This is a genomic window from Rhodoblastus acidophilus (assembly GCF_009720655.1).
GTDB classification, from domain to species: domain Bacteria; phylum Pseudomonadota; class Alphaproteobacteria; order Rhizobiales; family Beijerinckiaceae; genus Rhodoblastus; species Rhodoblastus acidophilus_A.
Genome location: NZ_WNKS01000019.1, coordinates 1 through 55633, shown reverse-complemented (window position 1 = coordinate 55633; position 55633 = coordinate 1). Strand labels below are relative to the sequence as shown.

The window sequence follows — 55633 nt, the reverse complement described above, 5'->3', positions numbered from 1 at the left end:
TCGCCGAATTGATCTTCTTTGCGATCTCCTCGTCATCGGTCAGCACCAAGCCGCCGCGCGGACCGCGCAGGGTTTTGTGCGTGGTGGAGGTGACGACATGGGCGTGCGGGAACGGCGAGGGATGCGCGCCGCCCGCAACCAGACCGGCGAAATGCGCCATGTCCACGAACAGATAGGCGCCGACGCTGTCGGCGATCTCGCGGAATTTTTCGAAGTCCCAGAAGCGGGCATAAGCCGAGCCGCCGGCGATGATCAGCTTGGGCTTGTGCTCCTTGGCGAGCTTTTCCACTTCAGCCATGTCGATGCGGCCGGTTTCGCGGCTCACCCCATAGGAGACCGGCTTGAACCAGCGCCCGGACATGTTGACGGGCGAACCGTGCGTCAAATGGCCGCCCGCCGCGAGATCGAGGCCCATGAAGACGTCGCCGGGCTGCAGCAGCGCCAGAAACACCGACTGGTTGGCCTGCGAGCCGGAATTGGGCTGCACATTGGCGAAGCGGCAGCCGAACAGTTGTGTCACGCGCGCGATGGCGAGGTTTTCGGCGATATCGACGAACTGGCAGCCGCCGTAATAGCGCTTGCCCGGATAGCCTTCCGCATATTTGTTGGTGAGCACCGAGCCTTGCGCTTCCAGCACCGCGCGCGAAACAATGTTTTCCGAGGCGATCAGCTCGATTTCCTTGCGCTGGCGGTTGAGCTCAAGTTCGACGGCCTTGAAAATTTCGGGATCGGATTCGGCCAGCGGGGCGCTGAAAAAGCTGTTGGAATGGCTCATGAAGGCTCCTTTCGGGCGGCAGGCGCGGGCAATGCCGGGGGATTGCGGCCCCATAGCACGCGGCGGGCGCGGGCGCAAAGGCGTTGGACTTGTCGGCGCCGCCATGCTTTCTGAGGCGGCGCTGTTCAACACGGGGTCCGCCATGCCCGCCGCTATCGTCCAAACCCTCGCAGCCCTCACGCTCACGCTTGCCTTCATCGCGCCGGGGCGCGCGGAGCCCTTGCGGCTGACCGAGGCCGACGCCGGCAAAAGTTTTGCGTTGCGCGTCGGCGACGAGGTGGAGCTGCGGCTCGGCGAGACCGCCTCGACCGGCTTCGTCTGGACGGAGCAGTCGAACGGCGCGCCGGCGCTCAAGACGCTTGCCAAAGGGTCCGATTATCCGGTCGCCATGCCCGGCGCGCCCGGCGCGGCGCTGTTCCGCTACCGCGCCGAGGCCGAAGGCGCGGCCGTGCTCAGCCTGCGCCTGGCGCGCGGCTGGGAGCCGGCGCCCGTGAAGGAATTCCTGGTGCGCTTCGACGTTCGGCCTTGAAACTCAGCCCGCCTGACACTTTTTCATGAAACTGTTTTTCGCGGCGCCGGACAGTTTCCTGCCGTCGCTGCCCACCGCCTTTTCCTCGCAGGCGTCGGTCTTGCACTTCTTCATGAATGAGGTTTTGGCGGCGCCCGCGAGCAGCTTGCCGTCCTTGCCGACGGCCTGGGCTTCACACGCCTCCTGCGCCAGGGCGCTTCCCATTGCGAACAACAAGACTGTCGTCGCGACCATGATTTTCTTCATTGGCGGCCTCCCCTGATAGACTGCAAATGATAAGGACCGGCGCCCGAAAAATTCAAGCGCCGGCCCCGGTCCATCAACGGCTTTCGAACTTATTGCGCGGCCACCGACGGCAGTCCGGCGAGCGCCATGGCGAGGTCGCCCTCGTCGTAATGGACGTCCACGAGATTGCCGGCGAAGTAGTTGATGTAGGCGCCCATGTCGAAATGGCCGTGGCCCGACAAGTTGAAGAGAATCGTCTCCGCCTTGCCTTCCGCCTTGCAGCGCAGCGCCTCGTCGATGGCGCAGCGCACCGCGTGGGTGGATTCCGGCGCGGGAACAATGCCTTCCGCGCGGGCGAACTGCACGCCGGCTTCAAAGCAGGCGATCTGTTCGCAAGCCCGCGCCTCGATCAGGCCGAGTTCATAGGCCTGCGACACCTGCGCCGCCATGCCGTGGTAGCGCAGGCCGCCCGCGTGGAATCCCGGGGGAATGAAGGTGGAGCCAAGCGTGTGCATCTTCACCAGCGGCGTCAGATGCGCGGTGTCGCCGAAGTCATAGGCGTATTTGCCGCGCGTGAGCGAGGGGCAGGCCGCCGGCTCCACAGCGATGATGCGCCGCTTGCGGCCGCCGCGCAGTTGCAGGCCGAGGAAGGGGAAGGCCAAACCGGCGAAGTTCGAGCCGCCGCCGGCGCAGGCGATCACCACGTCCGGATCGTCTCCGGCCATTTCAAACTGCTTGATCGCCTCCTGACCGATGATGGTCTGATGCAGCAGGACGTGGTTCAGCACGGAACCGAGGGCGTATTTGACGTCAGGATTCTTGGCCGCGACCTCCACGGCTTCGGAAATGGCGATGCCGAGCGAGCCGGGCGTGTCGGGATTTTCCTTGAGCGCGGCGCGGCCCGATTCGGTTTCCATCGAGGGCGAGGAGATGCATTTCGCGCCATAGGTTTCCATCAGCGCGCGACGATACGGCTTTTGGTCGTAGGAGCAGCGCACCTGATAGACGGTCACGTCGATATCGAACAGCGAACCGGCGAAAGCGAGGGAGGAGCCCCACTGCCCCGCGCCGGTCTCAGTCGTCAGCTTTTTAATGCCCGCCTGCTTGTTGAACCAGGCCTGCGGCACGGCGGAATTCGGCTTGTGCGAGCCCGCGGGCGAAACGCCCTCGTATTTGAAATAGATTTTGGCCGGCGTACCCAGCTTTTGTTCGAGCCGGCGGGCGCGGATCAGCGGCGAGGGCCGCCACAGGCGAAGAATGTCGCGGACGGGCTCGGGAATTTCGATTTCGCGTTCGGTCGAAACCTCCTGGAGGATCAACTCCATGGGGAACAGGGGTTCGAGGTCCGCGGGGCCAACCGGCTGTTTGGTGCCGGGATGCAGCACCGCCGGCGGGGTCGGCAGATCGGCGGCGATATTGTACCAGAACTTCGGAATCTGGCTTTCTTCGAGCGTGTATTTGACTTGCGCGGACATGACGAACCCCTTGGTTTCCTCGGCGCGCAGTCAAGAACAAGCCGTTGGACGCGTCCTTGACCTATGTCAGGCATGAAGGCGGCATGATGCCGCTGACAGCTTGATTTTGGTGATTAATTTGTAGCCCGCAGGGTGCGTTGCATAAGAAAAGGGCAAAATCCATCCCGCTTCTCCGCGAGAATGTGACGCCAAACGCAAAACGGCTCCGGACCGCGCCGGTCCGGAGCCGCCTCATGTGAAAAATGGTCGCTTATTGGTCGTCGGGCGCAGTGTCATAACGTTCGGCCTGCGCCCTGACGGCCGGCGACGGCGCCGGCGCGGCGCGCGCCGCCGTCGGAGAGAAGCCGTCGCGCTGATAAATGTCCTCGCGGAACTGGACCACCCCTTCCGGCGTGCCCCAGGCGGTGATGTAGACCCAGTAGACATTGACCGGCGGCTCGATCTTCACGTCCAGCCGTTCGCCGGAGGCGATGGTGGCGTCGATGCGGTCGCGGTCCCAACCCGGCTGGTTCTTCAAAAGCCACGCGACGTAGTCGCGGACGTTCTGCAAGCGCATGCAACCGGAGGAGACGAAGCGGAAATCGTCGCCGAACACGCCCTTGGCCGGGGTGTCATGCATATAGACGCCGTAGGGATTGTTGATGTTGATGCGCACCACGCCGAGCGAGTTTTCCGTGCTCGGATCCTCGCGGAAGCGGTAGTTGGTCGCCTCCAGCGAATGCCAATTGATCTGTTCCGGCTGGATTTCCTGGTTGTTCTTGTCGAAGATGTGGATGTGGTTGTCGCGCAGGTAGTTGGGATCCTGCTGCATCTTCGGGATCAGATCCTTGCGGATGATCGAGGCGGGCACCGTCCAGTAGGGGTTGAAGTCCACGTCGAGGGCGCGGGTCTGCATGACCGGCGACTGGCGGTCGATCTTGCCCACGCCGGCGATGTGGCGCGTCGCCACCGTGTCGTTCTCGACCGTTTCGACCAGGGCCGCGGGAATGTTGGCGGTGACGAAACGCTCGCCGAGATTGGCGGAGAAACTGCGCAGGCGAACGATATTGGTTTCGAGCTGCTTGAGGCGGTAATCCGCCGGGACGTTCATGGCGTCGAGCGTCGCCTGGTTGACCACGCCGGTTTCGATCAGCCCGTGCCGCGCCTGGAAGCGGCGCACCGCCGCCTCGACATAGGAATCGTAAACGCCCGACGTGGTGGCCGACGGGTCGAGATCGCCGGTGACGATCAGGCGCTTGCGCAGCGCCGCGACCGCCGGACCGGTCGCGCCCAGCTTCAGGCTGCCGGCGCCGCCGGGAACCCGGCCCCAACCGCCAGCGCCGACAATGCGGCGATAATCCTCGATGGCCTGCTCGGTGGCCGCCAGCGTGCGCGGCGACAGAAGCGGGGTGGTGGAGCGCGTGACGCTCAGACGCGCGACCGAATCGTAGGTCTGCGCCCATTCGGCCTGGCCGGAGTCCATTGCGGCGGCCGGCCCGGCGAGAATGACGGACATGAGCAATCCCGCACGGCCCAGGCTGCTCCCAAAGCATGCGGAAAGGTTTGGAATCGCGAACAAATTCTGAACTCCTTGGCGGGCGTCCTTCCACGATGCGGTTGGCCGCCGCTGCTGAATTTGCGAAAACAGTCTTCGATTGCCGTTAACAGAGCGCAAATAGCGCGGCGATTTTAAGGCGACGCGGGGGAAAGCGCCAAAAAAGGCCGGGCTCAAGGACATGAAAAAGCCGGGCTGAGAAGCCCGGCGCAGTCAGGAATTTTCGTGACGGAACCCGAATTGGAATCGCGCCTGGTGCAAATCACAGGCGATACTTGATCTGGTCGGTCCAGAAACGCTCCAGACGAATGAGCGCATTGTTGACCGTGCGGAATTCGTCCACCGAGACGCCGCCGATCTGCTCGACCGTGACGACATGCTTTTCATAGAGGCCGGCGACGATGTCGCGAATGTCCTTGCCTTCCTTGGTCAGGCTGATGCGCACGGAGCGGCGGTCGACGCGCGAGCGGGCGTGGTGCAGGTAGCCCATTTCGACCAGCTTCTTGACGTTGTAGGAGACGTTGGAGCCGAGATAATAGCCGCGCGTGCGCAATTCGCCGGCGGTCAGCTCGGAATCGCCGATATTGTGCAGCAGCAGCGCCTGGACGGCGTTGATGTCGGAACGGCCGCGGCGGTCGAATTCGTCCTTGATGACGTCGAGCAGGCGGCGATGCAGACGCTCGATCAGGGTCAGCGCCTCCAGATAGACCGGGCGGACTTCGGCGCCGCGCTCGGCGCGGACGGCGGAGATTTCCGTCTTCATAGCGTTCTTCATGGTTTCGGCCCCTCGGTTTCGTCGCGCGCCTTGTCTTCGGCGCCCCTTGATGGATGCAACATAGCGAGGCGGGGATGAAAACGAGTTTAAACAACAGTCTGAATCGAAAATGAACGCGCCTTGCGTAAATTGAAGTGAATCCTTGTTGAATCCAGAGTCCGTTTACCTTGAGTATTCGTTATCGGACGGGGGCGGTTTTCCTTTGCCCTTGACTCGCGCCAGCGCGCCGTCAACCAGACGGTCGAGCGGGCCTGTTTCGCCATTGGCCCGGTTCACCCGCCAGGAGAGGAACAGATAGAGAGTCAGCAGCGCGACATCGACGCCCTTCATCAGCAAGCCGCCGCCGGTGAAGAATCCGGGCTTCATCGCGGACACAAAAATTTGCGCGATCAGGGTGAGCAGCCAGACCACGCCGCCCCAGGGCGCGACCATCCACAGGCCGACGGCGGCGACGAGGTCCATCACGGCGAAAAAGATGACGGCGGCCATCACCGCGGCGGTGGCGCCGAGAAAGTCCTCGGAGGGGCTGAGGATGCGCCGCCACTGGTCCAGGCCCTCGGCGATCCAGAGCAGCGCCACCATGCGGAAGAACAGCGTCAGCATAAAGGTCCAGCGCGCCTGTTCGGCGTCCGCGTCGCGCTTGGCGCCGACCTGGATGGCGGCGGCATAGTCGGCTTCCGTCGAAGTATTGGGCGCGTAAGTCTTCATTCAAGCTTTCCGGCCCAGCGTTCTTTTACGCGCCGCGCTCTGCGGCTGGGGACCAATGAAAGCATCGTTAATCGATTTGCGGCCGGGCCGCAAAATTTTTCGAGGCGCCGCCGGGAATGTGCTAAGCGAAGGCCAAGGCCCCTCAAGAGGAACCTGGAACCTGACAAGGAACCCGATATGAACAAAGCGCCCCTTCCCTCCGGTTTTGACCTCGCCCTCAATCTGTCCCGCCGTCCCCGCCGCAACCGCAAGTCCGACTGGGTGCGCCGCCTGGTGCGCGAAAACGTGCTGACCGTCGACGACCTGATCTGGCCGCTCTTCGTCGTCGAGGGCGAGAATCTGCGCACGCCGGTCGCCTCCATGCCGGGCGTCGAGCGCCTGTCGGTGGACCAGACGGTGGTCGCCGCGAAAAAGGCCGCCGACCTCGGCATTCCCGCCATCGCTCTGTTCCCCTTCACCGATCCGGCGCTGAAGGACCCGAACGGCTCCGAGGCGCTCAACGAGAACAACCTCGTCTGCCGCTCGGTTCGCGCCATCAAGAAGGAAGTGCCGCAGATCGGCGTGATCACCGACGCCGCGCTCGACCCCTACACCAGCCACGGCCATGACGGTCTGATGGACGGCGAGACCATCCTCAACGACGAGACCGTCGCCATCCTCGCCCAGCAGGCGCTCAACCAGGCCCGCGCCGGCGCCGACGTCATCGCCCCCTCCGACATGATGGACGGCCGCGTCGGCGCCATTCGCGAGGCGCTGGATTCCGAAGGCTTTACGGAAGTGCAGATCATGGCCTATGCGGCCAAATACGCCTCCGCCTTCTACGGCCCGTTCCGCGACGCCATCGGCTCCAAGGGGGTGCTCACCGGCGACAAGCGCACCTACCAGATGGACCCCGCCAACACCGATGAAGCCCTGCGCGAAGTGGAGATGGACCTCGACGAAGGCGCCGACATGGTGATGGTCAAGCCCGGCATGCCCTATCTCGACATCATTCGTCGCGTAAAAGATACTTTTGGCGTACCGACCTTCGCCTATCAAGTTTCCGGGGAATATGCCATGATCACCGCTGCGGCGCAGAATGGGTGGCTCGACGGCGACAAGGCCATGCTGGAAAGCCTTCTGGCGTTCAAGCGGGCGGGAGCCAATGGCGTTCTCACCTATTTCGCGCCGAGAGTGGCGGAAATGCTCAGGAAAGGGTAAAAAACCCTCGGGGCTCGATACGCGACGCGGGCGCGCCCCAGCCTTTCCGTCCTCTCAAAGGAGGATAGGTTATGAGCGCGCCCAAGGACCCCGGAACCGCTCGCGCGGATGTCCGGCAAGAACTCTTTCCTGACGGTTTTGGCCAGACCGAGCGCCTGCTGCTGGAGCCTTTGCAGCCGGCGGACGCTTTCGGTCTCGTCATCCTCACCAACGATCCGCTGGTGGCCCACGGCGCCTCGACGCTGCCGCAACCGTTCACCATCGACGACGCCCGCGCGCTGATCGCCCTGCCTCGCATCGGCGGCGGCTGTTTCGCGGCTTTGCGCCTGCGCGAAGGCGGCGAGATGATCGGCTGCGCCGGCGTTCTCGTCCGCGAACCGGACCGGGGCGATTGCGGCGACCTCGAACTCGGGTTCTGGCTGGGCGCGCCCCATCACGGGCGCCATTACGGCGCCGAGGCGGCGCAAGCCATGCTCGAACTGGCGCACAGGGCGTTTCCGCGCGCCCGCATCGTCGTCGAATGCCCCCCGGAAAACGCCGCCTCCTGGCGCCTGCTGCGGCGCATGGGATTCGAACCGGGCGCCGGCAAGGGCAACCGGAAAAACGCCGAACTCTTGGCTTGGCGCGCGAGGGAGAACGCGGACGCCTGACGGGGCGCGGGATTAAATCAGGGACCGCACTTGCGCGGACAAGCTTGCGCGGCCTACAAGCCGCCCTGTGCTTGACTGAGCGTGTGCGTAAATGTCCCTGCTGCTGATCTTTCTCGCCGGCCTCGCCGCCGGTTTTATCAATGCGCTCGCGGGCGGCGGGTCGTTCCTCACCTTTCCCTCGCTGATCGCCGCCGGGCTTTCCCCCATCGCCGCCAACGCCACCAGCACCATCGCCCTGTTTCCGGCGCAGGTCGCCACCACCTATGCCTATCGCGCGGGCCTGCGCGAATCCCTCGACGATCCCCGCATCGACGGCCACAAGCTCGCGTTGATTTCGCTGGTCGGCGGGTTTTTCGGCGCGGTGCTGCTGCTGTCCACCTCCGAGCAGGTTTTCGCGAAACTGGTGCCTTTCCTGCTGCTCGCCGCCACCGCCGTGTTCGCCTTCGGCATGATCATGCCCAAGCAAACCGAAAACCCCTGGCTCAGCGCGACCGGCGTGCTCACGGCCCAGGTGTTCGTCGCGATTTATGGCGGCTATTTCGGCGGGGGCATCGGGATTTTGATGTTGGCGGCGCTCACCCTCTATGGCCTGCGCGACATCGTGCTGATGAACAGTCTGAAAATCGCCCTCGCCACGCTGATGAACCTGACGGCGACGGGCGTCTTCCTGTTTTCCGGCAAGATTTATTGGCTGGAGGCGCTGGTGATGGCGGTCGGCTCGATCGCCGGCGGTTTTTTGGGCGCCCATGCGGGGTCGCGGATAAAACCGCTCTACGTCAAGATTTTCGTCATCTGCGTCGGGCTGCTGCTCAGCCTGCATTTTTATCAAACCCTGTGAGGTCGTGATGTCCCTGCCCGCTCAGATGCGTGAAATTGTTTTCGACGGCGCCGGCGGACCGGAGGTGATCAAACTTCAGGAGGCGCCGGTTCCAACACCCGGCCCGGGACAGGTTCTGGTCGAAGTGGTCGCGGCGGGGGTCAACCGGCCCGATTGCATCCAGCGCGCCGGCCTCTACCCGCCGCCGCCCGGCGAGACGCAAATTCCCGGCCTGGAGATCGCCGGCCGCGTGGTCGCGCTCGGCGACGGCGCGAGCCTGAAGGTTGGCGACGAAATCTGCGCGCTGGTCGGCTCCGGCGGCTATGCCGAATATTGCGTGGCCGACGCCGCGCTGTGCCTCAAGAAACCCGCGCCGCTGTCGCTGGTCGAGGCGGCGGGCGTCCCCGAAACGGCTTTCACCGTCTATGACAACGTTTTTACGCGGGGCGCCCTTCAGCCCGGCGAGGTCTTTCTGGTCCATGGCGGCTCCAGCGGCATCGGCTCGACCGCCATTCAGCTGGCGAAACATTTTGGCGCCAAGGTTTTCGCGACCGCGGGCTCGGCGGAAAAATGCGCGTTCTGCCTCGAACTGGGCGCCGATGTCGCCATCAATTACCGCGAGGAGGATTTTGTCGCGGTGGTGAAGGAGAAGACCGGCAAGAAGGGAGCGAATGTCATCCTCGACATGGTCGGCGGCCCCTATCTGCAACGCAACGTCCAGGCTTTGGCGCCCGATGGAAGGCTGGTGCAGATCGCCTTCCTGCAAGGCTCCAAAGTCAAGGATTTCGACTTCATGAGCGTGATGCTCAAGCGGCTCACGATCACCGGCGCCACGCTGCGCTCCCGCCCGCTCGCCGCCAAGACCGCGATTGCTTCGGCCTTGCGCGAACAAGTCTGGCCTCTGCTCGAATCCGGCGCCGTAATGCCCAAGTTGCATGCGACATTCCCATTGGAACAGGCGCGGCAGGCGCACGAGCTCATGGAAAGCTCGGCGCATCTTGGAAAGATCGTGCTGGTGACGGGGCGCTAACCCATCCTATTCACGGCGCGATTGATTTCGTGAAGGTTTTCGGGCGTTTTTCCTCCGGGCGCGCGGCTCCGTTCGGCTTTTTCACCGCCTGACGACTGTCCTGTTGATGACGCGCTGGAGACGAAGGATTTGCGAAGGGGCCGATGCCCCGACGGTCATGGCCCGAGCGCGCCGGGCAAGCTGGCGAAGAGTTCGGCTTGGGGATGGTTGACCGCGAAAGCGAGACGCACGCGGCTGGCGGTCTCGGTCACCCGCGCCGCGATCTTGATCATACGGTTTCCGCAAGATCGCTTCGCGATCCGCGAAAACGAAATCGCGCGGAAATCCTTCAGGCGAAGGGCGGATTTCCGCGCGAGCGGAATACGATTTCCAAACTGATCCTTCGGAAATCGTATCAGACGCAGCCGCAAGGTGGCGAACTCGGCTTTCGCCAGATCACGCGGCTTGGGCATGGCGTCGCGGACGGTCGGCATCAGCCGAGTTGGGCAAAGGCTAAGGACGGAAGCCGAAGCCGGGTACAATTGAGTTATCAAAGGGGAAGCCGAGTCCGTAGGAGCTGTCGTAAGGAAAGGGCCGGGGAACATAGATCGGATAGCCGCAGGCGTAACCGAGGTCGTCATAGCCGGTGGGGCAGTAGGCGAATTGCGCGGAGATCGCGCGGGCGGTCACGTGAGGGGCGATAGCGCGTACGCGCAGACGATGCCTCGGAAGCTTGCGGACGCGCATCGCCCGCGCCGGCGTGCATTTTTTGACCACCACCACGTGATAAACGAGGCGGGTGTCGCATTTGCCGCAACGGGCTTGCGCTGTCGCCACCAGGGCGAGCATCCCGAGAATAGTCAGAATCAAGAATTTTGCGAACATGGCCCACTCCGCGCGCAAGCGGTTCGCAAGATGTCGGGTCAAGCTTGCGTCTTGCTTGCGGCACCATGAAAGGCTTGATGCTGTTGAGCGCCATGCGAATGAAAATCCGAGGCCTTATACGGTTTCCGCAAGATCGCTTCGCGATCCGCGAAAACGAGCCCGTGGCTGAAGGCGTCTTCTCAGCTCAATTCGGTTCGGGCGCGATGATGGTGAGCGCACGCCGTCCTGCTCCTCGATCAGGCGGACTGGCACACGACCGACAAGCTCGACATCGCCAGCAGCATCACCCCGCCATCGGATGTGAGGCGGCCACCATCAAAAGCAGCCGTGACTTTCTTGCGGCAAAACTAAAAACTGGGGCCCGCTCGAACTGCACTGAACTTTTTCTGCCGATCCGCGTTCCTTAACCGCCGGCTGCGGCCGGCGCCCAGCGGGAGGACCATCATGCAAGCCAGCATGCAGGAAGCCGAGATCCACGCTTACGCGCGCCAGCTTTTCGAAGCGCACGGGCCCAAGGCCGCCGCCGAGGCGGCGCAAAAGGCGCGGGCCTTCGAGGAGAAGGGCGACCAGGAGCAGTCACGGACCTGGCGCCACATTGAGGACGCGATAAAACTGATGCGCGGCCCGCACCAGCCCTGATTACAGTCCCCGCGCCCAGGCCGGACGCAAAGGCGCCCGGTCGGGCGCGGCGATGGCCGCGCGCAACTGCTCCAGCAGCCGCGCCTTGTCGGCGCCGAGCGTGCCCTTGAGCACGAGCCAGTTGGAGGCGTGATCGCTGCGGAACACGGTGCGGCGCAGGTCGAGCGTTTCGACCAACAGCTCCATCTCGCGCATGAGCCCCTCGATGCCGAGGGGCGAAAATTCCGGGAAATTTGCGCGCAAGCGCGCATCGCCCTTTGGAAAGCTCACCACCAGGGTCGCGAGAAATTCCGGTTGGGTCTCATTGGCGAGGCGGGCGGAATTTTTCGCGTGCTGTTCGGAAAAGACCTCGCCGCCGAGGCCGTTGAGGATCATCACCGAACGCTTGATCCCGGCCTCACCGAGCTTGAGCAGCGCTTCGCGCGTGGAGTCGAACGTCTCGCCCTTGTTGATCTTTTCCAGCACGGTGTCGTCGCCGGATTCCGCGCCGACATAGACCATGCTCAGGCCGAGGTCGGCGAGTTCGCGCAATTCCTCCACCGATTTCTTCTTCACATTGCGCGGCAGGCAATAGCTCGACACGCGCCGCACCGCGGGCATGTCGCGTTTGATCGCTTCGAGGATCGCGGCGAGTCGCCGAGTGGACAGCGTCATGGCGTCGCCGTCGGCGAGGAACACGCGCCTGACATCGCCGACATAAACTTCGGCGCAGCGCTTGATGGTCTCGAAAATTTCTTCTTCGTCGCGCGGGCGGAATTTTTTCTGCGGCGCGGTGTACATCTCGCAGAACGTGCAACGGTTCCACGAACAGCCGTCGGTCACAGGCAGGATCAGCGACTCCGCCTCGCTCGGCGGGCGGAAGACAGGCTCAACGTAACGGATGGGGTTCATGGGGCAAAACTCCTCGCCGCAGTTTAGCGCAATTGGCCTCCGCCAAGATAGCCGGCGTTCAAGGCGCCGCGCCCCCTGCTCATGCTCGCGTTGCCAATGGACATCGGCGGCCTCGAAAATTTAGCGCCGAGGCAAAAGCGACCAACGCCCGTGGGCGGCGTTCGGAATCATCCGCCCGAGGGTGAACAGGTGGAACAGAACCGACGCGATCACGAGACTGTTTCGGCGACTCCCGCAAACATTAGGAAGCAAGACACATTAGCGCCTGCGGCGCAGGAGGAACTTACGCGGCCCCGCGCGGTTCCAGCTTGGCCCGCGCGACGGCAAAAATGGGTGCGGGCGCAAAAAAAATTCTGCTCATTCCGTTATGTCGCCTGGACGGGAGACGCCGATGAAATGGACCGAGCGCTTGTTGCGCGCTTTTCTCGAGCGGCTGGTGACGCGCGGCGCGCTCGATGTCTTTCTGCCCTCAGGGAAATTTTCCATCGGGGACGGCGCCGGCCCGCACGCGGCGATCCGCTTCGCCGACGCCAAAGCCGTGGTGGAGCTTTTGCGCGATCCCGACATGAAATTCGGCGAGCTTTATGTCGAGGGACGCCTGACAATCGTCGCGGGAGACCTGCCGACGCTCGTCAGCCTGTTGTTCCAGCATGGCGCAGCGATGCGGCGCGATACCGCCCGCAAGGCTTACGATGTGTGGCGCAGAGTCCGCCACCGCGTCGCCGGCGCGAACGATGTGTGGCGGGCGCGGCGGAATGTGGAGCGCCACTATGATTTGACCGCGCAATTCTACGATCTGTTCCTCGACGAGGACCGGCACTATTCCTGCGCCTATTTCGAAACGCCGGGCTTGAGCCTCGAGGAGGCGCAGCGCGCCAAGCGTCGGCGCATCGCCGCGAAACTGCTCATGGCGCCGGGCCTGCGCGTGCTCGACGTGGGCTGCGGTTTTGGCGGTTTGGCCCTCTATCTCGCCGAGATCGCCGGCGCCGGAGAGGTCGAAGGCGTCACGCTTTCGCAGACGCAGATCGAGGTGGCGCGCCAGCGCGCGCAAGCGCGGGGCCTCAAGCACGTGCGCTTCGACCTGCGCGATTATCGCGATCTCGACGGAGTTTACGACCGCATCGTCTCGGTCGGCATGTTCGAACATGTCGGCCCCGATCACTACGACGCCTTCTTTGGCAAATGCGCGAGCCTGCTCGCCGAGGACGGCGTGATGCTGCTGCACACCATCGGCCACAGTTCGACGCCGGGCGTCACCAATCCCTGGATCGTGAAATACGTTTTTCCCGGCGGCTATCTCCCAGCCCTTTCCGAGATTTCCGCCGCGGTCGAAAGAGCAGGCCTGCTCGTCGCCGATGTCGAGGTTCTGCGGCGCCATTACGCCGACACGCTGGGCGAATGGCGCCAGCGTTTCGCGGCCCGACGCGACGAGGCGCGCGCGCTTTACGACGAGCGGCTTTGCCGGATGTGGGAGTTTTATCTCACGATCTGCGAGGCGGCGTTTCGCCAGCTCGACGCGGTGGTTTTCCAGGTGCAGATCACCCGGCGCAACGATGTCGTTCCGATCACCCGCGCCTATCTCGCCCAGGCCGAAGCGAAGTTGAAACGGATCGAAGCCGGACGGGAGACGTTGGCCGCGGAGTGACCGCTCAGCAAACATTGGTTGGCGACCCAACGCATGTTTGCTTCGGCTCCTTTGTTTTTGCAGGATTTTATCCGAAAAACGGCGGTCCCTTTTCGGAAATCCTGCTTAGCTCGTGAGTTTCGCGACGATTTCATCCAGGGCCGCATTCACCATCGCCAGCGCCTGCGTCGCCTGCTGGCGCTTGTGCGCGGGCGCGCGGTCGGGATGGCAGCGCGCGGCGAAATCACGGCGGGCCGCCTGCACGGCTTCCTGCGTGTAGGGCGCGTGCAGGCCAATCCTGCGCGCGATCTCGGCGGACGTCGGACTCACCGCCACGTCGCGTGGCGCCGCTTTCCTGTCGTTATGGTCGAGGCGCTCGTCGAGCAGGCGATGTTCGATGGCGCGCTGGCCAAAACTCCCGCCTTCGGGCGAGGCGAGCGTGGCGAACACGTCGGGCGCGCGGCGCACCAGCGACAGCAAATGCTTGAAGATGGCGATGCTGCGGTCGGTGCCCGTTTCGAATTCAAACCGACCGTCACGAACGTCGCGCGCCAGGACGATGCGCAGCGCGTGGGTCAGCTCCAGCGTCAATTCATGATCGGCGAGCAGCGAGGCGTTGATGAAGGCGTCGAGGTCGCGCACATGTCTGATGTGGGCGCCGTCGAGGCACGCCTTGGCGAAGAGCTCGTGGAGCTCGGCGCGCAGGTCCCGCTTTTGCGCCAGGCCGGCGAAATGCGAGAAAGCCGCCGCGCCGGCGCTGGCCTCGGCGTAGAGCGTGTCGTCGCGCGTGAGCGCGCCGCAGAAGAAGCCGAGCGCGCTGACCTTTTCGCGCTCATCCCCCGTCAGCTCGGGTTTGGGCGGCGGGGGCGGGATCGGTTCGACGGGCGGCGAGCGGCCGAACGGGAGCATGCTGCGCACCCCCGTGAAAAACGAGGCCGGGGCTAGCGCTTGCCTTTTGGTTAAATCGAACAAACCTGCCCCCACGTGACGTGCGGAAACAATCTAAGGTTGTATTGATGAATCCTTGGTGAGTCTCGCCGGCCGTCCGCCGCGCGGGGTTAATGTTCAGTAAAGTTCGGCCTGCTTGTTCGCCTGCCGTTGCGCCGCTAGATAGAGGCATGCGGCCCTCGCTTCTCGATCCCCTGTTCGCCAGCCCATCGTCTCTGCCCGGGATTGGCCCGAAGAATGCGCAATTGCTGGACCGCCTGCTGGGCGGCGCGGAGCATCCGGCCCGCGTGCTCGACGTGCTCATGCATCTGCCTTACGACGGCGTGGATCGCCGCAACCGGCCGACCATCGCGCAGGCGCCGATCGGCGCGGTCTCGACCATCAAGGTTCGGGTGGCGGAGCATCGCCCGCCGCGCGCCAAGGGGCCTTATCGGGTGCTCACCGAGGATGGGACCGGCGACCTCACCCTTATTTTCTTTCGCGCCAATTCGGGCTGGGTGGAAAAGGCGCTGCCCGTGGGCGCCACGCGCTGGGTGTCGGGCCTCGTCGAAATTTTCGATTATTACAAGCAGATGGTCCATCCCGACCGCATTCTTGACGAGGAAGGGCTCAAAACCCTGCCGCCGGTCGAGCCGGTCTATGGCCTCACCGAGGGGCTTTTTCCGCGCGTGATGGCCAAGGCGGCGGCGGGCGCGCTGGCGCGTCTCCCCGTCTTGCCGGAATGGCTCGACGAGAATTTTGTGCGCGCGAACGGGTGGGCGAGCTTTGGCGAGGCGCTGGCGCGCGTGCATGAGCCGCAGGCGCCGGACGACCTCAAGCCGGAGAGCAATTTTTTTGCGCGGCTGGCCTATGACGAATTGCTGTCGCACCAGCTGGCGCTGCGGCTGGTGCGGCGCAAAATGCAGGTGCTTTCCGGACGCCCGCAGCCGGGCGATGGAGCGTTGCGCGCCAAAATTCTCGCCGCCCTGCCCTTCGCCCTGACCGGCGACCAGACCCAGGCTTTGGCGGAGATTTCCGCCGACCAGGGGTCGGACAAACGCATGTTGCGGCTGCTGCAAGGCGATGTCGGCTCCGGGAAAACCGTCGTCGCCCTGCTGGCCATGGCGCAGGCGATCGAAGCCGGGCGGCAGGCCGCCCTGATGGCGCCCACCGAAATTTTGGCCCGCCAGCATTTTGACACCATCAAACCGCTGGCGGAAGCGGCTGGCCTGACCGTGGCGCTGGCGACCGGGCGCGACAAGGCGACCGAGCGCCGCGCGACTCTCGCCGCGCTCGCGTCGGGGGCGCTCAACATCGTGGTCGGCACCCATGCTTTGGTGCAGGACGATTTTGTTTATCATGACCTCGGCCTCGCCGTGATCGACGAGCAGCACCGCTTTGGCGTGCAGCAGCGCCTGGCGCTGGGCGAAAAGGGGGTTGGCGTCGATGTGCTCGCCATGACCGCGACGCCGATCCCGCGCACGCTGGCGCTGGCCTATTTCGGCGACATGGACTTTTCCGCCTTGCGGGAAAAACCGCCGGGGCGGCAGCCGATCACCACCCGCACTGTGAATGCGGAGCGCATTGACGAAGTCGTCGCGGGGCTCGGTCGCGCGCTCAAAGACGGGGCGCGCGTCTATTGGGTGTGCCCGCTGGTGGCGGAGAGCGAGGAGAGCGATCTCGCCGCCGCCGAAGCCCGCGCCGAGGATCTGAGAAAGTTTTTTGGCGACAAGGTCGGGCTTGTGCACGGCCAGATGAAGGGCCGCGACAAGGACGCCGCGATGGAGGCCTTTGCAGCCGGCGAAACGAAAATTCTGGTGGCGACCACGGTCATCGAGGTCGGCGTCAATGTGCCGGAGGCGACGATCATGGTGATCGAGCACGCCGAACGGTTTGGCTTGGCGCAATTGCACCAGTTGCGCGGGCGCGTCGGACGCGGCGACAAGAAATCGTCGTGCATTCTGCTTTACGCCGGCCCCGTCGGCGAAACCGCCAAGGCGCGGCTGGAGATTCTGCGTCAGACCGAAGACGGGTTTCGCATCGCCGAAGAGGATTTGCGCCTGCGCGGCGAAGGCGAAATCTTGGGACTGCGCCAGTCGGGCGCGCCCGGGTTCAAGATCGCGCGACTGGACATCCACGCCGATCTCTTGCGTTTCGCCCGGGACGACGCGGAAAAATTTTTGGCTGACGATCCCGACCTGCGAGGCGAGCGGGGCCAAAAACTGCGCCTGCTGCTTTATCTTTTCGAGCGGGACACGGCGCTCAAACTCTTGCGCGCGGGGTGAAGGCAAAGCGTCGAAGATGCAGTTCCCGGTGACCGACGGCGACGCAATGTCTTTGCGCCGTCATTGCGAACGCAGCGAAGCAATCCAGGAGTCGCGCAAGCGACGAAAGCCCACAGTCTCAATATAAACGACAAAAATTCATCAGGCGGATAGGGGTGGATTGCTTCGCTACGCTCGCAATGACGACACCAACGCTTTGGGCCATCATTCCAGCTTTCCGACCTGTTCGGATTGCAAGATCACCGTTACGCGACAAACAAAGGGGCGCAGCTTGCGCCGCGCCCCACTGGCGCCTCAATGCGAGACGGGCGGGTCTTGCGCCTTGGGCGCGCCAGTCATGACGGGAATCGTCTTCGCGGCCGTTTCCTTCGCCACGGGCTTCTGCACGGTCAGATGCAGCACGCCCTTGTCGTAATGGGCGGCGATGGCGTCGGCGGCCGGTTCAAACGGCAGCATGATCGAGCGGTTGAACGCGCCGAAGCGACGCTCCATCACGTGCCAGTCCTTCTCCTCTGTCTTGGTTTCGATGGTTTTCTCGCCGGAGACGATGAGGCGGTCGCCCTCGACGCGCACCTTGATGTCCTTCTCCTCGACGCCAGGAATTTCCAGCGTCGCCTCGATGGTCTTGTCGGTCTCGGCGATGTTCATCGCCGGCATCGGCGCCGTTGCGGAAGCCATGGCCTTGGGCATATCGAACATTTTCGAAAGTTCGCGCCCGAACAGATCCCTTTCAAGAGCGCGGAAGGGATCGGCCATGAAGTCGCGGGTCCACAGATCCGGGAGCATGGTTTTCATGACATCCTCCTGTCCGCCGCGCAGGCCCCCTTAACAGGGGGGTCGCGCGGCGCGTCGGCGGAGGTCTCGCCGGTATCAGGCGAGAGCCTCTCGCCACGATGGGCATCCTAGCACCTTTTCTGTTCCGCGCATTGACCCCGGTCATTTCGGGATTTTGGCCGCCGGCGCGGCTGACAAGCGGGGCTTGCGCCCCTATAAGGGTTGTTGCGCCGGCGGAATCCGCTCCGGCGCTTTTTGCGTTGATTTCGGAGGGAAAATGTCGGGCACGACCAGATCGAGCGAGGGGCTGGACCCGCGCCGGCGAAAAATCCTGTTCCGCTGCTGGCATCGCGGCATGCGCGAGGTCGACCTGCTGCTTGGTCAGTTCGCCGACGCCCGCCTCGACCAGCTCAGCGAAGACGAACTCGACCAGCTCGAACACTTTATGGAAGCGCAGGACGTGGATATTTTTTCGTGGTTCGCCGGGTCCAAGCCCGTCGATCCCGACTATGCCAGGCCGATTTTCGAGACGATCAAGGCGTTTCATACGCATAATGGGCCGATCAACGTGTAAGGCTCTGCGCGTCGGCAAGATTCCTGGATTGCTTCGCCAAAGCTCGGCGCCTTGCGCCGGGCCTGCCTTGCGCTTAGACGGGCGCGCAGCGCGCCCTCCGCGCAATGACGGCGGAGTGGAGCTTTTTTCACTTCAAGCGGCTTCCCCGACATGACCGATCTCCTCCGCGCCCGCGATGAACTCGAAAAAGGCCGCTCGCTCATTCTGTCGCGCGCGCCGGAAGGGTTTGACGCCTTTGTCGCCGCCGATCTCCTGCGGGCGCTGGCCAAATCAGGCGAGGGCCGCGCGGCCGCCCTCGTCCATGTCGCGCGCGATCCGCAGCGCCAGCGCGCCTTCGCCGAAGCTTTTGCTTTCGCCGCGCCCGAAGCGGAAATTCTGGAGTTTCCCGCCTGGGACTGCCAGCCCTACGACCGGGTGTCGCCGACCTCCGCCGTCGCGGCGCAGCGCATGACGGCGCTGGCGCGGCTTGCGCGCACGCGGTCCTCGCTTGAGAGGCCGCGCCTGCTGCTGACCAGCGCGCCCGCTTTGGCGCAACGCGTGCCGCCGCGCCGCGATCTCGCTGCAAAAAGTTTTTCGGCGGCGCCCGGGGCCGCGGTCGATCTGCATGAGTTGTGCGGCTGGCTTGAAGCCAACGGATTTGTTCGCGCCTCCACGGTGAGGGAATCCGGCGAATACGCGCTGCGCGGCGGCATTGTCGATCTTTTCCCGCCGAGCCTGCCCAGCCCGGTGCGGCTCGACTTTTTCGGCGACGTGCTCGAAACCATCCGCGCCTTCGATCCGGAATCCCAGCGCACCACCGCGCAATTGCGCGCGCTCGATCTCGTGCCCGTCAACGAAGCGCCGATCACCACCGAAACCATCAAACGTTTTCGACAGAGCTACATCGCGCATTTCGGCGCGCAGACGCGCGGCGACGCGCTTTACGACGCGGTGAGCGAGGGACGCCGGCCCGGCGGGCTGGAGCATTGGCTGCCGCTGCTCTACGGCCAGATGGACACTTTGTTCGACTATGTCGACGACGCGCCCATCCTGTTCGACCATCAGGCGGACGCGGCGACGCACGAGCGTTTTGAACAGATCGCCGATTATTACGCCGCGCGCCGCGACGCCTTCGCGCAAAATCCGGCCACCGCCAATTACAAGCCGTTGCCACCCGACGAACTTTACCTGACGCCGGACGAGTTCAAGACCCGGCTCGACAAGGCCGCGACCGCTCATTTTTCGCCTTTCGCCGTCCCGGATGGCGGGCCGAAAGTGATCGACTGCGGCGGCGTTCCCGGTCGCAATTTCGCGCCCGAACGCGCCGACGAAAACGTCAATGTGTTCGAGGCGGCCATCGACCACATTCGCGCGCTGCAAGGCGAGGGAAAAAAGGTCATTGTCGCCGGCTGGACCGATGGCTCGCGCGAGCGTCTCGGTTCGGTGCTCGCCGAGCATGGACTGAAAAAACTCGAAACCGTGTCATCGCTTTCGCAGGCGTTCGCGTTGCGCGACGCCAAGGCGGCGCTGGCGGTGATCGGCCTCGAGGCCGGTTTTGTCGCCGGCGATCTCGCCGTCATCGGCGAGCAGGACATTCTGGGCGACCGCATCGCCCCGCAGCGGCGGCGAAAAAAGCGCGCCGAAAATTTCCTCGCCGAAGTCTCCGCGCTTGGCGCGGGCGATGTCGTCGTTCATGTCGATCACGGCATCGGCCGCTTCATCGGCCTGAAAAACATCGAGGCGGCGGGCGCGCCGCATGATTGCCTCGAAATCCATTACCACGGCGGCGACAAGCTGTTTGTCCCCGTCGAAAACATCGAGCTTTTGTCGCGCTTCGGCTCGGAAGACGCCGAGGTTTCGCTCGACAAACTCGGCCATTCCGCATGGCGTGAGCGAAAAGCCCGGCTGAAACTGCGCATCCGTCAGATGGCGCAGGGGCTCATCAAAATCGCGGCGGCGCGCATGCTGCACGAGGCGCCGAAATTCGCCCCCGCGGAAGGGCTTTACGCCGAATTCTGCGCGCGCTTCCCCTACGACGAGACCGACGACCAGCTTTCGGCCATCGAGGCGACGCTCACCGACATGGCCTCGGGACGGCCGATGGACCGGCTCATCTGCGGCGACGTCGGTTTCGGCAAGACGGAAGTCGCGCTGCGCGCCGCCTTCGCCGCCGCGTTGAACGGCGTGCAAGTGGCCGTGGTCGTGCCCACCACTCTGCTGGCGCGCCAACACTACAAGAATTTTGCTCAGCGCTTCGCCGGCCTGCCGGTGCGAGTCGCGCAACTGTCGCGCATGGTTTCCGCCGCGGACCAGCGCGAGGCGAAGAAGGGGATTGCGGAGGGCTCCGTCGATATCGTCGTCGGCACCCACGCGGTGCTGGGCAAGACCGTGTCCTTCAAGAATCTCGGCCTCGTGGTCATCGACGAGGAGCAGCATTTCGGCGTCGGGCACAAGGAGCGCCTGAAGCAATTGCGCGCGGAGGTGCATGTTTTGACGCTCTCCGCGACGCCGATCCCACGCACCCTGCAACTGGCGCTCACCGGCGTGCGCGAACTTTCGATCATCGCCACGCCGCCGATTGACCGCCTGGCCGTGCGCACGTTCGTCACCCCCTTCGACGACCTGATCGTGCGCGAGGCGCTGTTGCGCGAGAGATTTCGAGGTGGGCAGAGCTTCTTTGTTTGCCCGCGTCTCGAAGATTTGGACGAGGCCTCGGCCTGGCTGCGGCAGAACGTGCCGGAAGCCAAATTCACCATCGCCCACGGGCAGCTCGCGGCGACCGAGCTGGAGGAGCGCGTCGGCGCGTTTTATGACGGCAAATATGACATTCTGCTCTCGACCAACATCGTTGAATCCGGCTTGGACATTCCCACGGCCAATACGCTGATCGTGTGGCGCGCCGACATGTTCGGGTTGGCGCAGCTTTACCAGCTGCGCGGGCGCGTCGGGCGTTCGAAGACCCGCGCCTACGCTTTGTTCACCACGCCCATCAACCGCACCATTACGCCGCAGGCGGAAAAACGTCTGGAAGTCCTGTGTTCGCTCGACACGCTCGGCGCCGGCTTCCAGCTCGCCAGCCACGATCTCGACCTGCGCGGCGCCGGCAATCTTTTGGGCGATGAACAGTCCGGCCACATCAGGGAAGTGGGCTACGAGCTTTACCAGCAGATGCTGAACGAGACCATCGCGGCGCTGAAGGCGGGCGGCGGCAAGGAGGAGGAAGAGGCGTGGTCGCCGCTGATCACGTTGGGCACGCCGGTCACCATCCCCGAGCATTATGTCGAGGATCTGGATTTGCGGCTTGGCCTCTACCGGCGCCTTGCCACACTCGATGACGAGCAGGAAATCGAGGCTTTTGCGGCCGAGATGATCGACCGTTTCGGACCGATGCCCGACGAGGTCAAGCAGTTGATGCAACTGGTCGGCGTCAAGGCTTTGTGCCGCCATGCGCATGTGGAAAAAGTCGAGGCCGGGCCGAAGGGGATCATTGTCGGCTTCCGCCACAATTCCTTCGCCAACCCGACCGGGCTGGTGCGCTATATTTCAAAGCAGGGCCCCGACGCCAAGGTGCGGCCCGACATGAAAGTGGTGTTCACCGGCGGCGATTACGCGAAGGCGGAGGATCGGCTCAGGGAGGCGCGGAAGATTTTGCGGGAATTGGTGAAGATCGCGGAGAAGTAGGCTCGGATCAATTGTCGTTTCTCTCGGCCCGCAGCGCCGCCGCCAGGCGTCGTTTCGGCGCCATCGCTTCATGCAAGACGCGGTAAACGACGACCTCTGCTTCGTCGACGATGCCGAAATACAAGAGGTGCGCGGCGCTGCCGCGCTTCCTTCCGGCGAGTTCGAGATGGAAGGATCGCAAGCCCGGGGATATTTCGCTGCGATCCTGAATGGACGCGCGCTCAGGGTCGGCAGAGATGATCTGTAAACCGGCCTTTATGATCTCGGCATAGGCGCGAACCTGAAGCGGACCGAACAATCGTCGCGTCTGCTGCAAAATTTGGACGATGTCGGCGTCCGCGAGTGTGGTGAGGCGGAGCCTCAAGCTTCATCTCTGAGGACGTCGGCGACAATGTCTTCTATCGACCTCTCCGAAAACTCGCCGCGCTGCGCCTGTTCGATGCCCAGGCTGATCTCCCGGCGAAGAATTTCCAGCTTTTCTTTTTCCATGTCTCGGTCGCGCTTGAGCAAGCGCAGCGCGTCCCGCACCAGTTCGCTGGCGGAGGCGTAGTCGCCGGACGCGATTTCTTCGCTGACGAACTGCGCCATTTCCGGCGTCAGATTGACGTTCATGGTCGGCATGGTCGGAGCTCCTTCGGTGGGATCATCCGACATTGGCAATGTTTGTCAATCGGACCCCCAGTTCACCTCTTCTTCCTTTTTGCCGAAAACGGCCGTGCCGCCGTGGCCGCGACATCGCCTTCGGCGATCAGCGCCTTGCGATACAAATCGCGCTGCTCGTGGATCGAAGCGATCACCAGGCCCATGGGCACGCCGATGTCCACCAGCGCCGCTTCCGACAATTGCAGGCTGGCCTCCGTCGTCTCCGGCACCGCGTCGGTCGCGCCGAGCGCGTAGAGATGGCGGGCGTGGAGGGCGTCGCGGGCGCGCGCGACAATGGTGAGGTCGGGGCGGGCGGCGCGGCAGATGCGCACCACCTCGTCCACCGCGCTGGGCGTGTGCATGGTGATGACCACCGCCTTGGCCGTGGCGAGGCCGCAATTCGCCAAAAAGTTCGGGCGGCTGGCCTCGCCCCAATAGACCGGCTCGCCCTTTTCGCGCGCCGACGCCGCCACCCCGGGGTCGGCGTCGATGCAGATGTAGTCGAGCTTGTGCGCGCGCATCAGTTCGGCGACGATCTGTCCCACGCGGCCGTAGCCGATGATCAGCACGCGTTCCGCCGCCGCCAGCTCCGGGGCCGCGATTTCGACCACGCCCGCTTTCGGCTTGCGCGCGGCGAAACTCGCGAGCACGGGAATGAAGGTCATCGACAGGGTGACCGCGATCATGGCGTCGTCCGCCAGTTGCTTGGACACGATCCCCGCCAGAACCGCCGCGGCCAGAATGAGAAAGGCGAATTCGCCGCCGGGCGCCAGCAGCAGCCCGATTTCCCTGGCCTTTTGCCCCTTGGCCCCAAAAACCCGCGCCAGTCCCGCGACGATCGGCGCCTTGAGCGCGGTCAGGCCCAGCGCCAGGCCGAGCGTCGTCAAGGGATGCGCGACGACGCGCAGCGGATCGAGGTCGGCGCCGACGGACACGAAGAACAGGCCGAGCAGCAGCCCCTGAAACGGCGCGATGGTCAGCTCCACGGCGCGGCGATATTCGGTTTCCGCCAGCAGCAGGCCGGCGATGAAGGCGCCGAGCGCCATGGACAGGCCGGCGTAAGCCGCCGCCACCGCCGTGGCCATCACCACCAGCAGGCAGGCGGCGATGAACAGGTCGTTCGAGCGCGCCGCCGCCACCAGCTGGAAGAACGGCCGCAGGACCACGCGCCCGACGCCCGCGATCAGGCCGAGGGCGGCGAAGGCATAGCCGAGGGTCAAGAGCAAGTCGCGGCCGCTCTCGGCCGACATCGACATCACCAGCAGCAGCGGCGCGACGAGCAGGTCCTGGAACAGCAGGACCGAAAAAATGGCGCGACCTGAAAAACTGTTGAGCCGCTTTTTCTCCGCCAGCACCGGCACGACGATGGCCGTGGACGACAGGGCCAGCGCGATGCCGAGCGTGGCCGAGGCGGCCCAGTCCTGGCCGAGCAGTCGGGCGCAGATCATCAGCGCCAGCCCGCAGGCCGCCGCCTGCGCCGCGCCGAGGCCGAACACGTAGCGGCGCAGCAGGATCAAACGTTCGAGCGACAGCTCCAGCCCCATGTTGAACATGAGGAAGACCACGCCGAATTCGGCGAGCGTCGCGATCTGGTCGCTTTTTGCAAGAAAGGGAATGCCGACGGACAGGAGCTCGTTGATGCGGCCGAGCCCATGCGGGCCGATCAGCATGCCCGCGAGCAGAAACCCGAGCACCGGCGACAGCCGCAGTTTTTTGAAAAGAGGCACGACCACGCCCGCCGCGACCAGGAACAGCAGCGGCGCTTGATAGGGGGCGAGATCGAAATGTGCGGGCAAAGGCTTTTTCCTCCCGGGATCAGGATATAAGATTCGCGGCGAACGCGCTCAGCAATCCTCACGCCAGGACAGACATGCGGAACGGAATTTTTGACGCGGCGGGGCTCGACACAAGCTTCGCGCCGGCCCCCTGGCCGTGGGCGGAGGAGGAGGCAGAGCGCATCAGCGCCCATTGGCGGGCGCGGCTCGCCGAAAAGCCCAAAATGTTCGACGGGCAGGTGCTGCTGCTGCGCGACCCCGCTCTTTGCGAAACGCCGGGCGCGCGCGCCCAAGGAAAAGTGTTGCGCGGACAGTTTTTCCTCACCCGTTTCCGTAACTTCATGGCCTGGCGGGATTTCGGTTGTCCCGACGATAGCGTCTTCAACTGCTTTTCCATGGCGGCGCTGCGCTCGTCCGACGGGGCCTGGCTTTTGGGCGAAATGGGCGGCCACACCATGAATTCCGGCAAGATCTACTTCCCCGCCGGCACGCCCGACCGCAACGACATCGTTGGCGACCGCGTCGACCTCGCCCTCAGCGTCGCCCGCGAGATGGAGGAGGAGACGGGGTTTTCTCCGGCCGAGGCGCCGGGCGGGGATTTTCGGGTTGTGGTCGAGCGGCAGCAAATCGCCTGCATCCAGCAGCGCCGGCTGGCCCTGACGGCCGATGAGGCCGTGGCGCGGGTGGCGGCGTTTTTGGCGCGCGATCCTGACCCGGAGCTGACGCGGCTGGTGGCGGTGCGTGGCGAGGCGGACCTGAATGCGGCGGCCATGCCCGGTTTCATCGTGACCTATTTGCGCGATGCGTTCGTCACGCTGGGATGTGGCGCATGACCCGCAAGGCTGATCTCGACGCCGCCCGCGCGGAGCATGAGCGGCTCGGCGAAGCCCTCGCTGAACATGACCGCGCCTATTATCAGGAAGACGCGCCCAGAATTTCCGACGCCGATTATGACGCCCTGCGGCGGCGCTACGAGGCGCTGGAGGCCGAGTTTCCCGAACTGGGCGGCGCCGAGTCGCTGACGAAAAAAGTGGGCGCGGCGCCGGCGGAAAAGTTCGCCAAGATCGCCCACGCCATTCCCATGCTCTCGCTCGGCAACATTTTTGCCGACGAGGATTTGTTCGAATTCGTGGCGCGGGTGAAGCGGTTTTTGGGGACCAGCGCCGATATCGCCTTCACCGCCGAGCCGAAAATCGATGGCCTCTCCTGCTCGCTGCGCTACGAGCGCGGAACGCTTGTCAGCGCCGCCACGCGCGGCGACGGGACCGTGGGCGAGGACGTCACCGCCAATGTCCGCACGATCGCGGCGATCCCGCAAAATCTTTCGGACGCGCCGGACGTGCTGGAGGTGCGCGGCGAAGTTTTCATGAGCAAGGCGGATTTTTCCAGCCTCAACGCCCGGCAGGCCGAGGCGGGCGAAAAGATTTTTGCCAACCCGCGCAACGCCGCCGCCGGGTCGTTGCGCCAGCTCGATCCGTCGATCACCGCGCGGCGGCCTTTGAAATTTTTCGCCTATGCCTGGGGCGAGGTTTCCGCCATGCCCGCTCCCACCCAGGCCGGCATGACCGCTTTCTTTGCCGAGCGGGGATTTCCGACCAATCCGCTTACGATTCTTTGCGAAACCCCGGAAGCCATGCTGGCGCATTTCCGCGCCATCGAGGCGCAGCGCGCGACGCTCGACTATGACATCGACGGGGTGGTCTATAAGGTCAACGAGCTCGCCTTGCAGACGCGTTTGGGTTTTGTCGCGCGCGCGCCGCGCTGGGCCGTCGCTCACAAATTTCCAGCGGAACAGGCGACCACTGAGCTGTTGGCGATCGACATCCAGGTCGGCCGCACCGGCGCGCTCACCCCCGTCGCCAAGCTGAAGCCGGTCACCGTCGGCGGCGTCGTCGTCTCCAACGCCACGCTGCACAACGAGGATGAAATCGCGCGAAAGGATATTCGCGTCGGCGATACGGTCATCGTCCAGCGGGCCGGCGACGTGATCCCGCAGATCGTCTCCGTGGCAGCGCATCAAGAGGGCGCGCAGCCCTATGTCTTTCCCCAGACCTGCCCCGCCTGCGGCTCGGCGGCGCTGCGCGAAATCGATCCGAAGACCGGCGAAGCCGACGCGGTGCGCCGTTGCACCGGCAGCCTCGCCTGCCCGGCCCAGGCGATCGAAAAACTGCGGCACTTTTGTTCTCGCAACGCTTTTGACATCGAAGGGCTCGGCGACAAACAGATCGCCTTCTTCTTTGAAAAGGGACTGATTCAGACTCCCGCCGATATTTTCACGCTGGAAGAGCGCGACCGAGCGAGCCTGACGAAAATCGAGAATTTTGAGGGATTTGGCAAAGTCTCGACGCGAAAGCTTTTCGCCGCCATCGCGGCGCGAAAAACAATGGTTCTCAACCGCTTCATCTATGCGCTGGGCATCCGCCATGTCGGCGAGACCAACGCCATCCGCTTCGCGCGCGCCTTCGAACATTTCGACGCGTTCCGGGAGATCGCGCGAAAGGCGGCGCCGGGAACGCCCGAGCGCGACCATCTCAACGCGATCGACGGAATCGGCGACGTGGTGGCCGAGGCCGTGGCGGATTTCTTTATCGAGCCGCACAATGAAGAGGCGCTAGATGCGCTGCTGGCGCAAGTCACCCCTTTTGCCATGGAGGCGGTGAAGAGCAATTCGCCAGTCGCCGGCAAAACGGTTGTGTTCACGGGCTCGCTGCAAAAAATGACCCGCGACGAGGCCAAGGCGCTGGCCGAGCGGTTGGGGGCCAAAGTGTCGGGGTCGATCTCCAAAAAAACCGACCTGCTGGTCGCCGGGGCCGACGCCGGGTCAAAACTCGCCAAGGCGCGGGAGTTGGGGGTCGAAACGATTGATGAGGACGGGTGGCTGCGGCTGGCGGGGGTGGGTGAGGATTGAGCGGTCCGGCGGAATGCGTGCGATTCAATAACATAAATTGCGCGATTTATGTTATCATGCCTGCCGTCCAGCACGGGAGGGCCAATGATGAATGTCTCGATCGGCGAAAGGTGGGAAGGCTTCGTTGACCGCGTGGTCAAGGACGGTCGTTATGGTTCCGCCAGCGAGGTTGTGCGCGAAGGCTTGCGCCTCGTCGAAGAACGCGAAGCCAAGCTCCTCGCGTTGCGCGCGACACTGAATGAATCCATCGCCCGTGGCGGCGCGGTGACGGACGACGAACTTGATGCGGCCCTCGCGGCAAAGGCGGCTGAATTGAGAGGCCGTAGAGGAGCGAAGTGAGGCGCGCGACCTTTCTTGCGTCCGTTCGCTCCGATCTTCTCGCGATCCTGACGTATATCGCTGACGCCAGCGGCGATGTCGCCGTTGGCGAAGCATTTGTGACCAAGCTCCGCGCGCAATGCCATAAGCTCGCGTCCTATGAGATTGTCATAGGACGCGCGCGACCGGAACTTCGCCCCGATATTCGCAGCTTCCCCTACATGGGCTATGTCATCTTTTTCCGGTATGTCGATGACCGCTTTGAGGTTGTGAATATCCTTGAAGGCCATCAGGACATCGATGCCTTTTTTAGTGGGGTGGACTCCTTTGACCCTCCGCCCCCTGACCAAGATTAGCAAAACCCGCCAATGTTCTGTGGCTATGCGCAAAAATGACCCGTGACGAGGCCAAGGCGCTGGCCGAGCGATTGGGGGCCAAAGTGTCGGGATCAATTTCGAAAAAGACCGACCTGCTGGTCGCCGGCGCCGATGCGGGCTCGAAACTCGCGAAGGCGCGGGAGTTGGGGGTCGAGACGATTGATGAGGACGGGTGGTTGCGGCTGGCGGGGGTGGGTGAGGCTTGAGCGGCGCGCGGTCCCTTGCCTGTATGCTTAAGCGCGGCCTCGAAACGTTCTTCGGATTCGGCGGTTCCCGCTGACGCCGACCAGCGTCTGCAAGCCCGCTCGTCATCTTCGGCGCCAAGCGCCGGACGATGGTTGCGCGTGCGCCTACCACGAAGCCTTCCGATTTGCGATTTCCGTTTCGACAGCGGCAAGGCGCAGTTCAAAGTTAGCGTTCAGCGCATAGGCGCGGCGGAGATTGGCGATCTTTTGCGTGGCCTCATCTTCCGCACCAGGTGTATCACCCAGGATCTGGGCGACGAGGATCTGGATATCTACCCAGTCGGGATTGCGAGATGCCAATGCTTCGGCGACTTCAAACGCCATTCGATGCTCCTTCTTTAGAAGAAAGCACATTGCGAGGTGACGTGACGCCTGATCGTGGCCCGCAGTGACGATCGATCCATTACAGCAATTATCCATCAGCGCGGCATGCAAGGGGTGTTGATCACGGCCGTCGAGTTCGAGCGCCACCATTACGCAAACGCCGACATAGTCATGTGTCTGAATGAGTTGCTTGAGCGTCGTCGCCTTCAATCGATTGTCGTCATCCTTAAGCAAAGGAACGCAAAGCTTTTCGATTTGTGTCTGAAGCGCGGCGTAGTTGCTTTGGAACGGTTGGGAAAACGAGCCAACACAGGGGCCACTGAGAATGCTCGCAAACGAGAGGAGGCAAACCATCCGCTCAGGTTCCGACATGGGCTTTATCAGTGAACCCGCGAAAGCGTCGTAGTCGGTCCTCATCTGCCCACTGTGATTGATCCGAAAAATCCCTTCGGCCTTCACGAACGTCTTGAAGCGCGCGAGTGCGGCCTGAAGACGGATCGGCCAGCTTTGAGAATGGGCGCACGCTTCCAAAAACCGCCGCGCGGACGCGTGCGGAGCGCTGCCGATCTCGCCGAGTGCGTAGCAGATCAGCCATCGCTTGAACACCGAAGCACTCCGGCCATGACGGACAAGGATTTCCGCTAGCGGGTAAGGCGAGCCGCTGCGGCAGGAGAGCATGAGCTCAAGGATGCCCCTAAAATCAAAATCCGAAAGCCCGTCGGACAGCGCCGCCAAAAGAAATTTATGGGCTGTCCGAAATTCGTGCCTCGACATGTGCTGTCCCGTGCCAAAGCTTTCGACTTCTTCGATTGTCTCAACGGCCTGCGAATCAGCAAAGGCATCCCAGAAAAATTGGCGTGCGTCCCCTTTCTGGGTGTCATCGCCATCGAGCCAACGCGTTAGGTTCTTACGATAGGACGCTTCGTCCTTGATTGGGGGTAATTCTTGCGGAGCGGGCGAGCCGGCGGAGTTGTTGGCTGCGTATGGCACCGCCGGCGCGTGGCTCGCGCTCACGCCGTACAAGCGCTGGCCATCGGCGGCATACATCCGCAAAAAAAGGATGCTATGGCACGTTTTCGTGAAGGCGGCGCCGACGCGCTCATAGAATCTGAGTCCATGGCCGATGTCGTAGGCGTCGAGGTCCGCAAGGAGAGACGCGACCGTATAGGTGTCGTCGATTTCGAGATGAGCGCCAACGGTGTCGCGAGTGGCCCGCGCGGTTTGGAGCTCGGCTTGAAAGTTCGAGGCGGCAACGAAATTGTCGATCGGAGCAGACGACTGACCGTTGGCAGTGATGAGCTTGTCCAACCCGTCCGTCGCCTGGGGTGCGCCGGGTGAGACCTGACGCGTCACAAGGCAATCGCAAAAACTAACGAGGTCTGTAATAATCCGTGCCTTGAGGATACGAACAATCGGGGGATGAGCGACGAGCCTGTCGAGAAGGATACCCTGGATGGCGATCCACCGGCGGATCAACGCGAGTTGGCTCGCGCGCGCATGCACTGGCGTCATGTTCAAGACCGCTGCCGTATTATTGCGCGTCATGGCGAGCGGGTCGGTTCCCATCTCGATCCAGCTGCGGTTTTCGATAGCTCGCTGGAACTGACGAAGTGTCTCTAGGAAAGCTTGGTCGGTAAGATCGGGCGGGTCGGCATAAGGGACGTATCCCGGCAAGTTACAGGGCGCAAGGCCTCGGTAAATCTGCTGCGCACCATCGACAAGAAAGCTGATCTTGACAATCTCGATGTCGTTCCAAAGTTCAATGCGCTTGCCAAAGTCGAGGTCCTGGACATGCGCGCCGAGCCGGTGTCTGGAAACCTTGAAGTATTCCTCGAAGGCGGAGGCGTAGGCTTCCTTAGTCTTGTGAAAGTCGCGCGTGTCATAGCCTGCGTTCATGAGCGGCCTGCGGAGGCCCCGGGCATGCTCGATGAAATTCTCCGCCCTGATGAGAATGTGGCGGGCCAGCGTGCGCGCGACGAAGGAGTCGGTTAGATGCATTGTGAGAAAAAACGCAAGTTGCATTTCCTCGGCGATGAATCTGAGCTTCTCCACCCGATTGGAAATCATTGCGTAGCGAGTCCTGTGTGGGCGTTGCCGGCTGTCCCTTGGAAGTGGCACCGGCCGAACCGTCCGGAAGCCTCTAAGTTAGGAGCGCGGGCGAATAGAATCGGTCCAAGGAAAGCGCTGCGCGCGGCTAAAGCCGCGCGCTTCTGCTTAATTTACACAGGCCGGAAGAACCACGATACCGTCTGCCATACGCCCTGCTTTTGTGAGGCTACGATAGCTCAGGACGTCAGAATTGGAACCACGGTCAAAGAGCACGGACAGCTCGGACTGCTTGAACCACACCTCTCAAAAGCGTTGCTCGTCACCGGTAACGGACAATGGGCTTCTGCTCGCCGAATGCGCACTCTTGGCGCCGAGCCGGCGTTCCCGGCACCGCCCCACGGTCCGCTCCCGCCGATTGCAGGCCGATCAGGCAGCTTTGATCTGGCTCGCCTCACATCTCTATGATCGCACGGAAGCGTTACGGTGAACCTTTTTTGGCGCCGTCTCGACAGCCCTTGAGGGCGCGTTTTTCAAAAATTTCTATTCCTGGTTGCAACGCGCCCGCGCAAAATCGAGCAAAACACGCGCGTTTGTGCAAAAAACACGCGTTTTTTGACGAAAAACATGCTGTTTTCGTGATTGCCCGTTCTGGGTTGTGGCGGCGACGACAGGGGTGATCAACGTTTGCCGCGATCCCCCTCGGCGGGCCGGGCGGCTTATTCTCTTTATTTAACAGATGTTTGTGAGGAACGCTCGCTCTCGACCGAATCGTTTCACGTGAAACAAAACATGAACATTTTTTGGCCACATTGACGGATTCGCCGGGTTTTGCCGTTTTCACTTTTCGTGAAAAGTCTACTTTTGGGCGAACAGGGCTACGAAAACCGTGGGCCGCCCTCGTGGTTCGAGACGCCCGCTTACGCGGGCTCCTCACCATGAGGGCTATTGCGATCAAGACATGCGTTTTCGCTAAGACTCTTCGCCAAGCTCGAACGGCGCACTGGACACGCCGTTCCCCGCTTCCTATGTGGACAGCCAAGATGATCGACGACGTCTATTCCGCCAAAATCCTCGCGCTCGCGGCGAACATTCCGCATCTCGGCCGCCTGCCGGCGCCGCAGGCTTCGGCCAGCGCGCATTCGCGGCTGTGCGGATCGAGCGTCACCGCCGATCTGTCGCTGGTGGGCGGAAAAGTCGCCGAATTCGCCCAGGACGTGAAGGCCTGCGCGCTGGGGCAGGCTGCTTGCGCCGCCATGGGCCGGCACATCATCGGTTCGACGCCTGAGGAATTGCGCGCGTTGCGCGAGACCATGCGAAAAATGCTGAAGGAAAATGGGCCGCCGCCGCAGGGCAAGTTCGCCGACGCCGGGGTGCTGGAGGGCGCGCGCGACTACAAGGCGCGGCACGCCTCCATTCTCTTGATCTTCGACGCGGTGGTGAAGGCGCTGGACCAGATCGAGGTCGGCGCGGACAGCTGACAAAAAAGCCCCCGTCCTTCGCAGGACGAGGGCTGAAGACGCTTTGGGCTCTGGAAATATCAGCCGCCGCTCACCACCTTCAGGTGGCTGATTTCGCCGTTCCGATAGGCCTCCAGGAAATCGCGATAGTTGCGGAAGGAGACGCAGCCGTTGGAATCGCCGCGCGGGCCAAGCATGAAGGTGTGGGCCAGGAGGCCGTTGCGGCCGTGGACATTGCTGTCGAGGGGGGTGAGGCGCAGCGCCTGGACGCCATGGAACAGGCTTTCACGCAGGGAAAGCTTGTAGGTCGCCGGCGGGGTGGCCCCCTTCATGCGCAGATGCACGCCGCCGGGATTGTCGAAATAGGGGCCGAGGCCGGAATGGGCTTCGAGTTGCTTGCCGCTGGGCAGGGTGACGGTGTGCGCCGCAATGTTGTAGACGGCCACCCCTTCGGAAGGACGGGCGGCGGAAAACAGGCCGCTCGACATTTTCAGCGCGCTGCCGCCGTCCGGCGACGCATAGGCGAGCTGCGGACCCTTTTCCTTGGGCTTGTCGCCGCTGCTGCCGAACAGTTTGTCGAAGAAGCTGCGCGTGTCGGTCTCCGCCTGCATCTGCGGCTGGGCGCGCAGGCGGCGGGCGGCGACGCGCGGCGACATGGGGGGTTGGGCTGCGCTGGGGGCCGGGGTCGCCTTGGGCTCCTCGACCTTGGCGACGCGCGCCGGCGAAAGATTGGTCGGGCGGGCTGGAGGCTGCGGGACCACCGACTCCTCTTCCGCCAGACGCAGGCCGAGTTCGGCGGCGCCTTTCTGCGGTTCGGTCAGGGGCGCGGCCGGCGCGGGTTCGGGCTGAGGCTCGACCTCGGCGACCTGCTGTTGCGCCTCGGGTTCGGGCTGATACATCGGGTCGGACTGGAACAGCGACCTGTCGAGCGCGAAGGGGCGACCGTCCGCGACGATATTGCCGCCGCTGGCGTAGTCCGGATCGAACAATTCGCCATAGGGGCTGGCCGCCGGGCGAATGTCCGCGGCGGCGAGGCGCGGGGTCGGCTGCGGGAGGACGGCGGCTTGAACCGGCGCGTCCGCGGCCGGAGCGGCCTTGGCGGCGGTGGAGCCTTGCGGCGGCTCCGGAGCGATCGCCTGGTTGGCCAAGCCGCCGGCGACGCGCAGGGCGACCAGCGCCGAAAACGACATGGCGGCGAGGACCGGGACGGTCCGGGTGAAGATTTTGCGCGGCAGGCTGGCTTTTTCCATGGCGTCCAGCGCGTTGGCTTCGAAACTCCAGTCGGTCATCCGCCTACTCTCACAAACTGACTTGATCATGTGACGCCGGGCATACGCCCGCCGCGCGGTGATTCGTCTTTTGCGCGGCGCGGGAGCCAAAGCCGCACCAAAACTCGATCCGGTCGGCGCCCGTTTGCTCATTGGAGCAAATCATGCCTAAAATTCGATTAAATTTGTCGCGGTTGTCTTGCATGTCTTTTGCCTGCTCCGCCCGCCGGACTTCCCCCTTGCGCTTTGAGTGACCGGCGGGTCGCGGTCGAGCGCAAATTTCTCCCGTCCCGAAAAGCGCCGCTTTTCGGGTCCATTAGCCAACAGAACACAAGGATTGCCGCTTAGAGGCGCATCGCCACGCCGCAACAGCGAACTCACTTCCCTCTCAAGCCCGGGCGGCGACGCAATTCGTCAGCGCCCCAGCTCAGGCAAAAAAGACCTGAAAAAAGGCGAAAATGAGGATCACGAGAAATTTATTTGACAGTTACACGGAAGCCACACCAGTTTCAGGTAAGCTACACCGCCCTGTTTTCGACCTTAAATCTCAGGCCTGTCCCGCCAGCGACGCAAGAGAATCCGGTCGAGTCCGGCGAATGCGCCATAGAGCGCAAGGCCACAAAGGCAAAGCAAAAATACGGCCGCATACATCATCGGAATTTTTAGCCGGTAGCCCGCCTCGACGATGCGGAAGGCCAATCCTTCCCCCTGCCCCGCCGCCCCGGCGGCCAGTTCCGCGGCCACGGCGCCGATCAGGGACAGCCCGGCGCCGATTCGCAATCCGACGAAAATCGAGGGCAGCGCCGAGGGCAGCCGCAGCCAGAACAGGATTTTTGTTCGCGACGCGCCCTTCAGGCGGAACAGCTCGGCCAGGCCCCGGTCGGCGCCGCGCAGGCCGGCGCTCGCGTTGGACAGAATGGGAAAGAAGGCGACAAGCGCCGCGCAGGCCAGCACCGCCGCATGCGGTTGCAGGTAGATCAGCAGCAGCGGCGCCACCGCGATCAGCGGCGTGACCTGCAAGACCACGGCGACGGGCAGGAAGGCGCGCTCCAGCAACGGCGACCACGCGAACAGCAGCGCGAGCGCCACGCCGCCCGCAGCAGCCAACGCCAGCGCCTGCAAGGCTTCGAAAAGCGTAGTCGCGGCGGCGCCGAGCAATTGTGGCGCGTTGGCGAGGAGCGTCGAGGCGATCAGGCTCGGCGCCGGCAGTTGCGCCGGCGGGATTTCGAGCAGGACAACAAAAACCTCCCAGAAACCGATCAGGGCGGCGAGCGCGACAACAGGGGTGAGTCGCGCGATCATGCGGCCTCCATCGCCTGTCGCAGGCCTTGGCTGAGGCGCACGCAGGTCTGCGCATAGGCCGGGCTGGCGCGCAGCGCCGCCCCGGTCGTCCGCGTCTCCTCAAGCGCGACCAGGGCGTGGACGCGGCCGGGATTGGCGCTCAGGATGCAAACGCGGTCGGCGAGATAGGCGGCCTCGTAGACCGAATGGGTGACGAACAGGATGGTGACGCCGGCGCGCAGATTTTGCAGCGCGTCGTTCAGCTCCCAGCGGGTGATCTCGTCCAGCGCGGCGAAGGGCTCGTCGAGGAGCAGCAGGTCGGGCCCATCCACCAGAGCGCGCGCCAGCGAAACGCGCATCTTCATGCCGCCGGACAGTTCGCGCGGCAGAATCTTTCCTAAGCCTTTTAGCCCAACGCGCTCCAGCGCCGTCTCAACGCGCGACGCCGCCTTGCGCCGCCCCATGCCCGCGAGCCGCAAGGGCAAGGCGACATTGGCGGCGACGTCGGCCCAGGGCATGAGGTTCGGCTCCTGGAAGACGAAGCCGATTTCCGGCTTATTGTCGGGCCAGTCGATGGCGCCGCCGGTCGGGGTTTCGAGGCCGGCGACCAGCCGCAGAAGCGTGCTCTTGCCGCAGCCGGAGGGGCCGAGCAAACAGAGGGTTTCGCCGCGCCGCACGGAAAGATCGACGCGCTCCAGCGCCGGGGCGGCGCGTCCGGGGAAGGTCAGGGACAGGTCTTGGAGGGTGAGAAGGGGGGCGGTCATGGGCGGCTTTCCCCGTCCCTCCCCCCGGGGACGTCATGCCCGGGCTTGTCCCGGGCATCCACGCCAAGACATCGCTTCAGCGTTTCAGGCCGGGACGAACGCCTCATAAGCTCAGCAAGACCGTCTCGCTCCATGCCTGCGTGGATGGCCGGGACAAGCTCGGCCATGACGGTGGAGAGCGACGTGACGCACCCCATTCACTTGCCTTCCAGCCCAAGACCGTGATTGACGAAGCGCAGGTCGAGCCCCTTGGCGACATCGAGCCCTTTTGCCGCCGCGCCCGCCTCCACCATCTCGGCGTAATGGCGCTGGACGCGCGCCAAGTCGATCGCGCCGATCCCCTTGGTCAGCGCGTCGCCGGATTCGACAATGCCGAATGCTTTCATCTGCGCGATGGAAAAGGCGATCAGGGCGTCATCAATATCCGGGTTCTGCGCCTTGATCGCGGCGTTGGCGGCGGCATTATCGCCGTGGAGATAATGGACCCAGCCGAGGATCGAGGCCTCAACGAAGCGCCGCGCAACATCCGGATGTTTCTCGAGAAAATCGCGACGCGTCTCAATGGTCGTCGAATAGGTCTCGAAGCCATGATCGGCGAGCAGGAAAACGTTCGGCTGGAACCCGCCGTCGCGCGCGATGGCGAAGGGTTCGGAGGTGGCATAGCCCTGCTGGATCGAAGATTTGTTGGCAATGAAGGGAGCGGAATTGTAATTGTAGGGCGCGACGTTCTTCCGCGAAAAGCCCCACTTCTTCTCCATCCACGGCCAGACCGTGGTCAACGTGGCAAGGCCGACAAACGCCTTGGCCCTGGTCAGATCCTCAAACCGATCGAAACCCGCGCCAGGATGCGACATGAAGATCAGCGGGTCCTTCTGGAAGATCGCGGCCAGCGTGACGATGGGAATGTCTTCCGCCAGCGCGGAGAATTGCCCAATGATGTTGTCCCCCATGTAGAAATCGACTTTTCCCGCCGCGAGCAGCAAACGGTTGTTCTTCTGGGGGCCGCCGGGAAGGATGGTGACGTCCAAGCCGTATTTCGCGTAGGCGCCGTCGGCCAGCGCCTGATAGAAGCCGCCATGCTCGGGCTGGGCGAGCCAGTTGGCGGCGAAGGTCACCTTGTCCGCCGCTTGCGCCGCAACGGAGTGGAAGACGAGGACACAAGCGAAAAAAACTGTTCGGAACAAGGGCAGGCTCCGTCAAGATGATCGCAGCAGAAGCCATCGGGACGCAAGGGTCAAGCCTCACCTTTTTCCCAGCCGAACACGCTCCTGCCGCCGAATTCTTCCGAGCTGCGGCGCTCCTCGCCGACCATTTCGTCGAACGTGCTTCCGCCCGCCGTCTCCAGCCGCCGCGCCTCCGCGTCGAGGCGGCGCAGCGCTTCGAGCCTGTCGTCGTTACCGAGCTTCGCCTTGGCGACAGCGCTTTTCAGCACGCCGATCGTCTCATCAAAAACCTTGGTCGCGACCGGAAAAGGATGCCGGTCCTTGCCGCCATGCGCCAGCGAAAACCGCGCGGGATCGGAGAAGCGGCAGGGCGCGCCATGCACCACCTCCGCGACCATCGCCAGCGACAGCACGGTGCGGGCGCCGACGCCCGGGACCATCAGCAATTCGGAAAAATCTTTTGGGCCTGCATCCGCCGCTGCGGCGAGCGCGCCTTGCAGGCGGCGCAAGATCACGTTCTCCGGGCGGACATCGTGATGCGCCGGCATAAACAAATGCGGCAGCAGCATCTGCGCCGGCTCAGCGTGCGGCTGCAAGGCGGCGAATTCGCGCGCGCAGCCGTCGGGGCCGAGGTCGCGTAGCAGGTCCAACTGCCGCGCCCGTGATTTTTGGGCGCGATGGTCCGTCAGATTGACGATCTCGCCCTGGTTCTGGCCATCAATGGCGGCGTGGGGCGCATCGACAAAATCATCCAAACCTTCGGAGAGCCAATGGTAGCGGCGCGCCATGCGCGTTTCGCCGTTCATGCCCTGCTGCACGACAACCCATTTGCCATCGTCGGCGACAATAAAACCGTGGAGATAGAGGTCAAAACCGTCCTGCACGGCGGCGCTGTCGACCTTGGCGACCATGCGGCTGGCCTGCGCCAGCGCCGCGCCGTCAAAACCGACGCGCGCGCCAATATCCTGCAACTCGACGGGCGTTTTTCGCGAATGTTTCCCCCGGCCGCCGCAGACGCGAAGCCCAAGTTCGCCCGACAGCGGCTCCAAGCCCCGTTTCAACGCGCCGATCACGCTGGTGGTGATTCCCGAGGAATGCCAGTCCATGCCCATCACTGCGCCAAATGACTGGAACCAGAAGGGATGGGCGAGGCGCCGCAAGAATTCGTCGCGACCGTAATGATGGACGATCGCTTCCACGATCACCGCGCCGAGGCGGGTCATGCGCTGGCCGAGCCAAGCGGGAACCCGCCCGCCATGCAGGGGCAGATCGGCGCCGCCCGCGCGTCGCGCCATCAGTTGAGCCTTCCTTCCCGCGCCTTTGTCATCGCCCTGCCCCTGCGCGCAGCAAACCACAGTTCGATGCGTCTGGGGAGCGTCCAAAAAATTGCGCCAGCGCAAACGCCAAAGCGGATCGGGACTTTTTCCCGAACGCCCGCGCTGGCTTCGAGCGGGCGCCGCCGTTAATCTGTCGTAAATGGGGCGGAAACCTGCGACAAGTCGACCGCCCCGCCCAAGGAATCATCATGGACGCCCTTTCCCTCTCCCCGCTCGCCCTGTTCCTGCAGGCGGGTCTTGTCGGCAAGATCGTCATGGTCGTGCTCGGCCTCGCCTCGATCTGGTGCTGGCTGCTGATCGTTGAAGCCCTGTTCGGTCTGGCGCGGCTGTCGCGCGCCCTGCGTTTCACCAACTCCCCCCTGCTGGAGGCGTCCGACATGGAGGGCCATGAGGAGGCGAAAATCCGCATTGCGGGCGAAACCGTTTCCGAACGCCGCGCCCGTGTGACCGAAAAGCTGACGCGCGGCCATATCGAGGTGTTGATGAATGCCGAAGGCGGGCTCGCCAATCTCGCCGTCATCTCCTCGGTCGCGCCATTCATCGGCCTGTTCGGCACGGTCTGGGGCATTATGGCGAGTTTTGTCGGCATAGCGGCGGCGCGCGACACCTCGCTCGCCGTGGTCGCGCCCGGCATCGCCGAGGCCCTGGCCGCCACCGCCTATGGGTTGGCCGCCGCCATTCCCGCCTCCATCGCCTACAACCGCTTGGGGGCCGCGTTCAGCCGCATCGGCCAGCGCATGACCCACCGCGCCGCCGACCGCGCCGCGCAATTCTGCCGCGATCTCGCCTGAGGAGTTTTGTCCATGGCTGGCGGCGCCCCGAACCACAATGGACGGCCCGGATTCTTTCGGCCCCAGGCGGACATCAACGTAACCCCGCTCGTCGACGTCATGCTGGTGCTGCTGATCATTTTCATGGTCACTGCGCCGCTGCTCGCCACTGGCGTGAAGGTCGACCTGCCGCAGGCCAAGGCGGCGAAACCGCTCGACCCCAAGGAGCCCATGGTCGTGGCCATCGACCGTGATGGAAAAGTGTCGCTCGGGGCGGAACAGGTGGACCGCGCCGACCTGGTCGAAAGGATCAAGCTGAAGCTGGGCGATGATCTGGGCCGCACCATCCACCTGCGCGGCGACAAGGAGGCGGCCTTCGGCCAGATCGTCGCGCTGATGGACGAACTCGCGGCCAACGGCCTCACCCATTTGGCGATCGTCACCGACAGCCGCAAGGAAAAGCCGGCGCCGACCGAGCCGCGACAATGAACCTTTCGCCCGCGATCAGACCGGCCTGGTTGCGTCCCACCGCGCTCGCGCTGATCGTGGCGGCCCATTCCACGGCCTTTCTCACCTTCAAGCCGGACGTGGTCCCCGCGCCGCCGCTGGAGTCGATGGAGGTCGGCCTCGTTGCGCTGGGCGAATCCGACGCGGACCAGAAGCCGCAAGAGGAGATCGCGCCCGCCGCGCCGCCTCCCGCGGAAGCCGCGTCCGCAGCCGCGCCGCCCGAACTGACGGCGCCGCCGCCGCAGATCGTCGCGCCAGAGGCGCCGCCGCTGCCGGTCGCCAAGCCAACGCCGCCCAAACTCGTGGCCAAGCTCGAAGATCAACCGGACCCGACGGCCGAGCGCCGCAAGCGCGAATTGGCGCAGAAACGCCGGCAGGAGCGTGAGGAGGAGCGCGAAGAAGCGATCGAGCGTCGCAGGGCCCAGGACGCGCGCGCCGAGGCCCGGCGCGGCGCGGCGCATGGCGCACAGCACGCGAACGGCATGTCGCCCAGCGCTTACGCCGGGCTGGTGGTGGCCGAGTTGAACCGCAAGAAATTTTTCCCGGCTGCGGCGCGCGCGGCGGGGATCACCGGCTCGGTCGGCGTCGCCTTCACCATCGGGCCGTCGGGCCGGGTGGTCAGTCAGTCCATCACCCGCTCGTCCGGCAATGGCGCGCTCGACGGCGCGGCGCATGCGATCCTGAGTTCGCTGCACACCCCGCCCCCGCCCGGCGGACGTTTTTCGACCGCGACGAGCATCAGGTTCAACCTGCGCTAGCGCTTTTTGTTTTGACGCATTTTCTTCACGCGAACCGGCATCCACTTCGCTTGAAAATGCGCTAAACCTGCGCCGGAACCGAACCTGTGCTATTGTGCGGCTCTCGCCGAACTCGCGGAGCGCGCCGATGCGGTGGTTCCTTGCAATTGCTTTGTTCGTTTTCGCCTGCGAGGCGCACGCCGACTGCGTGATCAGCCCCGTCGAATTTTTTCCTGACCGCAACGACCATGTCAGCGCCCAGGTCCGCACGGATCCGGAAAGTTTCTGTGTGTCTTCGTTTCGGGAAGGCCCCGGCTATCATTTCACCTCGGTGAGTGTGGCGCTGCCGCCAAAACATGGCGTGATCGCCACGCTGGGCGAAAATCGCTTCGCCTACCATGCGCTCCCCAACGATCGAGGCCGCGACAGCTACGAGATCCGCGCCTGCGCCGATGTGGGCAAGCGCCACGGCTGCTCCAGGCTGACCTATCTGGTTACGGTGGACTGACGCGAAATTAACCGTGACCCGCTACACAGGCGACGCGCGCAAAAATCCAGAGACGTCGCCCATGTCCCTCGCCAGCCCCGCGGATCCGGCCGTCCGCTCGCTCCTCACCTACCCGCCGACGCTGCCGGTCGTTCGAGAGCCGCTCAAAATCTCGGTCCGGGCGTCGCTCGCGGTCGGACTGGCGGTTTTCGCCTGGTACATGACGGTCGGGCCGCTGCTTCTGTCCGAACCAGACATGCTCTGGCCTATCGAAACCGGCCGGCGCATCCTCGAAACCCAGCATTTTCCGACGGTGGACAGCTATTCCTGGACCATGGCGGGCGCGCCCTGGATGGCCAAGGAATGGGGCGCGCAAGTGCTTTACGCCCTGGCGCAGCGCTACGGCGGATGGATTGGCGTCGTCGCGCTGGCGAGCGCGGCCGTCGCCTTGGCGCTGACGCTGATTTTTGTCGAACTGTCGCGCCGGCTGCCCCTCGCCGTCGCGCTGGTCGCGGATCATGTGGTGGTGGCGCGACCCCATGTGCTGGCCTGGCCGCTGTTCGTCGGCTAGACGATTGTTTTGATGCGCGCGGCAGAGGAGGTGCGGACGCCGCCATGGTGGTCGCTCGCGCTGATGGTTTTTTGGACCAATCTGCACGGCTCCTTTCTGATCGGCCTCGCGCTGATCGCCCCCTTCGCCCTGGAAGCCTTTTTGCGCGCCTCGACAGAGAAACGCGTGGGTTTGGCGATGCGCTGGGCCTTGTTCGCGGCGCTGGCGACCCTCGCCACGCTGGTTCACGCTTATGGGCCGGGCGCGCTGACGTGAGCCTTTTCCGTACTCGACCTGGGCGAGGCCCTAAAACACATCAATGAGCGGAAACAGCAGGATTTTTCTCATCTTTCGGTCTTCGAAATATTCGTGATCGGCGGGGTCGCGGCGGCGCTGTTTTCGGGCCTCAAAGTCCCGCTGCCGCGCCTGCTGCTGCTGGCGATCCTGATTCACCTGGCATTCGCCCACATTCGCCACCAATCCCTGTTCGCCTTTGTCGCGACGCTGACGCTGGCCGCGCCGATTGGCGAGCGGCTCGGCGCGGCGCGACCTTTGTCGGATTGGCTGGGAAAACGGCTCAATCTCGGGGTGTTCGCCGGCGCCCTGCTGGTGGCGACATCCCTCGTCAATGCGGCGCGCAGCCCGATATTTCATCCGGTTCCCCATGCCACGCCGGAGCAGGCGCTGGCCGCCGTGCGGGCGGCGGGCGTCAGCGGCAAGGTCTTCAACAACTATTATTTCGGCGGTTTCCTGATCTCGCAGCACGTGCCGACGCTTATCGATGGCCGCGCCGAATTTTATGGGGCGAAGCGCATAGAAGCCTATTATACGGTTTCCGCAAGATCGCTTCGCGATCCGCGAAAACGAAATCGCGCGGAAATCCTTCAGGCGAAGGGCGGATTTCCGCGCGAGCGGAATACGATTTCCGAACTTATCCTTCGGAAATCGTATTCCGCGGCCATCGACGAGACCGACCCCGAAAAGATGCGCCGCTTCGTCAGCGAAAACGATGTCGCCTGGACCCTGCTTCAGCCCGGCGACGCCGCCATCGCGGCGTTCGAAAAACTCGATGGCTGGAGGCGCCTCTACGCCGACGAGTTCGCCGTCGTCCACGTGCGCGACTCGAAATAAAGTGTCAGTCGTGGCCGTGGCGGTGGTGCAGGTCGGGATAATGCGGATGCGCATGCGCCAGCCCGTCATGGCGATGCCGATGCGCGTGCGGCTCGACCACGGGGCCTTCGTGGTCGCGCTGGTGATGTTCGTCATGCACATGGGCGTGGTCGTGCTCCAGCGCGTCGTGGTCATGTTCGTGGTCATGGCGTTCGGAGAGATGCAGCCAAACGCCGACCGCCATCAAGGCGCCCGCGCCAAGCAGGCGGGCCGAAAACGCCTCGTGCAGAAACGCGATGGCGGCGAGCGCGCCGATGAACGGCGCCAATGAGAAATAGGCGCCGGTCCGCGCCGCCCCGAGATGGCGCAGCGCCAGGATGAACAGAACGAGGCTGACGCCGACGCCGAAAAAGCCGAGCAGCGCCGCCGCGAACAGGAAGAATTCCGGCGCCGCCGCGCCGCGAAACAGGGCGGCGCCGACGTTGACTCCTCCCGCTGCGATCCCCTTGACCAAGGCGATCACGACGGGATCGGCGAACGACAATTTGCGGGTCAAATTGTTGTCGAGCCCCCAGCACAGGCAGGCGCCGGCGACCAGCAGCGCGCCCCGGTCGAGCGCCACGCCGCTCCCCCGCCACGACAGAATGACAGCGCCGAGCAAGATGGCGAAAGCCCCCGCAAGGAGCCGCGCGTCGACATTTTCGCGGAAGACAATCCAGGCGATCGCCATGGTGGCGAGCCCTTCGAGATTGAGCAGCAGCGAGGCGTTCGCCGCGCTCGTCTCGTTAAGGCCGAGCATCAGCAGCAGCGGGCCGAGCAGTCCGCCCGCCACGACAACCACAGCCAGCCAGGGCAGATCGCCCAGCCGCAGGGACGCCTCATCCGCCGGAATTTTCAGCGCTCGGCGGGCGCCATGAGACGCTGCGAGGCCGAGGCCGGCGCCGAGATAGAGGGCGCCCGCCAGCAATTGCGGATCGACGTCGGCCAGCAAAAATTTCGAGAGCGGCGCGGTCAGGCCGAACAGCAGCGCCGAGCCGAGCGCCAGCGGAACGCCCGGCCACACATGCGAAAGATCGTTCTTGACCATCGGCGCCGCCTCCCCTCGCGGAGGTTACATCGCCTCGCGGCCGCACATGCAAGCGCGGCCGCGAAAAAACTTCAGCCGGCGTAGGCCTCGTAGAGGCGCTCCTCCGTCGCGCTGTCCATCGTGCCGTCGATCAACGGCAGCAGCGCCATTTCCTCCTTCTGGACGTGGATCAGCATGCGCTGCACGAATTCGGCGCCGGCGCGCTGGAACTGTTTCCAGCTCTCATCGTCGAAACCATTTTGTTGCGCCGCGCGGCACAGGCCCTCCAGCTTTTGCGCCACCGGGCGCATAAAACTGTGCTCCTCGGTGAGGTGGTCGCCGATCAACTGGTCGCCGACCGAGGCGAGCATTGGAAACAGGTGCTGCTCCTCGAAATCGAAGTGGCGGATCGTATCGGCCTCGATGGCGGCGGCGAGATCGCGCAGCAGCGGATTTCCCGCGTCGATCGGGGTCTTGCGCGGGATCATGGCTTCGAGGCGCTCCATCAGTTCGATGGTTGCGCCGTGTTCCTCGTGAAGAGTCTGGCTGATGCGGTTGGCGAACATGAATAAGCTCCTCAAGTTTTGCCGGAGGCGACGCGCTTCAAAATTCCGGCGATGAACGCGGCGAAAGCCAGGGAACCCGCGAGGCCGACCGCGGAGGCGATCGCCGCGACGAGGGCGTTGTCGAGCACGATCGCGACCGCCAGTCCGGCGAGCGCCGCGAGGTGGAGCCAGGCGTGGACCGTCAGCGGCGCGCTCGCGCCGAGGTCTGACAGCAGGACCGGCCCGCCGCTCGCCCGCGAGACATGCATAGAGGCAAGGAAAGGCGCGATGCGTTGCAGAATGGCGAACAGAAACGTCATCAGCCAGCCACCGAGCGCGACGAGGCCAAACAGGGTGGGACCGCCCGGCCCGGCAAAACCGTTCAAGGCGGCGAGGCCGACCAGCGGAGTCAGCGCCAGCATCGCCCAGGAGATTTTTACGAGGACGAACGACATGCCAAGGCGCTTGCGCATGCCTTTCTTCAGCGTCATCCGCATCAAATGCAGGTGAACAGCGGCGGCGGCCAGACCGAGAAGGCACGACGCCGACAGCACGAGCGTGCTTGCGAAAAAGGCGCCGGCGGAGGCGACGACCACCGTCGCCGTCGCAAGGAAGAAGCCGATCCAGGCCATCTGCCCTTTGGGCGCGTTCGCCAGGGCGAACATCGGCACGAGCACATGGCTGAAACCGAGCGCGAGCAGGCCCATGAAGCCGAAGGCGCCAAGGATCATGTGGCCCAGCGCCAGCCCGGCGTGGTCGGGAAGAAAGCCGATGCGGTTGTCCACGGCGAGGGCAAGCCCGAGCGCCAGCAACAGGATCAGCGAAACGAACGCCGCCCATCCAAATGCCTGGACCAGCGGCATGCTCGCGGAGCGGCGCAAATTTTCGGCGAACAGGCCCGCGAACAGCAGCAGCCCCAAAACGCAGGCCGTCGCGCCAACGATCATGGCGCCAACGTCGGCAAAACCCATGCCGCCGACCAGAGCCAGCACGCCCGGTCCCAGCAGCCAGAACACGATCTTGATCGGCGACACCGCCGCCAGCGGACGCGAAGTCGCTACCGGCAGCAATTGCACGGACGCCCCCGCCGCCGTCATCACCAGCACGCCGACGGTGAGAAGATGCACGGCGGCGAGAGACCTTCCAACCCCCCCACGAAATTGCGTGAATTCACCCGCGGCAAAGATCAGCGCCACCCAAAGCGCGATGTGGAGCGCGCTCGCGGCGGCGAAAAAGCGAAACGGCACGGAGGCCGGCAACAGCCGGCTTTTGGCGGAGGCGAGAAAGACGGTCATGCGCGCGTCCGGACCATTTCGAGTGCGACATGGCCCGGCTGATCGGTCGCGACAAAGCGATGCCGCCAGCCGCGCTCGTCCAGTTCGGGGTAGAGCAGCAGCGGCTCCTGGCTGAGATGCGCGATGAGAAAATCCTCGGCCATGCCGCTGTCGATCAATTGCAGCACAGTGACCAGCGGTTCGGGACAGGGCAGCCCGCGCACATCGACATGGAGCCCTTCCTCACCCCGCCAGACGCGGGGGCCATCGCGGTTGTCTGACATGAAGGCTTGCCTCCCGATGTGACGGTCGGCGTGGATACACTGACACGAGGTCTGCCTTCTTTGCCCTTCAGCAAACTCACGACAGAAAGCGGCAGCCGCGACGCGCGCGCCTGCCGCCAGGGGTCGGCTTGGGATTCAGAGCGGTTTCATACGGTTTTCGCAAGATCGCTTCGCGATCCGCGAAAACGACCATGGTGCGGCGATCATCAGCTCCGCGCGCGACCGTAATCGTCGTGGATGCGGACGACATCGTCGAGCTCGGGCGTCGAGACCTCGATCAAGCGCGTGTCTTCCTGCGCAGTGACGCGGTGATGCATCCCCGGGCTGATCGAATAAGACTCCCCCGCGGTGTAGTCGCGCGTGGCATAGGGCCCGTCGCCAGTCCCGGATTCCAGGGTGAGCCGGCCCGACAGCAGCAGAATCGTTTCGAGCTTTCTTTCGTGATATTGGAGGCTCGACCGCGTGCCCGCCTTGATGAAAATATCCTTGAGCGCATAGCGTTCATTGGCGACGATGAGGAGCTCGCGCCCCCAAGGCTTCACGGTCTCGGTCATGCGCAATGCTCCTGAATGGCGTCGGCTCCGCGCGCTGCGATGGCTTCGGCCATGCGCAGGCGTCCCAGCAGATAGAGGTAGCGACCCATGGCTTTGTCGTAGAGCGGCGACATGTTGATGAAGATGACGCCGTTCAACAGTTCGATCAGGTTGCGATCGTAGCCATTCTCTTCAGCGAAGGCCCAGAAGGCGGCTTGCGCGCGTTCGAGCGACGCGCCGAGGCGATGGCGCAGTTGGAAATCCGTCGGCGCGCGCGCATCGACATGATAGTCGCCCACGTCCATGACCTCGACCGACAAATCCAGCGTGTGGAAGAATTTAGCGAGGTCGTAATAGCGGTCGCCGGCCTCCGTCAGTCCGGCGAAATCGTCGCGCCAATCGATCAGACAATAACCGCCGTCTTCGGCGATCAGAATGTTGTCCGCGTGCAGATCACCGTGGAATGTCGATGGGAGCCCGTTTTCGGCGAGCGCCTTCGCCGCGCCGTCGATCATGGCGCGCACCGACGGACACGGCCGGCCGTTGAGCAGGATGGTCTCGTCTTCCCAAGCGACCCCATGGGCCGCGACAAAGGCGTCGAGCCGTTGCAGGGTCTTGTCAACATAGAATCGTCGGCAGGCTTGGGCGAATATGGTCGCGTCGACGGCGGCCGGGCGCCAGAACCGGCTCTGCAGCCATTCTAGGCAATGCCGTGTTTGCGCGGCGTCGAGGGTTTTGGACAGCAGCGCGCCATGGACGAACCGATAGGCGCAGCAATGCCCGCGCGCGCCCAAAACTTCGACAAAAGTGTCGGCGTTGGCGCGTCCGCGCTCCAACCGACGCTGGGCCGCGTGAGGATCGAAGAACAATTTGATCACCTGATCGCCCATGCGATAGGTCACATCGTTGGTCTTGCCCTCGAAGGTGAAATTCTTCTCGTGCGCCTTGCAGGCTTCGGCCCAGTTGGCATCCGTTCCGGTGTCGATCCAGGTCAGCGGCGCGGTCTTGAGCCCGCACGGAATCAAGGCCTCGAGGCCGGGGACGACCTGCGCCTCGCCCTGCGCGCCGATCACGCCGAGCGCGGCCCAGAAAGCTTCGGCGTCGCGAATGCCGGCGATGCCGATGAAGGCGAGGCTCGTGCCCTCAGGAGACTTGTCGATCAGGCGCGTGACATCGCCCTGCGCATCGCAGCCGACGGTGCACCAACGCTCGGGATGTTCCGCCTGCTGAACGCCGATCCAGTTAAAGTCCGGAGGCGGGATCACCCCCTCCACCAGCGTATCGCAACTCGTGAGAATGAAGGGGCCGGGCAGTTGGTCGCGACAAGCGCGCAACGACGTCCCCGGTCCCGAGCCGGGACCGTCGAAATTATCGACCGTCACCAGGGCGATGTCCGCATCCGGGTGCGCCAGGGCAAGGTAATCGCGCATTTGCTCGGCCTTGCTGCCGAGCGCGATGACGAAGCGGGTGTCGCGTGGAAAGGCGCGGATGATGCGCGACACCACCGCGATATTGCCAACCGGCAGCAGACCCTTGTGCAGATTGCCGCCGAAGGCGGTGAGGCGCGAGCCGACGCCCGCCGCCAGAATGCAGACATCGTAAGCCATTGCGCTCACCCGAGCCGCTTGGTGGCGAGCAACGTGACCCGTTTGGGCGGAAGGTCAGGCAGACCCGCCAGAACATCGAAATCGGACCGCCACTCGTCGAGCGCCGGCTTCGGCGTGCCGATCACGCAGTGCAGATCGAAGCCCAGTTCATCGAACAGCCGCCGATATCCCTCCTCGTCGAGATATTGGTGGATTTCCAGCTGTTCGACCCGCCAGCGGTGCTCCTGCCCGGTCTTGATCTTGTTGTATTGGGTGAGCAGGATGCAGAAGTCGTGCGCGGCGAGGACGATGACATCGTCCTGCGGGCGTTCGACCTTCATGCGCCGCGACGGATATTCGCTGAGAAAACGCTCCACGGCGGCGCGCGTCTGCGGCGTCCGCATCCGAACCGTGACCGGCCCCGTTTCGGCGGTCAACACATTGTCTGTGATGGCGATACCGCCGCCCGGCCGGACAATGCGCGCCACCGAGGCGAGCGCGTCGCGCACCGCCTTGCTTCCGCGCTCATGGTCGATCTCGCCCGGCGCGTCGCGCGAGACGCGACCGTAGAAGGAGTAGATTTCATGGATCATGTCGAGGAGGAAGACGAGATCGAACCGATCCTCCCACTGATCGATCACGAAAATATCGCCGACGCGCCATTCGACATTCTGCCCCGCATGCTCCGCCTTCATGCGTTCGACAATGGCGGCGTCGTAATCGGCGCAGACGAATTTCGACGCCTTCAGGCGATCCCGGTGCTTGAAAGCGATGTCGCTGGTGCCGCAACCGATGTCGAGGATGGTCTCGATGCAATCGGGGAGATAGGTGGTGATCAGGTGATCGAGGACAGCTTCCTTGTATTGGCTGGTGTCGCCGCCGACAAGGTCGTCCCAATAAGCCGTCAGCTTGCGCGTCTTGTGGTCATCGGTCAGCACGGCTCAGCCTCCAGGGGTGCGAGTGTCGCCAGCAACCGCTCGGTCGCCGAAGACAGGCGGTAGCATTGGCATTCGGGATTGATCCGGAAAAAGCGATCGTAGAAGGTCGACGCGTAATGGTTCATGTGCATGCGCGTCGTGAAACCGTATTTGCGTCGCATCCATTGCCGACCTTCCTCGAAGACGCGGCGCTGGTTGATCGTGAAAGGGTCGGTCTGCATCAGATCCGCCTTGCAGCGCAGGATGTCGGTGTTCTCGCGGATCATCGACTTGGTCGTCACCGCCGTGGCGTAGTCGTTGACATAGCCCTTGATGATCAGCTCCAGATCGACGCCATAGCCGCGGAAATTGCTTCCGTCATAGAGAAAGTTGAGCGGACCGGGATTCTCGGTTTCCTTCACCGTTTCAATGAAGGAGCGCCGCACCATCCACGCGAGGTGATTGATGTGCCAGACATAGGCGGTGGAGGCCTCGCCGATCATCGACTGTTCCTGCCAGTTTTCGGCGCAGGGCGACAAGATCCCGACCTTGCCATGCGCATCCATTTCGCTCAGCATCGGCGGGATCGGATTGTCGAGGAAGACGACGTCGTTGCAGACGAGAAAGAAATAGTCGTAATCGAAGAACTTGCCCGCCTTGAACAATTCGAACAGGCCGTAATTGAACCCGCGCGGCCAGCGCAATCCGTCGCGCCGGGCTTCCTCCGAATTCGCCCAGAAACTGTAATAGCGGGACAGGCGGCCGCGGGCTGAGCCGCTCTCGACCACATAAATGTCCTGTTCGCCATTGTTGCAGTTCTGCAGGAAATCGACCAGCGCGTCCGTCGACTCCGGCATGTTTCGGTTCAGGATGATGGTGGCGATGCGCGGTTTCATGCTTGGTTCACCAGACGGAAGCCGAAAAGGTAGCGGGCGATCGACGCTTCGACCCAAGAGCGCAGGACGTCATCGAGCACGACGCCCGAACCGTTGAGCCGTGACTGGACTTGGGCCTTGAGCTCCAGGAAGGCAGGCGTCGAAAACGTGTAGTGACCGGCGATCACCGCTTTCTGACGGTCGGTCGCCGTCGTCGACGGCAACATCCATTTTTCCCACTTCTTCGTCTCGTAGGCGATCTCCAGGAAGCGATCGCGCAAGACGTTCAGGCGCTGGGATTCCAGCACATGCAGCAAGGCGCGCGATTCCACGACGCCGAACTCCGGCGCCACATTCGCCGCGTGAATGCCCAGCCAGGAATGCCAACCGACCACCTCATCGGAGACATAATCGGTGTTGTGCTGCTTGAGATGCAGACCGAAATGGTTGAGAATCGCGAGCACGCCAGGCAGATGGACCGTGGAGGGCACCTCCTCGGCAATGCGATAAGGGCTGTTCATGGAGCCGACATTGACGGTCTCCATGACTTTGGTGCCGGTCTGCGCCACGACGAAGAAGGGCAGAGGCAGGTTGTTTCCCCTGCAAAATTTCGTCACCTGGGTGATCAGCGCACACAGGCTGTCGAGCGCCTGGGACACGGCGTCCTGCTCTTCCGTGCCGATTTCGAAGACGATGTCGCGCCCCATGCGGCGCGCGGTTTTCCAACAGAATTCGTAGAGCGTGAACAGACGCTCCAGCACGTCCTCGAACGAGGGGGCGCCGCCGTCGGGCCCGACGCTGGGATCGATATGGATGACGCAATAGCCCGCGGCTATGTCTTCTTCGTAGGAAGCGCGCGCCGAATCCATCGCGGACGTGGCGTCGTAACCGCGCTTGATCTCTTCCGTGTTCTGCCAGGGACCGCCATGATCGCGCGACAGCAGGATGTGGCCCCCCACGTCGCGCTGGCGGACATATTCGGCGAAACGCGAGGCGTTCCAGCCATTGACATAGCCGCCGCCCAGCCGATCCGTGTCGATCTGCCGACGGCTTGCGACGAGCATCAGATCCACATCGTGCCGATTGGCGAGCCCAATCGCCGCATCGACGCAATTGAGGCTCATCGGCCCGACGCCGAGCAAGGTGCACGGACGATGAGAAAGCTGCTCGGCGAGCCTTTTGCGAATTATGCTGTCCATCCGCCCGAAACCTCATAGCCGGCGACGTCGACGCCCAGGACGTCGAAACCGTCAAAAAACTTCGTCATCACGTGCATGCAGGCTTCCGCCACGGCCCGATGGCCGCCGGGACGCCGCGTGACATGATTGGCGTGATGAAGCGCCGCAGGGTCGGCGTCCGCCGGAGCGATCCCGTAAGCGATCCTGCGAAAGACCAGCGCATCGAAAAGGCCGTCCCCCATGTAGATCACCCGGTCGAGCGGATAGCGCTCGGCGATCCACGCCACGCGGTCATGGGTGCTGACGAGGTCGAGTGGAAACTTCATGTCCGTCTCGATCCGCCGGCGGGAAATCTCGAAGCCGCGCGCGTCGCCCGAGACGAAGCGGATCTCGATGCGCTTCTTGATGAGACTGAGGGCGTCGTGATCGTCGGGCCCGAAGCGTTTCATCAGCTTGCCCTCGGCGGTGTAATACTGCGCGCCATCGGTCATCACGCCATCGACATCAAGGATGAAAACTTGAGGCTTCGGGGCGGCTTCAGTGGCTGTCATGCGTCATGTCCTTCAAACCGGGTCGACGTAAGCGCGAATTCTGGCGATGCGCCCGTCGCGCCATTCGATGACATCGACGCCCGCGATGCGAGCGGACCCGATCGTGAGTTGGAACTCGAGGATCGAGACGGCGCCATCGAGCCAGATGTTCGCGACCTCGCAGCGAAACACGGGATCGAGCGCGAACAATTTGCCCATGAAGGCGACGATGCTTTGCTTACCGACGATTTCCTTTTCGCCGGGGTCGAACAGCACGGCGTCGTCGTGCAGCATGACCGCGACATTGGTCAGGTCGCGCTCCGAGACAAGCGTCGCATAGCGCAGCGTCTCGTTCCTCAAATCATGCCGTTGATCGTCAGCCATCTTGCACTCCCTCCGCCGAATTCCTGGCGCCACGGCGCCTCTCGCCAAAACCAAATGTCCTCGCGGGAGGCCGATCGCCGGACATCAATCCGGACCCTGAATTTCCGGAATGACCATGTTCAGATTGCCCGGCGGAATATCGAGCCGGGGACGGTTGCAAAGCTGGTAGATCGGATTGAAACATTCGGGATTGTTGAACACGGTGTTGCTGTCCCAGAATCCGTCGTCGATGAAGGAGAGGTTGGGATAGACCAGCGTGACGATGTAGTAGAGAAGATGCATGTGGTGCCTGAGAAGACCCATGCTTTGCAGGGCGTTGAAGAAGGCGGGCACTGCATTCTTGCCGACGATGTGGATGGCGTCGCCGACCCTCTTGTGGTCTCTCCAGTAATGTCTGTATTCGCGCCAGGGGAAGACGATCTGGTCGCGGCTCAGCTTGACGCCCCATTCGTTGAACGGCTTCAGATAGAGAAGATCGAAGCGCACGGCGATGATGCAGTCGAGGTCGGGATTGTGCGCGTAGACGTCTTGAAGCCCCCGCGTGAAGGTCGTGATCTGATTGCCGACCTTGGGGTCGAGCAAGGTGACGATTTCCGGATTGAGGGCCTCGGTCCAGGCCTGAACGGCCGGGCTGTCGAATGTGACCAAATAGACCTTGACCTGATGCTCCGCTTGCAAGGGCCGCAACAGATATTCGACGAAGCGTTCGATGCAGACTCGACTGTCCAGGGGAAACCCGAACCGGTCTCGGTCGAGCATGTTGTGTCCTCTGACAAGCAAGGCGACATTCATGGCTGGAGGAGCCTTTCGAGTGATGGACCGGATGCCGTCGCGAACCCTGGTCGGGAAGGGTCGAATCCGCGCATCGAGCGCTAGACATGATTAAGATGTGGAGCTTGTCCGTAGCTGAACCGTGGACGCTTCCCCGGCGGCGGCGCGATCAAGACTGGCGCGGCCACAGGACATGAATATGGCCCGCGCGCCGGCGGGCCATTCAAATTCGCTTCGATGTCAGAACGTCATACGGTTTCAGCAAGATCGCTTCGCGATCCGCGAAAACGAAATCGCGCGGAAATCCTCCAGGCGAAGGGCGGATGTCCGCGCGAGTGGAATACAATTTCCGAACTGATCGTTCGGAAATCGTATCACGCGTCTTGCGCGCGCCAAAACCTATTGTCGCGGGGGATCGGATGGTGCTTGTTCAACAGCTCCAGCCGGTCGCGATAGACGCGCTCGTAAGCAGCGTCGTCAAGCTGGTCGACCGCCTCGAGATCCAGCGCGGCGCCGATCTCGTAGTAGAGATCGAGATTGGTCAGATCGGGCGTCGGCGTCAGGCCCTGTTCGCGCTCCAACTGCATCTGCTCGAAACAGGCTTCAAGCCCGAGCACCAGCGCGGGGATGTCGCGCAGCACGCTGCCTTCGCGCGCTTGCGGCGTCAGCCTTTGCCGATAGGCCGCAAGGCTTTGCGGATTGCGACCGAAGGCGATGGCGCGCTGCACATAGTCCTCCGCATTGGCGCAAATCAGATCGTCGAGCCCTGCGGCGGCGACCACGCTGGCGCAGAAACGCGAGGCGAAACTGCGCCCGGGCACGGTCAGGATCGGCAGGCCGACAGTGAGCGAATCCGCGGCGGTCGAATGCGCGCCATAGGGCGCAGTGTCGAGGAACAGATCGGCAAGCGCGATGCGCGCGAGATGCGCTGAATTCCCCGCCTTGGGCGCGAACAGAAGTCGCTCGGGCGCAACACTCGCAGCGGCTGCCGCATCCTGAAGTCGCTTGTTGGTGTCGGGCGTTCCCGTCAGCAGCCAAAGCACGCTGCCCGGCGTTTCCGCGAGGATGCGCATCCACCGCGCGAAAACGGCGCGCGTCAGCTTTTGCATGCCATTGAAACAGGCGTAGACGAAGGCGCCTTCAGGAAGGCCCGCCTGTGCGCGCGTCGGCGACGGATCGATGGCGCGCTTTCGGTCGATTGGTTGATTGCAAGGAATGCGCAACACGCGTTCGGAAAAATAACGCTCGGACCCGGGCGGCGCGATGCGCGCGTCGGTGATGCAATATTGATGATAGGGTGTGCCCATCGTGCCGGGATAGCCGCACCAGTTTACGATCACCGGCGCCGGACGCCAGGAGAAGATCTTTGTGCGCGCGTGCTTGGTGTAGCCGTTCACATCAACCAGAATGTCGATCTCGTCCCGCAGGATGGCCTCCGCCGCTGCGCGATCGCTTATCGCGGAAATGTCGCGCCATCCGTCGAGCGCGGCGCGGATACGGATCTGCACCGGACAGTCGCTCTTGGGCTCGCCGCAGTAATAGCCAAAGGTTTCAACGCGCGATTTATCATGCAATTCGAGGACTTCACTGAGGGCAAAACCGACCGCGTGAGCGCGCAAATCGGAGGACAGATAGCCGATGCGCAGACGGCCGCGCCCCCCCGATTTCGGACGCGGCTCGCATTGGAAGGGCGCCTCCTCGCGCTTGCCGACCAACGACTTGCCGTAGCGATAGGCCTTGGCGAGCTGGAACATCGGATCGTCGGCGAAAACCGCCAACGCCATGGGCGACATAGCCTCGATCAATTGCGCCTGCGAGACCTGGTCCGAAGGCGTAAGCACTGGCCACTTGCATTGGCGCTGGCGCAATGCGAGCCAGTGCTGGCCCGCCTCGGTGCGCTCCGGCCGCAGTTCGATCGCCTGGCGCAGGATGGTTTCCGACTCCTGCAGCAATTCGGAATTCTCGTAGACGCGGCCAAGATGCTGAAGCGCCATCAACCGGTGCTGGGCGCGCTCGGGCGTAATTGCCGCTGTCGCTTCGAGGTAATTTCGCCACTTCTGCACGGCGTCCGGGATCAGGCCAGCATCCTCAAACGCGCGGCCGAGATTGACATGCGCGGCGCCGAAGGAGGGATCGATGTGCAAGCAGGCGCGCAGGGCGTTGATCGATCCGGGGAGATCGCCGAGTTCGCGCAGCGCGACCGCATAATTGAAACAGGCGAAATGAACGAACTTGTCTTCGTTGTTATAGGCGATCCACATGTTGTAGAGGTCGGCCGCCTGCTGCGGCAGGCCAAGAGCCTTCAGCCCCTCCGCCGCCTGGATGAGATCTCCAAGAGGAAAAGCTCGAAGCTTGATGCGCGCGGCGAGTTCGAGGAAGGGCGAGTTGAGGAGAGGCAGGTCCTGCTGCGCCTGTGGCGCAGTCTCTTGCACTGTGAGCGTCGCTGTCTTCGGCACGTGTGAGGCTCGTTCGTGGTTTGAAACCGGGCGCGCGGGCGTAAGCCTGCCGCCTCGTCCCTTTCTGGGACACCGACCTTGCCTCGGGCTTGCTTGCCCGCGAGCTTGCGCCAGCGGGACGGCGCCGCCCGTGGGCGGCGCCGTATCATATTAGCTGTTCAGATAGGCGAGGAGAACCGCATCCGCCTGAGACGTGCTCAGCGCTTGGAACTGGGCGGTCGTGAAGGCCTGCGCCTGGGTGCTGGTCATGCTCAAGATGTCTGTGGTCGTCAGTCCCGGCAAGGCCGCAGTGCTGATCGCCGCAATCTCATCGGTCGTCAACACGTCGATCTCAGCTGTGGTCAGCGCAGCAACCTGTGAAGACTTCAGCGCGGCGACCTGGCTTGAGCCCAGGGCCTGGAACTGAGCGCTGGTCATGGCGCCGACCTGACTGGACAGCAACGCGTTGACCTGACCGGTGCTGAGGGCGGCGACGGCGGCGGTCGTCAGGTTCGTGACCTGCGCCGTGGTCAATCCCACAATGGCGTTCAGCGCAAGCGCGGTGATCTTCGAGTTGCTGATGACCGCGACGTCGGCCGTCGACAGAGACGCAAGTTGAGTTGACGACAAAACATGCATCTGATCGGTCGAAAGGGCCGCAAACTGATCGCTCTTCAACGCGCCAATCTGCGCCCCGATCAGGGCCGCGACATCGCTCGTGGTCAAAACCACGACCTGAGCCGTCGACAACGCCGCCAGATCCACGGTCTCAATCGCCGCCGCCTGCGCGGAGGTCAGCGCGCGAACCTGATCCGTGGTCAGCGCCGCGGTCTGGGCCGAGGTCAGGGCCGCGACCTGCGCGGCCTTCAGCGCCGCCGTCGCCGCGGTCGTCAGCACCGACACCTGGGCCGTCGACATCGCCGCCAAAGCGGCGCTGCTCAGCGCGGCCGCCTGGCCGGAGCTCAGGGCGTGAACCTGGTTGGTCGTCAGAGCCACCGCTTCGGCCGTGGTCAGCGCGCCGATCTGGCTCGAGGTCACCGCGGCGATCTGCGCCGTCGACAGAGCGGCGAGGTCGACCGTCTCCATCGCCGAGATCTGGCTCGTCGTCAGAGCCGCGAGCGCGCCGGTGGTCAGAACAGCCGCCTGGGCGGAGGTCAGCGCCACCACGCTGGCGCTGCTCAGCGCCGCCGCCTGAACGGAGGTCAGCGCATGCGCCTGATCCGTGGTCAG

Annotated in this window: 56 protein-coding genes and 2 pseudogenes (1 of these 58 cut by a window edge); 24 read left to right on the top strand and 34 right to left on the bottom strand. The window is 63.7% G+C overall.

What is annotated here, in order from left to right; translation table 11 throughout:
• A protein-coding gene (gene glyA, locus GJ654_RS16770; RefSeq protein WP_155447329.1) for a serine hydroxymethyltransferase crosses the window boundary here: on the bottom strand, positions 1–775 show its 5' portion. 503 nt of this gene lie to the left of the window's left edge; 775 of the gene's 1278 nt are visible here — the first part of the coding sequence; the start codon lies at positions 773–775; its stop codon lies off the left edge, out of view.
• Between glyA and GJ654_RS16765 the strand changes: the two genes are divergently transcribed.
• Positions 774–1304, top strand: a complete 531-nt coding sequence (locus tag GJ654_RS16765) for a protease inhibitor I42 family protein (RefSeq protein ID WP_155447328.1) — start codon at positions 774–776, stop codon at positions 1302–1304. The genes glyA and GJ654_RS16765 overlap by 2 nt on opposite strands.
• Positions 1305–1307: 3 nt before the next feature.
• Here GJ654_RS16765 and GJ654_RS16760 read toward each other — a convergent pair whose 3' ends face one another.
• From GJ654_RS16760 to GJ654_RS16740, 5 genes are all read right to left on the bottom strand, one after another.
• Positions 1308–1550 carry a hypothetical protein gene (locus GJ654_RS16760; RefSeq protein ID WP_155447327.1) on the bottom strand — a complete coding sequence of 81 codons (243 nt, stop codon included), beginning with the start codon at positions 1548–1550 and terminating at the stop codon, positions 1308–1310.
• 89 nt (positions 1551–1639) lie between these two features.
• Positions 1640–3004, bottom strand: coding sequence for a TrpB-like pyridoxal phosphate-dependent enzyme (locus GJ654_RS16755; protein ID WP_155447326.1), 1365 nt, complete (start codon positions 3002–3004; stop codon positions 1640–1642).
• A 250-nt stretch (positions 3005–3254) separates the two neighbouring features.
• A complete protein-coding gene (locus GJ654_RS16750; RefSeq protein WP_155447325.1) occupies positions 3255–4499 on the bottom strand; it encodes a L,D-transpeptidase family protein in 1245 nt (414 codons plus the stop codon).
• A 301-nt stretch (positions 4500–4800) separates the two neighbouring features.
• Positions 4801–5301, bottom strand: coding sequence for a transcriptional regulator LdtR (gene ldtR, locus GJ654_RS16745; RefSeq protein WP_425540401.1), 501 nt, complete (start codon positions 5299–5301; stop codon positions 4801–4803).
• 174 nt (positions 5302–5475) lie between these two features.
• Entirely contained in the window at positions 5476–6021 is a 546-nt protein-coding gene (locus tag GJ654_RS16740; protein WP_155447323.1) for a hypothetical protein, read from the bottom strand.
• A 177-nt stretch (positions 6022–6198) separates the two neighbouring features.
• Between GJ654_RS16740 and hemB the strand changes: the two genes are divergently transcribed.
• From hemB to GJ654_RS16720, 4 genes are all read left to right on the top strand, one after another.
• Positions 6199–7221, top strand: coding sequence for a porphobilinogen synthase (gene hemB / locus GJ654_RS16735; RefSeq protein WP_155447322.1), 1023 nt, complete (start codon positions 6199–6201; stop codon positions 7219–7221).
• Between the two features lie 71 nt (positions 7222–7292).
• Positions 7293–7871, top strand: coding sequence for a GNAT family N-acetyltransferase (locus GJ654_RS16730; protein WP_155447321.1), 579 nt, complete (start codon positions 7293–7295; stop codon positions 7869–7871).
• 91 nt (positions 7872–7962) lie between these two features.
• Positions 7963–8709 (top strand): sulfite exporter TauE/SafE family protein, encoded by a 747-nt coding sequence (locus GJ654_RS16725; RefSeq protein ID WP_155447320.1) that lies wholly within the window; start codon positions 7963–7965, stop codon positions 8707–8709.
• Between the two features lie 7 nt (positions 8710–8716).
• Positions 8717–9718 carry an NAD(P)H-quinone oxidoreductase gene (locus tag GJ654_RS16720; protein WP_155447319.1) on the top strand — a complete coding sequence of 334 codons (1002 nt, stop codon included), beginning with the start codon at positions 8717–8719 and terminating at the stop codon, positions 9716–9718.
• A 492-nt stretch (positions 9719–10210) separates the two neighbouring features.
• Here GJ654_RS16720 and GJ654_RS16710 read toward each other — a convergent pair whose 3' ends face one another.
• On the bottom strand, positions 10211–10582 hold the full coding sequence (locus tag GJ654_RS16710; RefSeq protein ID WP_155447317.1) for a hypothetical protein: 372 nt from the start codon (positions 10580–10582) through the stop codon (positions 10211–10213).
• Between the two features lie 65 nt (positions 10583–10647).
• Here GJ654_RS16710 and GJ654_RS21515 point away from each other — a divergent pair, with 65 nt between their 5' ends.
• Both GJ654_RS21515 and GJ654_RS16700 read left to right on the top strand, forming a co-directional pair.
• Positions 10648–10989, top strand: coding sequence for a hypothetical protein (locus GJ654_RS21515; protein ID WP_155447316.1), 342 nt, complete (start codon positions 10648–10650; stop codon positions 10987–10989).
• Between the two features lie 49 nt (positions 10990–11038).
• A complete protein-coding gene (locus GJ654_RS16700) occupies positions 11039–11221 on the top strand; it encodes a hypothetical protein (protein WP_155447354.1) in 183 nt (60 codons plus the stop codon).
• Here GJ654_RS16700 and GJ654_RS16695 read toward each other — a convergent pair whose 3' ends face one another.
• Positions 11222–12112 (bottom strand): radical SAM protein, encoded by an 891-nt coding sequence (locus GJ654_RS16695; RefSeq protein ID WP_155447315.1) that lies wholly within the window; start codon positions 12110–12112, stop codon positions 11222–11224.
• Positions 12113–12503: 391 nt separating this feature from the next.
• Between GJ654_RS16695 and GJ654_RS16690 the strand changes: the two genes are divergently transcribed.
• Positions 12504–13757: an SAM-dependent methyltransferase gene (locus GJ654_RS16690; protein WP_155447314.1), complete on the top strand. Its 1254-nt coding sequence runs from the start codon at positions 12504–12506 to the stop codon at positions 13755–13757.
• A gap of 105 nt (positions 13758–13862) precedes the next feature.
• Here the strand turns inward: GJ654_RS16690 and GJ654_RS16685 are convergent, their stop codons facing one another.
• Positions 13863–14645: a hypothetical protein gene (locus tag GJ654_RS16685; RefSeq protein ID WP_155447313.1), complete on the bottom strand. Its 783-nt coding sequence runs from the start codon at positions 14643–14645 to the stop codon at positions 13863–13865.
• A 209-nt stretch (positions 14646–14854) separates the two neighbouring features.
• On the opposite strand from GJ654_RS16685, the gene recG reads away from it, so the two are divergent.
• Complete coding sequence (recG, locus tag GJ654_RS16680) at positions 14855–16948, top strand: ATP-dependent DNA helicase RecG (RefSeq protein WP_155447312.1); 2094 nt, start codon at positions 14855–14857, stop codon at positions 16946–16948.
• 294 nt (positions 16949–17242) lie between these two features.
• Here the strand turns inward: recG and GJ654_RS16675 are convergent, their stop codons facing one another.
• Positions 17243–17743, bottom strand: coding sequence for an Hsp20/alpha crystallin family protein (locus tag GJ654_RS16675; protein ID WP_155447311.1), 501 nt, complete (start codon positions 17741–17743; stop codon positions 17243–17245).
• Between the two features lie 256 nt (positions 17744–17999).
• Here GJ654_RS16675 and GJ654_RS16670 point away from each other — a divergent pair, with 256 nt between their 5' ends.
• Both GJ654_RS16670 and mfd read left to right on the top strand, forming a co-directional pair.
• On the top strand, positions 18000–18296 hold the full coding sequence (locus tag GJ654_RS16670) for a succinate dehydrogenase assembly factor 2 (protein ID WP_155447310.1): 297 nt from the start codon (positions 18000–18002) through the stop codon (positions 18294–18296).
• Between the two features lie 150 nt (positions 18297–18446).
• Complete coding sequence (gene mfd / locus GJ654_RS16665) at positions 18447–21956, top strand: transcription-repair coupling factor (protein WP_155447309.1); 3510 nt, start codon at positions 18447–18449, stop codon at positions 21954–21956.
• A 7-nt stretch (positions 21957–21963) separates the two neighbouring features.
• On the opposite strand, the gene GJ654_RS16660 is transcribed toward mfd, so the two are convergent.
• From GJ654_RS16660 to GJ654_RS16650, 3 genes are all read right to left on the bottom strand, one after another.
• Positions 21964–22320 carry a type II toxin-antitoxin system RelE/ParE family toxin gene (locus GJ654_RS16660; protein ID WP_155447308.1) on the bottom strand — a complete coding sequence of 119 codons (357 nt, stop codon included), beginning with the start codon at positions 22318–22320 and terminating at the stop codon, positions 21964–21966.
• Positions 22317–22577 (bottom strand): type II toxin-antitoxin system ParD family antitoxin, encoded by a 261-nt coding sequence (locus GJ654_RS16655; protein WP_155447307.1) that lies wholly within the window; start codon positions 22575–22577, stop codon positions 22317–22319. The genes GJ654_RS16660 and GJ654_RS16655 overlap by 4 nt, the downstream gene beginning before the upstream one ends.
• A gap of 62 nt (positions 22578–22639) precedes the next feature.
• Positions 22640–24394, bottom strand: a complete 1755-nt coding sequence (locus GJ654_RS16650; RefSeq protein WP_155447306.1) for a cation:proton antiporter — start codon at positions 24392–24394, stop codon at positions 22640–22642.
• 74 nt (positions 24395–24468) lie between these two features.
• Between GJ654_RS16650 and GJ654_RS16645 the strand changes: the two genes are divergently transcribed.
• The 5 genes and pseudogenes from GJ654_RS16645 to GJ654_RS16625 all read left to right on the top strand — a co-directional run.
• Positions 24469–25206, top strand: coding sequence for an NUDIX hydrolase (locus GJ654_RS16645; protein WP_155447305.1), 738 nt, complete (start codon positions 24469–24471; stop codon positions 25204–25206).
• The gene (ligA, locus tag GJ654_RS16640; RefSeq protein ID WP_155447304.1) at positions 25203–27281 is read left to right on the top strand and encodes an NAD-dependent DNA ligase LigA; all 2079 of its coding nucleotides are present in this window, start codon (positions 25203–25205) and stop codon (positions 27279–27281) included. Before GJ654_RS16645 ends, ligA begins: the two co-directional genes overlap by 4 nt.
• 87 nt (positions 27282–27368) lie before the next feature.
• Positions 27369–27620, top strand: a complete 252-nt coding sequence (locus GJ654_RS16635) for a type II toxin-antitoxin system ParD family antitoxin (RefSeq protein ID WP_155447353.1) — start codon at positions 27369–27371, stop codon at positions 27618–27620.
• The gene (locus GJ654_RS16630) at positions 27617–27955 is read left to right on the top strand and encodes a type II toxin-antitoxin system RelE/ParE family toxin (RefSeq protein WP_264586283.1); all 339 of its coding nucleotides are present in this window, start codon (positions 27617–27619) and stop codon (positions 27953–27955) included. The genes GJ654_RS16635 and GJ654_RS16630 overlap by 4 nt, the downstream gene beginning before the upstream one ends.
• Positions 27956–27987: 32 nt before the next feature.
• A pseudogene (locus GJ654_RS16625) lies at positions 27988–28182 on the top strand (BRCT domain-containing protein); the annotation flags it as partial.
• A 144-nt stretch (positions 28183–28326) separates the two neighbouring features.
• On the opposite strand, the gene GJ654_RS16620 reads toward GJ654_RS16625, so the two are convergent.
• Positions 28327–30612 (bottom strand): hypothetical protein, encoded by a 2286-nt coding sequence (locus tag GJ654_RS16620; RefSeq protein ID WP_155447303.1) that lies wholly within the window; start codon positions 30610–30612, stop codon positions 28327–28329.
• Between the two features lie 1022 nt (positions 30613–31634).
• On the opposite strand from GJ654_RS16620, the gene GJ654_RS16615 reads away from it, so the two are divergent.
• A complete protein-coding gene (locus GJ654_RS16615; protein ID WP_155447302.1) occupies positions 31635–32072 on the top strand; it encodes an iron-sulfur cluster assembly scaffold protein in 438 nt (145 codons plus the stop codon).
• 59 nt (positions 32073–32131) lie between these two features.
• On the opposite strand, the gene GJ654_RS20995 is transcribed toward GJ654_RS16615, so the two are convergent.
• From GJ654_RS20995 to GJ654_RS16585, 6 genes are all read right to left on the bottom strand, one after another.
• Positions 32132–33340, bottom strand: a complete 1209-nt coding sequence (locus GJ654_RS20995; protein ID WP_246664793.1) for a DUF2778 domain-containing protein — start codon at positions 33338–33340, stop codon at positions 32132–32134.
• Between the two features lie 10 nt (positions 33341–33350).
• The gene (locus GJ654_RS16605) at positions 33351–33524 is read right to left on the bottom strand and encodes a hypothetical protein (RefSeq protein WP_155447301.1); all 174 of its coding nucleotides are present in this window, start codon (positions 33522–33524) and stop codon (positions 33351–33353) included.
• A gap of 335 nt (positions 33525–33859) precedes the next feature.
• Positions 33860–34621 (bottom strand): ABC transporter permease, encoded by a 762-nt coding sequence (locus GJ654_RS16600; protein ID WP_155447300.1) that lies wholly within the window; start codon positions 34619–34621, stop codon positions 33860–33862.
• Positions 34618–35364: an ABC transporter ATP-binding protein gene (locus tag GJ654_RS16595; RefSeq protein ID WP_155447299.1), complete on the bottom strand. Its 747-nt coding sequence runs from the start codon at positions 35362–35364 to the stop codon at positions 34618–34620. The genes GJ654_RS16600 and GJ654_RS16595 overlap by 4 nt, the downstream gene beginning before the upstream one ends.
• Before the next feature lie 197 nt (positions 35365–35561).
• Positions 35562–36548, bottom strand: a complete 987-nt coding sequence (locus GJ654_RS16590; protein ID WP_246664792.1) for an ABC transporter substrate-binding protein — start codon at positions 36546–36548, stop codon at positions 35562–35564.
• 50 nt (positions 36549–36598) lie between these two features.
• Positions 36599–37822, bottom strand: coding sequence for a DUF763 domain-containing protein (locus GJ654_RS16585; protein ID WP_155447297.1), 1224 nt, complete (start codon positions 37820–37822; stop codon positions 36599–36601).
• A gap of 230 nt (positions 37823–38052) precedes the next feature.
• Between GJ654_RS16585 and GJ654_RS16580 the strand changes: the two genes are divergently transcribed.
• The 7 genes from GJ654_RS16580 (at position 38053) to GJ654_RS16550 (ending at position 42046) form a co-directional block, all read left to right on the top strand.
• On the top strand, positions 38053–38655 hold the full coding sequence (locus tag GJ654_RS16580) for a MotA/TolQ/ExbB proton channel family protein (RefSeq protein ID WP_155447296.1): 603 nt from the start codon (positions 38053–38055) through the stop codon (positions 38653–38655).
• Between the two features lie 12 nt (positions 38656–38667).
• Complete coding sequence (locus GJ654_RS16575) at positions 38668–39123, top strand: ExbD/TolR family protein (protein ID WP_155447295.1); 456 nt, start codon at positions 38668–38670, stop codon at positions 39121–39123.
• Positions 39120–39899 (top strand): energy transducer TonB, encoded by a 780-nt coding sequence (locus GJ654_RS16570; protein WP_155447294.1) that lies wholly within the window; start codon positions 39120–39122, stop codon positions 39897–39899. Before GJ654_RS16575 ends, GJ654_RS16570 begins: the two co-directional genes overlap by 4 nt.
• Before the next feature lie 127 nt (positions 39900–40026).
• Positions 40027–40386 (top strand): hypothetical protein, encoded by a 360-nt coding sequence (locus GJ654_RS16565; RefSeq protein ID WP_155447293.1) that lies wholly within the window; start codon positions 40027–40029, stop codon positions 40384–40386.
• Between the two features lie 13 nt (positions 40387–40399).
• Positions 40400–40936 carry a hypothetical protein gene (locus GJ654_RS16560; protein ID WP_155447292.1) on the top strand — a complete coding sequence of 179 codons (537 nt, stop codon included), beginning with the start codon at positions 40400–40402 and terminating at the stop codon, positions 40934–40936.
• Between the two features lie 12 nt (positions 40937–40948).
• Positions 40949–41191 (top strand): hypothetical protein, encoded by a 243-nt coding sequence (locus tag GJ654_RS16555; RefSeq protein ID WP_155447291.1) that lies wholly within the window; start codon positions 40949–40951, stop codon positions 41189–41191.
• A gap of 93 nt (positions 41192–41284) precedes the next feature.
• Positions 41285–42046 carry a hypothetical protein gene (locus GJ654_RS16550; RefSeq protein WP_155447290.1) on the top strand — a complete coding sequence of 254 codons (762 nt, stop codon included), beginning with the start codon at positions 41285–41287 and terminating at the stop codon, positions 42044–42046.
• A gap of 4 nt (positions 42047–42050) precedes the next feature.
• On the opposite strand, the gene GJ654_RS16545 is transcribed toward GJ654_RS16550, so the two are convergent.
• The 14 genes and pseudogenes from GJ654_RS16545 to GJ654_RS20870 all read right to left on the bottom strand — a co-directional run.
• Positions 42051–43112, bottom strand: a complete 1062-nt coding sequence (locus GJ654_RS16545; protein WP_155447289.1) for a DMT family transporter — start codon at positions 43110–43112, stop codon at positions 42051–42053.
• A 71-nt stretch (positions 43113–43183) separates the two neighbouring features.
• On the bottom strand, positions 43184–43657 hold the full coding sequence (locus tag GJ654_RS16540; RefSeq protein WP_155447288.1) for a hemerythrin domain-containing protein: 474 nt from the start codon (positions 43655–43657) through the stop codon (positions 43184–43186).
• An 11-nt stretch (positions 43658–43668) separates the two neighbouring features.
• A complete protein-coding gene (locus tag GJ654_RS16535) occupies positions 43669–44931 on the bottom strand; it encodes a hypothetical protein (protein ID WP_155447287.1) in 1263 nt (420 codons plus the stop codon).
• Complete coding sequence (locus GJ654_RS16530; protein ID WP_155447286.1) at positions 44928–45194, bottom strand: DUF2249 domain-containing protein; 267 nt, start codon at positions 45192–45194, stop codon at positions 44928–44930. Before GJ654_RS16530 ends, GJ654_RS16535 begins: the two co-directional genes overlap by 4 nt.
• 206 nt (positions 45195–45400) lie before the next feature.
• Positions 45401–45748: a cupin domain-containing protein gene (locus GJ654_RS16525; RefSeq protein ID WP_155447285.1), complete on the bottom strand. Its 348-nt coding sequence runs from the start codon at positions 45746–45748 to the stop codon at positions 45401–45403.
• A complete protein-coding gene (locus GJ654_RS16520) occupies positions 45745–47334 on the bottom strand; it encodes an NTP transferase domain-containing protein (RefSeq protein ID WP_155447284.1) in 1590 nt (529 codons plus the stop codon). The genes GJ654_RS16525 and GJ654_RS16520 overlap by 4 nt, the downstream gene beginning before the upstream one ends.
• Before the next feature lie 5 nt (positions 47335–47339).
• Complete coding sequence (locus GJ654_RS16515; protein ID WP_155447283.1) at positions 47340–48251, bottom strand: class I SAM-dependent methyltransferase; 912 nt, start codon at positions 48249–48251, stop codon at positions 47340–47342.
• The gene (locus GJ654_RS16510) at positions 48245–49126 is read right to left on the bottom strand and encodes a hypothetical protein (protein ID WP_155447282.1); all 882 of its coding nucleotides are present in this window, start codon (positions 49124–49126) and stop codon (positions 48245–48247) included. Before GJ654_RS16510 ends, GJ654_RS16515 begins: the two co-directional genes overlap by 7 nt.
• A complete protein-coding gene (locus GJ654_RS16505; RefSeq protein ID WP_155447281.1) occupies positions 49123–50304 on the bottom strand; it encodes a class II D-tagatose-bisphosphate aldolase non-catalytic subunit in 1182 nt (393 codons plus the stop codon). Before GJ654_RS16505 ends, GJ654_RS16510 begins: the two co-directional genes overlap by 4 nt.
• Positions 50292–50834 (bottom strand): phosphatase, encoded by a 543-nt coding sequence (locus GJ654_RS16500; RefSeq protein ID WP_155447280.1) that lies wholly within the window; start codon positions 50832–50834, stop codon positions 50292–50294. The genes GJ654_RS16505 and GJ654_RS16500 overlap by 13 nt, the downstream gene beginning before the upstream one ends.
• 12 nt (positions 50835–50846) lie before the next feature.
• A complete protein-coding gene (locus tag GJ654_RS16495; RefSeq protein WP_155447279.1) occupies positions 50847–51197 on the bottom strand; it encodes a nuclear transport factor 2 family protein in 351 nt (116 codons plus the stop codon).
• An 84-nt stretch (positions 51198–51281) separates the two neighbouring features.
• Positions 51282–51956: a hypothetical protein gene (locus tag GJ654_RS16490; protein ID WP_155447278.1), complete on the bottom strand. Its 675-nt coding sequence runs from the start codon at positions 51954–51956 to the stop codon at positions 51282–51284.
• A gap of 386 nt (positions 51957–52342) precedes the next feature.
• A complete protein-coding gene (locus tag GJ654_RS16485) occupies positions 52343–54367 on the bottom strand; it encodes a glycosyl transferase (RefSeq protein WP_425540400.1) in 2025 nt (674 codons plus the stop codon).
• A gap of 207 nt (positions 54368–54574) precedes the next feature.
• Positions 54575–55633: pseudogene (locus GJ654_RS20870) on the bottom strand (beta strand repeat-containing protein); the annotation flags it as partial.

Excerpts from the sequence above, each read along its gene's own strand:
- GJ654_RS16530 (WP_155447286.1), bottom strand. The coding sequence starts at position 45,194 with ATGTCAGACAACCGCGATGGCCCCCGCGTCTGGCGGGGTGAGGAAGGG.
- GJ654_RS16730 (WP_155447321.1), top strand. The coding sequence starts at position 7,293 with ATGAGCGCGCCCAAGGACCCCGGAACCGCTCGCGCGGATGTCCGGCAA.
- GJ654_RS16760 (WP_155447327.1), bottom strand. The coding sequence starts at position 1,550 with ATGAAGAAAATCATGGTCGCGACGACAGTCTTGTTGTTCGCAATGGGA.
- GJ654_RS16720 (WP_155447319.1), top strand. The coding sequence starts at position 8,717 with ATGTCCCTGCCCGCTCAGATGCGTGAAATTGTTTTCGACGGCGCCGGC.
- GJ654_RS16765 (WP_155447328.1), top strand. The coding sequence starts at position 774 with ATGAAGGCTCCTTTCGGGCGGCAGGCGCGGGCAATGCCGGGGGATTGC.
- GJ654_RS16690 (WP_155447314.1), top strand. The coding sequence starts at position 12,504 with ATGAAATGGACCGAGCGCTTGTTGCGCGCTTTTCTCGAGCGGCTGGTG.
- GJ654_RS16675 (WP_155447311.1), bottom strand. The coding sequence starts at position 17,743 with ATGAAAACCATGCTCCCGGATCTGTGGACCCGCGACTTCATGGCCGAT.
- GJ654_RS16725 (WP_155447320.1), top strand. The coding sequence starts at position 7,963 with ATGTCCCTGCTGCTGATCTTTCTCGCCGGCCTCGCCGCCGGTTTTATC.
- GJ654_RS16525 (WP_155447285.1), bottom strand. The coding sequence starts at position 45,748 with ATGACCGAGACCGTGAAGCCTTGGGGGCGCGAGCTCCTCATCGTCGCC.
- GJ654_RS16710 (WP_155447317.1), bottom strand. The coding sequence starts at position 10,582 with ATGTTCGCAAAATTCTTGATTCTGACTATTCTCGGGATGCTCGCCCTG.
- GJ654_RS16575 (WP_155447295.1), top strand. The coding sequence starts at position 38,668 with ATGGCTGGCGGCGCCCCGAACCACAATGGACGGCCCGGATTCTTTCGG.
- GJ654_RS16500 (WP_155447280.1), bottom strand. The coding sequence starts at position 50,834 with ATGACAGCCACTGAAGCCGCCCCGAAGCCTCAAGTTTTCATCCTTGAT.
- GJ654_RS16600 (WP_155447300.1), bottom strand. The coding sequence starts at position 34,621 with ATGATCGCGCGACTCACCCCTGTTGTCGCGCTCGCCGCCCTGATCGGT.
- hemB (WP_155447322.1), top strand. The coding sequence starts at position 6,199 with ATGAACAAAGCGCCCCTTCCCTCCGGTTTTGACCTCGCCCTCAATCTG.
- GJ654_RS16565 (WP_155447293.1), top strand. The coding sequence starts at position 40,027 with ATGCGGTGGTTCCTTGCAATTGCTTTGTTCGTTTTCGCCTGCGAGGCG.
- GJ654_RS16615 (WP_155447302.1), top strand. The coding sequence starts at position 31,635 with ATGATCGACGACGTCTATTCCGCCAAAATCCTCGCGCTCGCGGCGAAC.
- GJ654_RS16510 (WP_155447282.1), bottom strand. The coding sequence starts at position 49,126 with ATGAAACCGCGCATCGCCACCATCATCCTGAACCGAAACATGCCGGAG.
- GJ654_RS16595 (WP_155447299.1), bottom strand. The coding sequence starts at position 35,364 with ATGACCGCCCCCCTTCTCACCCTCCAAGACCTGTCCCTGACCTTCCCC.
- mfd (WP_155447309.1), top strand. The coding sequence starts at position 18,447 with ATGACCGATCTCCTCCGCGCCCGCGATGAACTCGAAAAAGGCCGCTCG.
- GJ654_RS16635 (WP_155447353.1), top strand. The coding sequence starts at position 27,369 with ATGAATGTCTCGATCGGCGAAAGGTGGGAAGGCTTCGTTGACCGCGTG.
- GJ654_RS16545 (WP_155447289.1), bottom strand. The coding sequence starts at position 43,112 with ATGGTCAAGAACGATCTTTCGCATGTGTGGCCGGGCGTTCCGCTGGCG.
- GJ654_RS16490 (WP_155447278.1), bottom strand. The coding sequence starts at position 51,956 with ATGCTCGACCGAGACCGGTTCGGGTTTCCCCTGGACAGTCGAGTCTGC.
- GJ654_RS16495 (WP_155447279.1), bottom strand. The coding sequence starts at position 51,197 with ATGGCTGACGATCAACGGCATGATTTGAGGAACGAGACGCTGCGCTAT.
- GJ654_RS16520 (WP_155447284.1), bottom strand. The coding sequence starts at position 47,334 with ATGGCTTACGATGTCTGCATTCTGGCGGCGGGCGTCGGCTCGCGCCTC.
- GJ654_RS16750 (WP_155447325.1), bottom strand. The coding sequence starts at position 4,499 with ATGTCCGTCATTCTCGCCGGGCCGGCCGCCGCAATGGACTCCGGCCAG.
- GJ654_RS16570 (WP_155447294.1), top strand. The coding sequence starts at position 39,120 with ATGAACCTTTCGCCCGCGATCAGACCGGCCTGGTTGCGTCCCACCGCG.
- GJ654_RS16740 (WP_155447323.1), bottom strand. The coding sequence starts at position 6,021 with ATGAAGACTTACGCGCCCAATACTTCGACGGAAGCCGACTATGCCGCC.
- GJ654_RS16695 (WP_155447315.1), bottom strand. The coding sequence starts at position 12,112 with ATGAACCCCATCCGTTACGTTGAGCCTGTCTTCCGCCCGCCGAGCGAG.
- GJ654_RS16585 (WP_155447297.1), bottom strand. The coding sequence starts at position 37,822 with ATGGCGCGACGCGCGGGCGGCGCCGATCTGCCCCTGCATGGCGGGCGG.
- recG (WP_155447312.1), top strand. The coding sequence starts at position 14,855 with ATGCGGCCCTCGCTTCTCGATCCCCTGTTCGCCAGCCCATCGTCTCTG.
- GJ654_RS16540 (WP_155447288.1), bottom strand. The coding sequence starts at position 43,657 with ATGTTCGCCAACCGCATCAGCCAGACTCTTCACGAGGAACACGGCGCA.
- GJ654_RS16755 (WP_155447326.1), bottom strand. The coding sequence starts at position 3,004 with ATGTCCGCGCAAGTCAAATACACGCTCGAAGAAAGCCAGATTCCGAAG.
- GJ654_RS16620 (WP_155447303.1), bottom strand. The coding sequence starts at position 30,612 with ATGATTTCCAATCGGGTGGAGAAGCTCAGATTCATCGCCGAGGAAATG.
- GJ654_RS16655 (WP_155447307.1), bottom strand. The coding sequence starts at position 22,577 with ATGCCGACCATGAACGTCAATCTGACGCCGGAAATGGCGCAGTTCGTC.
- GJ654_RS16645 (WP_155447305.1), top strand. The coding sequence starts at position 24,469 with ATGCGGAACGGAATTTTTGACGCGGCGGGGCTCGACACAAGCTTCGCG.
- GJ654_RS16535 (WP_155447287.1), bottom strand. The coding sequence starts at position 44,931 with ATGACCGTCTTTCTCGCCTCCGCCAAAAGCCGGCTGTTGCCGGCCTCC.
- GJ654_RS16700 (WP_155447354.1), top strand. The coding sequence starts at position 11,039 with ATGCAGGAAGCCGAGATCCACGCTTACGCGCGCCAGCTTTTCGAAGCG.
- GJ654_RS16580 (WP_155447296.1), top strand. The coding sequence starts at position 38,053 with ATGGACGCCCTTTCCCTCTCCCCGCTCGCCCTGTTCCTGCAGGCGGGT.
- GJ654_RS16670 (WP_155447310.1), top strand. The coding sequence starts at position 18,000 with ATGTCGGGCACGACCAGATCGAGCGAGGGGCTGGACCCGCGCCGGCGA.
- ldtR (WP_425540401.1), bottom strand. The coding sequence starts at position 5,301 with ATGAAGACGGAAATCTCCGCCGTCCGCGCCGAGCGCGGCGCCGAAGTC.
- GJ654_RS21515 (WP_155447316.1), top strand. The coding sequence starts at position 10,648 with ATGAAAGGCTTGATGCTGTTGAGCGCCATGCGAATGAAAATCCGAGGC.
- GJ654_RS16605 (WP_155447301.1), bottom strand. The coding sequence starts at position 33,524 with ATGCAAGACAACCGCGACAAATTTAATCGAATTTTAGGCATGATTTGC.
- GJ654_RS16555 (WP_155447291.1), top strand. The coding sequence starts at position 40,949 with ATGCGCGCGGCAGAGGAGGTGCGGACGCCGCCATGGTGGTCGCTCGCG.
- GJ654_RS16685 (WP_155447313.1), bottom strand. The coding sequence starts at position 14,645 with ATGCTCCCGTTCGGCCGCTCGCCGCCCGTCGAACCGATCCCGCCCCCG.
- GJ654_RS20995 (WP_246664793.1), bottom strand. The coding sequence starts at position 33,340 with ATGACCGACTGGAGTTTCGAAGCCAACGCGCTGGACGCCATGGAAAAA.
- ligA (WP_155447304.1), top strand. The coding sequence starts at position 25,203 with ATGACCCGCAAGGCTGATCTCGACGCCGCCCGCGCGGAGCATGAGCGG.
- GJ654_RS16505 (WP_155447281.1), bottom strand. The coding sequence starts at position 50,304 with ATGGACAGCATAATTCGCAAAAGGCTCGCCGAGCAGCTTTCTCATCGT.